The sequence below is a fragment of the Flavobacterium sp. FlaQc-52 genome (genome assembly GCF_044007495.1).
Lineage (GTDB): Bacteria > Bacteroidota > Bacteroidia > Flavobacteriales > Flavobacteriaceae > Flavobacterium > Flavobacterium cupriresistens.
In genome coordinates this window covers 230,687-279,374 of record NZ_JBIPCV010000006.1, presented here as the reverse complement: position 1 = coordinate 279,374, position 48,688 = coordinate 230,687, and the positions used below count along the sequence as shown (strand labels likewise).

31 protein-coding genes and 2 tRNA genes (1 of these 33 only partly in view) are annotated in these 48,688 nt (G+C 34.2%); 16 read left to right on the top strand and 17 right to left on the bottom strand.

The window, feature by feature from the left end:
- Positions 1-337: 337 nt before the first annotated feature.
- From ACHRV5_RS13275 to ACHRV5_RS13255, 5 genes are all read right to left on the bottom strand, one after another.
- Positions 338-2,653, bottom strand: a complete 2,316-nt coding sequence (locus ACHRV5_RS13275; RefSeq protein WP_395427068.1) for a BamA/TamA family outer membrane protein — start codon at positions 2,651-2,653, stop codon at positions 338-340.
- A complete protein-coding gene (locus ACHRV5_RS13270) occupies positions 2,637-7,727 on the bottom strand; it encodes a translocation/assembly module TamB domain-containing protein (RefSeq protein ID WP_395427067.1) in 5,091 nt (1,696 codons plus the stop codon). The genes ACHRV5_RS13275 and ACHRV5_RS13270 overlap by 17 nt, the downstream gene beginning before the upstream one ends.
- Before the next feature lie 161 nt (positions 7,728-7,888).
- Entirely contained in the window at positions 7,889-8,845 is a 957-nt protein-coding gene (locus ACHRV5_RS13265) for a GSCFA domain-containing protein (RefSeq protein WP_395427066.1), read from the bottom strand.
- A 97-nt stretch (positions 8,846-8,942) separates the two neighbouring features.
- On the bottom strand, positions 8,943-9,749 hold the full coding sequence (locus ACHRV5_RS13260; protein WP_395427065.1) for a hypothetical protein: 807 nt from the start codon (positions 9,747-9,749) through the stop codon (positions 8,943-8,945).
- A 353-nt stretch (positions 9,750-10,102) separates the two neighbouring features.
- Entirely contained in the window at positions 10,103-10,939 is an 837-nt protein-coding gene (locus ACHRV5_RS13255) for a hypothetical protein (protein ID WP_395427064.1), read from the bottom strand.
- Positions 10,940-11,356: 417 nt separating this feature from the next.
- Between ACHRV5_RS13255 and ACHRV5_RS13250 the strand changes: the two genes are divergently transcribed.
- The gene (locus ACHRV5_RS13250; RefSeq protein ID WP_047777981.1) at positions 11,357-13,102 is read left to right on the top strand and encodes an ABC transporter ATP-binding protein; all 1,746 of its coding nucleotides are present in this window, start codon (positions 11,357-11,359) and stop codon (positions 13,100-13,102) included.
- A 410-nt stretch (positions 13,103-13,512) separates the two neighbouring features.
- Here ACHRV5_RS13250 and ACHRV5_RS13245 read toward each other — a convergent pair whose 3' ends face one another.
- Together ACHRV5_RS13245 and alaS are read right to left on the bottom strand one after the other, a co-directional pair.
- On the bottom strand, positions 13,513-13,890 hold the full coding sequence (locus ACHRV5_RS13245; protein ID WP_047777983.1) for a GxxExxY protein: 378 nt from the start codon (positions 13,888-13,890) through the stop codon (positions 13,513-13,515).
- 168 nt (positions 13,891-14,058) lie between these two features.
- Complete coding sequence (alaS, locus tag ACHRV5_RS13240; protein WP_395427063.1) at positions 14,059-16,707, bottom strand: alanine--tRNA ligase; 2,649 nt, start codon at positions 16,705-16,707, stop codon at positions 14,059-14,061.
- Positions 16,708-16,959: 252 nt separating this feature from the next.
- On the opposite strand from alaS, the gene ACHRV5_RS13235 reads away from it, so the two are divergent.
- From ACHRV5_RS13235 to ACHRV5_RS13200, 8 genes are all read left to right on the top strand, one after another.
- Positions 16,960-17,937, top strand: a complete 978-nt coding sequence (locus ACHRV5_RS13235; RefSeq protein WP_230004705.1) for a M23 family metallopeptidase — start codon at positions 16,960-16,962, stop codon at positions 17,935-17,937.
- A gap of 48 nt (positions 17,938-17,985) precedes the next feature.
- A complete protein-coding gene (locus tag ACHRV5_RS13230; protein ID WP_047777988.1) occupies positions 17,986-18,318 on the top strand; it encodes a MerR family transcriptional regulator in 333 nt (110 codons plus the stop codon).
- A 41-nt stretch (positions 18,319-18,359) separates the two neighbouring features.
- The gene (locus ACHRV5_RS13225) at positions 18,360-18,944 is read left to right on the top strand and encodes a LemA family protein (RefSeq protein ID WP_047777989.1); all 585 of its coding nucleotides are present in this window, start codon (positions 18,360-18,362) and stop codon (positions 18,942-18,944) included.
- A gap of 73 nt (positions 18,945-19,017) precedes the next feature.
- Positions 19,018-19,455: a TPM domain-containing protein gene (locus ACHRV5_RS13220; protein WP_395427061.1), complete on the top strand. Its 438-nt coding sequence runs from the start codon at positions 19,018-19,020 to the stop codon at positions 19,453-19,455.
- A gap of 3 nt (positions 19,456-19,458) precedes the next feature.
- On the top strand, positions 19,459-20,286 hold the full coding sequence (locus tag ACHRV5_RS13215; protein WP_395427060.1) for a TPM domain-containing protein: 828 nt from the start codon (positions 19,459-19,461) through the stop codon (positions 20,284-20,286).
- Positions 20,287-20,439: 153 nt separating this feature from the next.
- A complete protein-coding gene (locus tag ACHRV5_RS13210; RefSeq protein ID WP_047777994.1) occupies positions 20,440-20,853 on the top strand; it encodes an Rrf2 family transcriptional regulator in 414 nt (137 codons plus the stop codon).
- 248 nt (positions 20,854-21,101) lie between these two features.
- Complete coding sequence (locus ACHRV5_RS13205; protein ID WP_395427059.1) at positions 21,102-23,648, top strand: TonB-dependent receptor; 2,547 nt, start codon at positions 21,102-21,104, stop codon at positions 23,646-23,648.
- A gap of 229 nt (positions 23,649-23,877) precedes the next feature.
- Positions 23,878-24,615 (top strand): DUF2490 domain-containing protein, encoded by a 738-nt coding sequence (locus ACHRV5_RS13200; RefSeq protein WP_395427058.1) that lies wholly within the window; start codon positions 23,878-23,880, stop codon positions 24,613-24,615.
- 3 nt (positions 24,616-24,618) lie between these two features.
- On the opposite strand, the gene ACHRV5_RS13195 is transcribed toward ACHRV5_RS13200, so the two are convergent.
- Positions 24,619-27,381 carry an outer membrane beta-barrel protein gene (locus tag ACHRV5_RS13195; RefSeq protein ID WP_395427057.1) on the bottom strand — a complete coding sequence of 921 codons (2,763 nt, stop codon included), beginning with the start codon at positions 27,379-27,381 and terminating at the stop codon, positions 24,619-24,621.
- 257 nt (positions 27,382-27,638) lie between these two features.
- Between ACHRV5_RS13195 and ACHRV5_RS13190 the strand changes: the two genes are divergently transcribed.
- Complete coding sequence (locus ACHRV5_RS13190; protein WP_395427056.1) at positions 27,639-29,507, top strand: hypothetical protein; 1,869 nt, start codon at positions 27,639-27,641, stop codon at positions 29,505-29,507.
- 82 nt (positions 29,508-29,589) lie between these two features.
- Here ACHRV5_RS13190 and der read toward each other — a convergent pair whose 3' ends face one another.
- Both der and era read right to left on the bottom strand, forming a co-directional pair.
- Positions 29,590-30,897, bottom strand: a complete 1,308-nt coding sequence (gene der / locus ACHRV5_RS13185) for a ribosome biogenesis GTPase Der (protein WP_047778006.1) — start codon at positions 30,895-30,897, stop codon at positions 29,590-29,592.
- A 425-nt stretch (positions 30,898-31,322) separates the two neighbouring features.
- A complete protein-coding gene (era, locus tag ACHRV5_RS13180) occupies positions 31,323-32,204 on the bottom strand; it encodes a GTPase Era (protein WP_395427055.1) in 882 nt (293 codons plus the stop codon).
- A 149-nt stretch (positions 32,205-32,353) separates the two neighbouring features.
- Between era and ACHRV5_RS13175 the strand changes: the two genes are divergently transcribed.
- Positions 32,354-32,426 (top strand) — tRNA-Met (locus ACHRV5_RS13175).
- Between the two features lie 897 nt (positions 32,427-33,323).
- The gene (locus tag ACHRV5_RS13170) at positions 33,324-33,731 is read left to right on the top strand and encodes an XRE family transcriptional regulator (RefSeq protein ID WP_230004700.1); all 408 of its coding nucleotides are present in this window, start codon (positions 33,324-33,326) and stop codon (positions 33,729-33,731) included.
- A gap of 111 nt (positions 33,732-33,842) precedes the next feature.
- On the opposite strand, the gene ACHRV5_RS13165 is transcribed toward ACHRV5_RS13170, so the two are convergent.
- From ACHRV5_RS13165 to ACHRV5_RS13140, 6 genes are all read right to left on the bottom strand, one after another.
- Positions 33,843-35,231, bottom strand: a complete 1,389-nt coding sequence (locus tag ACHRV5_RS13165; protein WP_395427054.1) for a serine hydrolase — start codon at positions 35,229-35,231, stop codon at positions 33,843-33,845.
- 505 nt (positions 35,232-35,736) lie between these two features.
- On the bottom strand, positions 35,737-36,429 hold the full coding sequence (locus ACHRV5_RS13160) for a hypothetical protein (protein WP_395427053.1): 693 nt from the start codon (positions 36,427-36,429) through the stop codon (positions 35,737-35,739).
- A 444-nt stretch (positions 36,430-36,873) separates the two neighbouring features.
- Positions 36,874-37,722 (bottom strand): hypothetical protein, encoded by an 849-nt coding sequence (locus ACHRV5_RS13155; protein WP_395427052.1) that lies wholly within the window; start codon positions 37,720-37,722, stop codon positions 36,874-36,876.
- A 474-nt stretch (positions 37,723-38,196) separates the two neighbouring features.
- On the bottom strand, positions 38,197-38,337 hold the full coding sequence (locus ACHRV5_RS13150) for a hypothetical protein (RefSeq protein WP_395427051.1): 141 nt from the start codon (positions 38,335-38,337) through the stop codon (positions 38,197-38,199).
- Positions 38,338-38,857: 520 nt separating this feature from the next.
- Positions 38,858-40,870: a M13 family metallopeptidase gene (locus ACHRV5_RS13145; RefSeq protein WP_395427050.1), complete on the bottom strand. Its 2,013-nt coding sequence runs from the start codon at positions 40,868-40,870 to the stop codon at positions 38,858-38,860.
- 362 nt (positions 40,871-41,232) lie between these two features.
- On the bottom strand, positions 41,233-43,245 hold the full coding sequence (locus ACHRV5_RS13140; RefSeq protein WP_395427049.1) for a M13 family metallopeptidase: 2,013 nt from the start codon (positions 43,243-43,245) through the stop codon (positions 41,233-41,235).
- 470 nt (positions 43,246-43,715) lie between these two features.
- Here ACHRV5_RS13140 and ACHRV5_RS13135 point away from each other — a divergent pair, with 470 nt between their 5' ends.
- From ACHRV5_RS13135 to ACHRV5_RS13120, 4 genes are all read left to right on the top strand, one after another.
- Positions 43,716-44,411: a pseudouridine synthase gene (locus ACHRV5_RS13135; RefSeq protein WP_047779321.1), complete on the top strand. Its 696-nt coding sequence runs from the start codon at positions 43,716-43,718 to the stop codon at positions 44,409-44,411.
- A 503-nt stretch (positions 44,412-44,914) separates the two neighbouring features.
- Positions 44,915-44,986: transfer RNA gene (locus ACHRV5_RS13130), tRNA-Glu, on the top strand.
- Between the two features lie 274 nt (positions 44,987-45,260).
- Positions 45,261-45,704, top strand: coding sequence for a hypothetical protein (locus ACHRV5_RS13125; RefSeq protein WP_395427048.1), 444 nt, complete (start codon positions 45,261-45,263; stop codon positions 45,702-45,704).
- 829 nt (positions 45,705-46,533) lie between these two features.
- Positions 46,534-47,628: an exopolyphosphatase gene (locus ACHRV5_RS13120; RefSeq protein WP_230004693.1), complete on the top strand. Its 1,095-nt coding sequence runs from the start codon at positions 46,534-46,536 to the stop codon at positions 47,626-47,628.
- Positions 47,629-47,718: 90 nt separating this feature from the next.
- Here the strand turns inward: ACHRV5_RS13120 and ACHRV5_RS13115 are convergent, their stop codons facing one another.
- Positions 47,719-48,688, bottom strand: the final stretch of a protein-coding gene (locus tag ACHRV5_RS13115; RefSeq protein ID WP_395427047.1) for an arylsulfatase. Its footprint extends 1,472 nt past the window's final position; only the last 970 of its 2,442 coding nucleotides appear in the window; the start codon falls outside the window, past its right edge — the gene reads right to left on this strand; the stop codon is at positions 47,719-47,721.

Here is a 48,688-nt window from a genome sequence, read left to right as displayed (position 1 = left end):
TTTGCCCCTTCAATTTCACGAATTTTTAATTTGAGAAATACCATTTAAAAGACACCAACCTTCGTGTTAATTCGTGTAATTCGTGTTGAGAAAAGGTTTGACACGAATTACACTGATTTACACTAATTAATCTTTGTGTTTGCCCCTTCAATTTCACGAATTTTTAATTTGAGAAATACCATTTAAAAGACACCAACCTTCGTGTTAATTCGTGTAATTCGTGTTGAGAAAAGGTTTGACACGAATTACACTGATTTACACTAATCTCGTTTTGCGTATATTGGTCAATTCCAATTAAAAGACACCAACCTTCGTGTTAATTCGTGTTGGGAAAACGCTAAAAAGGATATCCTATAGCAATATTAAAAATCAGATTGTCTTTTCTCCAGGAACCACTTCCAAAGTTGATATCGTCGATTACCCATCTTTGACCTTCGGGCAGGTACGGGATTCTTAGCGGGAAAGCAAGATCGGTTCTTAAAACTAAAAACGATAAATCAAAACGTAATCCGGCTCCGGCTCCTACTGCGATTTGCTTCATAAAATCTTTGGTAATCTCGGCATTAGGTCGATTTGGATCAGCATTTAAAAGCCAAATATTTCCTGCGTCTACAAAAACGGCACCTCTTACAATGCTAAAAAGTTTCGCTCGATATTCGGTATTAAATTCCAGTTTTAAATCGGCAGATTGGTCGGGTACGTAATCACTTGAAGTCACTTCTGCCTTATAACTTCCGGGACCTAACGATCTTGCTCTAAAGGCACGAATACTATTGGTTCCCCCTACTACAAATTGTTTGGATGTAGGCAGTGTATTTGAATTTCCATAAGCAAATCCGGCACCTAGGATAATTCGGCTTGCCAGTTCGCTTTCTTTACCCAACTTTAAATAATGTCTTAAATCTGCTTTGATTTTTACGTATTGACTAAACGGAACATCAAATATTTTTATCGTATCGTTTTTTTTGATGTTGGCTCCCGTTACCAATCCTGTAATATTCCCCGCTAAATCTAATTCTCCATTAAAATAAAACGTATTCTTTTTACGCTTTTGCATGGTATTGGTGTAGGTGTACGAATAGGTTGGACCAAAAATCAATTGTTTTTCGATCACTCTTCCCAAGGACGCATCTTCTTCAATGTCCTCTAAATATTCGGGTGTTACATTATTTGGACTTACATAGGTAATATCGACTATATTGAACTGATGTTCTTTACGAATGTTTTCTTTCCACAAATATCCGAACGAAGTATTAAACGAATTCAACGCATACAATTGGGTTCTTTTTTGATATTCATATCGCAAAGTGGCTTTCGTTCTGGGAACAAATTCGCTGTTTCCTTCAATACGGAACGGCGTAATAAATCTTGGCCACGTCAAACTGGTTTCTGCTCCGAGTTTATAAATATTTTTTCCGCTGTTTTGTCCCGAAAGCTGAAAATCGGCACCACCAAAAACCGATACGGTAAACAATTCTGCTCCCCGAAAGAAATTCCTGTTGTTCCAATTGGCATTAATCTCTGTTCCGGTATAACTTGCCGAATTGGTTTTGCCCAAAACCTCAACCCGAATAAACTTTTTAGGTAAAAGCGTCAGGTAATAATACGAATCTAAAGCGTTTTTTATACTGTCTGATTCTTTGAATTCATTTTTTACAAAATTAAAAGTACCCAAATTCACAAAACGGTTTAAGGTAAGATTATGGTCCTTTCTGTTGTATAAATCCCCCTTTTTGAAATATATCGTTCGGTCAAAAACCCTTGGTTTAAACGTATCCGCAGTATCAATAATCGTAAAATCATTGTATTGTTTGCTATCTTTTTTGCGATATACGGCACTATCGTTGGATAAAGAATAATTCGGATACACCAATATCTTATCTATTTTGTACGCTACAGTTGCTTTTACAGGGGTTTCTTCTTTGATTTTCAATTTAATTTTTACCTCATGATCGCCTTTACTGCTGTCAACCTGAGCCAAAATATAATCCGGATTAAAATAATAGTATCCCTTTTCTTTCAGTCGTGCATCAATTCGTTCTCGCTCTGCTTTTATAACATCTAAATCATACGGATTACCCACTTTCAACAAACTTCTTCTACTTGTTTTACTGATCACTTTTGCAATTTCCGATGAATCTTGAGGGAAAGTAACGCTCTTAATTTTATATTGTTTTTTAGGAATAACGATGTATTCTGCCGTTACTCTTTTATCCTTAACAGTAGAATCGGTACTTACTCTGGTCTTAAAATAACCACGGTTTTCTGTGAAATTTCGCAAAACGGATGCATTGTACTCTAAATCGACTTTACTGAAAAGCACGGGAGCTTCCCCCACTTTATTTCGAAGCCAATATCTAATTCCTTTCTGCTTTTTAGGCTCTCCGGCTACATTATAAAACCATAATTTGGGTTTTAACCCCAGTATTTGTTTATTGGGTTTTGGGCGCAATAAGATTTCTAATTCACTCTCCAGCGCTTTTCTGTCTTTCTTATTAAGTATAGTGTCTTTTACTGTTACAGTGCCTCCTGTATACAACAAATCACCTTCGGGCAGGAATTTTGTGTTGCTACATCCAAAAACAAAAAATAAGGACAGCACGACACAATACCTCATAAAATAGTATTCTATATAGCTATGTTTTTTGCTCATTTCCTTCAATTTGGTTTTTCTCTTTTTCCTTCTCTTCTTTTTCTTTTTGTTTCCTTTTCTCTTTACGGACTTTTTCCTCTTTTATCAATTGCTTTTCGGCTTCAGTGCGGTGAAAGAGTTCACGAAATTTATTATAACTCATCGTAATAACAAAAGCGACACCTGTTTCTACTACCTGGCCTTCAACCGCTACCTGATATTGGTTTTTTCGATACGCACGAACCATATAACGTCCGTCTTTTGTGAGTTGATAGTCTAAGGCAACGTCTCCGGCAATGTTGGTGCTTTCTTCGTTGGCACGCTCCTGTCCTTCTACGCCAAAACTGCTTCCGACGGTAACCTTCAATCGATCATTGAGCAATTTTTTAGAAACGGCCACATTCAGATCTGTTCTGTTTTGCATTGTTCCCGATGTATAATCTTCCGTCGATTCTAAACCAAATTCTAATTGAACTCCTGATATCAATTCTCCCGCAAGATCGTTTAGCTGCTGAGACAGAATTTTACTCACACTTTGTCTCGCTAATGTTCCCGCATTTGTACCGCCACTTTCGCTTGCAAACGGGTTTTCACCCACAAACCGGTTCAGTAATAAAAGAGCAAAAACCTGTTTATTTAATTCCGCAGGATCTTGTTGCAATTGTTTCAATTTGGTTTTCGTAAGAGAAACGACATCTGAGGAGACATCGTAATTGTCATCCGGCAATACAATGTCAAAAGAGATTTCGGGTTTCATCAGTTCTCCATTCATCTTTAATAAAGTCTGAAACGGAAGCTTTTGTTTATAGGTGTTTTTTTCTGCCGCCGATTTGCCTGACAATTGATTGCCGAGTAAATCAATTGGTGCAGTGTTGACTTTATAAATGGCCGTAATATTCAGGTCTGCCATTGTTGGTTCGCCATTCCAGACGATATAACTTCCTTTCTTAATATCGAATTTTCGTCGGATTCCATTAAAATTCATTTCGTAAGATCCGTCTGTAAACTCATACTTTCCGGTCAGCGTTGTTTTTCCCGATGGATCAATTCCACCAACAAGCTCTGCTTCTCCCTTTAATTTCAGGTAATCACCGTTTCCTTTATCAATAATCAAAGTAAATTCTGCTTCCTTGTCTATCGCAACTGCAACACTAACATCCATTCCTTTTAACTTCGATTGATCGAGTTTACTTTGCAATTCGACCGTTTGTTTCAGATACTTGTTGTCTTCGTCAACAAACTCTACAATTCCCTCTCTGTCTGCAATAGAAGGATCTGATTGCGGCATAACAACCGTAAATTTTGTTTCTTTATTTATTTTGATTGTTCCATTAACAACGGGATGGTCCAAATCTCCTTTGATATTCAATTTTGAATTTAAAAACAAGTCTCCATAAAACAATTCATTGTCTTTTTCTTTCGAATGTATGGCTCTAAAATCATCTGCCTGAACAAGCAAATCAAAATTAAAGTCTCTAAAATTTACCGATTGGACGTTTCCGTCTACAAAAAGTTCATTGTCATTTTCATCAAAAAGAGAGAATCTGTCAAAAGAAATGGATTCATTATTAAAAGCAATTTTTTCCTTATTTATTTTAAAATATGAATTCAATTGTGTTACTCTGAAGCCGGTATCATTAAAATTCAATTCTCCGTTAACTCTTGGTGCAGCTGTATTTCCTGTAATTTTGAAATTCCCTGATAAAAACCCCGTTCCATCTTTAATATTCCCCATACTGAACCCCTGAATGCTTTTTAAATACAATTTATCAAGCACTACATCAAAATCAAAACTGCCTTCTTCAATTTTATAATCGCCGGTAAGATTCACATCATTTCCTTCTCCGCTTAGATTTACGTTTGCATTTAGGGTGTTTTCGGTCTTATTGTCCACTTTTACGGTAATATTACCAACTGGTTCTCCTTTAAAAGCAAAAGCATCAATTTTTAGGTCCGAAGTAAAAGTTGGTTTTGTCATTACATTATCAGCCAAAACAGAACCATTAATCAAACCCTGCATCAATAATTCTTCTTTTTTGACCATATTCAGAATCGTCTCGATTTTGAAATTTACAAACTCCATTTTTAACGGTGCATTGTCCTGATTTCCTTCGGATTGTATTTTGAGTTCGTTCCCTGCATTATCCAGATTAAACTTGTTCACATACAGTCTTTTGCCTCCAAATTCTATTGTGTTTTCAGCATCGATGTTCCACTTATCATAATTTAGAACAAAGTTATCGGCATCTAATTTCAGTACATTTTTATCGGCCTCATGCTGCAATTCTCCAGCAATAAAATACTGTTGTTTTTCTTTCCCGTCTTTTACTTCCAGCGCATACGATAACACATTGTTTTCTATTTTTCCTACTAAACTTGTAAACGGAATTTTCAAAGAAGTACTTTCTACTGAGGCCACAGAAATTTGATATTCTAAAGCATTTTCTTTGGCTTCTATATTAATTTTTCCGTCAGAAATGGTGTTTTCTGCATATACAATTCTCGGAAAAGTTCCTTTTATTTCTAATGAATCGACGACATTGTTGTATTTTCCGGTAATTCTAATGGGCTCCAAACTTGTCAGATTTGGAACTAATTGAAATAGAATCGGGTCATTTTCTACACTCAGATTAAACGTTATATTTTGTTCGTCTAAAACCGCTTTTGACTTTGGCGTTTGTAAATCAATATATTTCGAAAGTGATTTCTTTAGACTATTTGAAAGCGTTGTCAATTTGTATTTACCATCCATTTCAGCTTTTAAAAACTGAGAAGAGATTTTGATATTATTATGGTTCTGATCTGCAACAGCAATTACTTTTATAGAATCTAAAACAATTGGGGTCGCATTCTGCAAGATTTGAATATTCGACAAGAAAACTTTTCCGTTCAGAAAATCAGGATTACTGTTGGCGATATCGGCATCAACGTTTCCTCTTAGTTTCATTGGGCCAGCGTGCAGATTTAGCTTTTCCAGATCGGCAATATCAAGGTTCAATTTAATCTGTCCTGATGGGTATTGCTCTTTTGTACTTCCGCTTGCATCCAATTCAAAATTCAGATTAGGGTCTTTCATTCCCGCTTTTACAGCAAAAGAGCCTTTTTTTATTTCACCATTCAAAGCCAAGTCCCGATAAGTATATTTATTGTACACCGCTTTTTGAACGATTCCATCCAAATGGGCCTGAGCTGTTTTGGGATCTAAACCTTTTCCTTTGACTTTCGCTTTAAGCGTAATTTTTCCAACCGAATCGTTTTTAATTAATCTGCCTAAATCAAAGTCCAATAAATAAACCTGAGCATCATATTGCTCCGCTTTTTTTACTCTTTGATCAAATAGGGCATCCACTTTTGCATTTCCGAAACTACTGTTTAAAGTCAGATTGGTTTTGAAATTTTGAACAGAACCCTTAAATTTTCCCTGCACATTAAATTGAGAAGGTAATTGAATACTTTTCGGAATCGTTCCTTTCGGCACAAAGGAGGCTATATCTTTAGCAGAACTTGCCATTTTTTTGATATTCAGATCGAAATAAGCTTTGTCTGTATTTGGCATTCCTTTGATTATTCCGGAAAGTGAAAGTTTGGTTGCTCCGAGTCCGCTCACATCAAATTGATCGATTGTCAGGTCATTGACTTTTCCATTCAACCGAGCATTCAAAAGCAAAACTGCATTTGGGTTTTTCCTGAAAATTTCCTGCTTTTGCAAATCCGGAACAAACAATAAAATGTCTTTAAAGCCCAATTTTGATTGGTTCAAATTGGCATCTAAACTTAGTGTTTCGATATGCTTAGCCACTTTTGCAATCGACGGGTATTGTACTTTTATCCCCTCTTTTAAGAGTGTTTGCGGGGTTTTTACATATAGATTTTTCAAGTAAGCATTCTTGGGACCGTAAAAGAAATCTGTTTTGAAAGATTGGAGTTGCAAACCACTCTTTTCGTTTACCGTAAATGTTTTTATATTTCCCGAAATGGTATCCGTCGTGTAATAGAATTGCTCGGCTTTCAAATTAAACCGACTCAAATCAAGGTGACTGTAATCAATTCCTTTCGAAACAGGTTTTGACTGCATATCGTCAAATTTAAAAGCTACATTTTCTACATCAATATTTTGAAGTTTTACTTTCCAGCCCGCCTGAGCAATAGCTGTTGTATCTAAATCGGGCGTTTTTATTTGCTTGTCTTTTACTCCTAGTTGCAGATTCCCTTTTAAGTTTTTTAATTGAAAAGTATCAAAATCTAACAGTTGCTTTTTCATGTCGATTTTATTGACTTTCAGATTCAGATTTCCCAGAACCAATCCTGAAGCCAATTTCGAATCTTTATTATCGTATAAAACATCAATTTTAGATAAACTGATTTTGTCTAATTTTAAACTGAAATCACTTCGTTTTGAAATTGTATCGACCGTCTTAACAGAAACCTCTGCTATTTTCTCTACTAAATCCTGATTCAGCACCAGTTTAAAACCGTTTAAATTGATATTCGGAATATCAAAATCCATTTTGTCTAAGTCGAATTTCTTGAATTTGGTATCAAAATGAGTCAGTTTTACCTGGACATCATTTTTAGAAAAATCGTCTTTAAAATTCAATTTGACATGATCCAGGTTTACTTTTACAACTGCTATTTTAAAAGGTTTAGCGTTTGGATCTGCGGGTTTTTCTTCCTTTGATTCGAAAGCTTTTAAGATGTAATCAAAATTAAAAACACCTTCTTTGTTTCTTGAAATATTGGCTGTTGTGTTTTTAAGAACAATAGCATTTATTTCGAGTTCGCTGCTGACCAATTTAAACAAGTCAATATCTAGTTCAAGACTTTTACCACTCAATAAAGTGTCTTTGTTTTGGTCTTCAAAATAAAAACCTTCCAGAACTACTTCTTTGGGAAAATTAATCGCGATTCGGTCTAACGAAACTTTGGTTTTGATCTTTTCCTGCAGATACGTAATCGCCTTATCTTTTGCATAATTCTGAACGGACGGAATCTGAATTAGAATAGTGAGAAGTAACGCTAACACAATAACCGAAACCATGCACCAAAGAAGTACACGAAGTGTTTTTTTTAGAAAATGAATGGGTTTCTTATTCATACGTCAATAAAACACGTTAAGTAATAGCGTAGCTGAATTTGTTCAAATACAAAATTGTAAAAATTATACTTCAACAATTTACATAATTACAGCCAATTATTTTAAAATTTCAGTGATAAATAATTATTTCAAGACTACTTCTAAAAAAATAAAGTCCTGTTTTAAAACTTAATATGGGGCAATTTCGTCTCCAAAGCGGCTATTTTTTGACGCAATTTTAATAAAAAAGCCTGATGTTGTTCTGATTCGGGATTGAAACTTCTATGGGTTAATCCTTTTTGAATTTCTGAAACTTCTTTCATAATCGGAATACTTTTTTCAGCAATGAAGTTTTCACTGAATCGTTCCCAGATATAATCAATTGCTATCTGGTTGGGGTGTAACATATCTTCGTTATAAAAACGATAATCACGGAGTTCATCCATCATAATTTCATATGACGGAAAATAGGTTAATTTTAGATTGTTGATTTTAGATTTTAGATTCGCATAAAGTGCCGCAAACAAATGCGATTTACTTAATTGATTTTCTGCAAAACCATCTTTGATGTGGCGCACCGGAGAAATGGTAAAAATGAATTTGATATTTGGATTTAAAGTCAAAACCAGATCGATTGTATTTTGAATACTTTGCTGTAACACTTCAACCGACACTAATTCTTTTGAAAATTGCTTTTGCGGCACTTTGTGACAATTGGCAACAATTTGGTTGCTCTCGTTATGGCGATAAACCCAAGAAGTGCCGTAGGTGATTATTAGGTGTGTTGCTTCTTGTAATCGCTGCTTTGTTGCTTGGAGAGTTTGGTTTAAGTTTTCAATTAATTCTTCTTTATTTGAAGCGCTTAAATCGGAATGTATTTCAAAACAATGCCAGCGTTCGTTATGAAAGAAAACCTCTTTTTCGGTAAACAATTCTTGCTCCGCAACCCTTTTTATTATCCGCTCAATCGAAACAGGATTGAAAATAATCCCAAATGGATTACAACTGTTATCAAACTTAAAATAATCCAGTTTTTCTGCCATATTTACTGCAAAACAGGAACCTAAAGACATAATTTTAGAAGTATAGTCTATTGGATTGTTTGTTTGCGAAATTGGGATCTGGGTTCTGAATTGCATAGGATTTTATTAAAACACGAATTTCACTAATTTTCACCAATAAAAAAACCAAATACAGAAGTATTTGGTTTTTGCAATGTTTTAAGATTTTATGTTCTTAGTAGGTGTATTCATGATTTTCTTCCACCTTATTACCAAATCCCAACGATAAGATTCTGGTTGGATACCCTTTATCATTATAAGTAAAATTAATCAAAAAGGTTGTTGGTGTTTTAATATGTTCATTGGTCACAGTTTTTTTTATAACATTATTACTATTTCCAAATCCCAGATAAGAGACATTCAGAAAATTGAAACCTAAAACATTTTTGTGCGGCCTGTTTTTTGTATCATATTCATAAAGTTCTGTAACTATAGGCGTTGCAGAGTTTAATACAAAACTTTGATACTTTATAAGATTTGTTCCATTAAAGGTCATGACAACAGTATCCATTTTTGTCTCTACTTCCGTTTTAAGATTAATTGAATAAGTCACGAGAGCAATTAACTTATCCGAGACATGTGTATATTCTGCTCTGTACGCATCTTGACCATTAGGTTTTTTTGCAGTAAATCCCATCCTTTCTATAAAGGATTTTAATTTTCCATTTTCATAAACACGCAGAACTTCGTTAAATTTTCTTTCTGAATTATCTGAAAAAACAAGAAACAACTCTTCTTTTACAATTGCATTTCCTTCGTAAGTATATAATGTCTTAAAATTCTCTTCAACACTGCTTACAAGTTTATTCCCGGAAAATGTGTTTGTTATTTTCCTCTTTTGCTGATTTGGAAAATCAATATCACCGTCAGAAAATATTTTAGGCAAAATATAATTCTCCTCAGACGAAGAATTATCATCATCATTTGCACATGAAGTAAGCACTATTGTTAAAGCGCTAAATAAGAATAAAAGCTTTTTCACTTTAATAAGTTATATATTAATAATTATCGGCAAATATATACGCACAAATCAGTATTAATCAAAAAAACAGTTATGTTTTTTAGTACTAAAAAACTTAATTTATTTGTTTTAAAACCTGCTTTTTTACATTTGTTTTTTTAACTCTCTAAGAAACAAACTTGTACTAAATTATACCAATTACCATTCTTCTTAAAATTTGGATAAGTGTTTTATTCACCAACAGCTAAACCGAAATATATTCTTACTTTTAAGTTTCGTACTCTGCTATTGTTTTCAAAAAAAACAGCATTTTAGAACTAAAAAAAGCCAGACGCAAATACATCTGGCTACATTGTTTGATAAATCCTACTTTATTAATAAAAATAACGACTTATTATAGACGTCGATTCGTCATTACCCTCAAATTTCCCAAACGTTGGAAAATTATCCTTATTATAATTGTAAATAGTAGAATGCGTAAAAGTTGCATTTGAATTAGCTGTTGTTACTGTCATTTTTAACTCATTATTCTTTGAATATCCAAAACCTGAATATCCAAAACCTGAATATCCAAAAATCAAATTACCAACTAACAAATTAGCACCTGTAACATTTCTAAAAATACCATTCTTTCTATCGTATTCATAAACTTCAGATATAGATCCCCATTTATCAGTAGTTTCTTTTCTTATAATATTGCCATTAGCATAGATCCACTTTCCATTTTCCAGAACGCTTTCTACTTTCGTCTCTCGATCAATATTAACTTTAACAAAAGAAACCGTCCCATCATCATTATGGGTACAGGTAGTTTTTGTTGCATAAATTATCACACCATTTTGATATCCTACTTTTACAAGCATGGTTTTCAATTTATCATTCACATAGGTTAATTCAGTTACCGTCAGATAATCCGTTCCGCTCATTTCTTCGCATTTAGTAATTAAATTTCCTGTATAATAATACTTTTTCGTATAATCATAATTTCGCCTGTTATCAAAAAATGAATCATTTGTTCCCACTTCCTTTACCAGCTTTTTACCTTCATAAGTATAATAAGTTGTCGAAATCTCGATTGTATTATCTCGGCCGGTACTCGTTACGACCTTTTTTTTCATTAAAACGTCTGAAGAATTTAAAGAGGAATCATCCCCCGAGCAAGAGATTAACACTAACATTAAGGCACAAAAAAGAGATAGATTTTTCTTCATATTTAACAGATCAAAAGAGTAATAATAACTACAAATGTATTGCATACAAATTATTGTTTTGAACTAAAAACCGATCGTTTTTAAAAGAAAAAAAACTAATCTTAGCTATCGAAATCTTAATAAGTATATTTTATCTTTTAACGCTCTAAAAAACAAACTTGTATAAATTGCACCAATTGCATTCGTCTCCGAAATTCAAAAAAGAATTTTATCTCTGGTACAACAAATCTATAAAACAATTCTTACTTCATTAAATTCATGTCTTGTTACCCTCTTTTTTCAAAAAATAGAAATCTAAAATTCCACTATATGAAGTATACATAATTTTACAAAAAATTGGCTTTTTAATACTCAAAATTAAGATTAGCGAATCTATCAATTCACTACTTTTACACTTCTAAAATTTTAAATCTAACTATGAAATTACTCTATTCATACATAATCAAACATAAGTTACTGTTGTTTTTTGCCTTAATTATGGCCACAATAAACATCTGTTTCAGCTTATCAGACTCTATTATTACCGGTAAATTAATGCAGGATTGCGGGGTTGGACTGGCGAAATACAAAGGAAATGAAATTGGTTTTATAAAATCTCTGTCCTTCTGGTTAGCGCTTTCGCTGGGTGCCGCAATGATCTCAAGAATTACCAAAAACTTTCAGGATTACTTCACCAATATCGTTATCCAGAGAACAGGAGCTCAAATGTATACTGATGGTATTAAAAAATCACTCGATTTACCTTATGCCGAATTTGAAGACCAACGAAGTGGAGAAACTTTAAGTAAACTGACCAAAGTACGCTCAGATTCTGAGAAATTAATTACACTATCAATCTCCTTAATTTTTCAAACCATTATTGGGTTTGTATTCGTGATTTTGTATGTATCCCGAATCGATTATCGTATTTCTATAATCTTTTTAGTTACGGCGCCAATTATTGCTTTAGTAAGTTCTTATCTGGGAAAAAAGATCAAAATCGTTTCTAAGAAAATTGTAAATCAAACCAATGCTCTGGCAGGCTCTACAACTGAAAGTTTAAGAAACATCGAACTTGTAAAAAGTCTTGGCCTAACCTATCAGGAAGAAAAACGTCTGAACTTGAACACTTTTAAAATCCTTCAACTTGAATTAGAAAAAGTCCGATTCATCAGAAGTTTAAGTTTCATACAAGGTACTACCGTTCATTTTTTAAGAACCTGTGTTGTTTTTACGTTGTACTATTTCTTGTTTGGAGGAAAAATTATTGTGGGTGATTTATTGACCATGGTCTTTTTTACATTCTTTATTTTTGGTCCGCTTCAAGAGTTAGGGAACTTTATCATTGCCCTAAACGAAACAAAAGTTTCCATGGAAAATTTCAGAGTGCTTTTAAATGCTCCGAAAGAATTCCGTCCAAAAACACCAAAGCATGTTGGAATCATTCAATCCCTGCTTTTTTCTAATGTTAGTTTCAAACATAAAACAGCCAAATTCAAGGCCGTAGAAAATATTAACTTCGAAATTAAACAAGGACAAACTGTGGCTTTTGTCGGGCCATCAGGCTCGGGAAAAACAACTTTGGTAAAACTATTAGTTGGATTATATACTCCGGAGGAAGGCCAGGTGCTTTACAATGATATTGATTCTACCGAAATTGATTTATTGGATTTAAGAAAACAGTTAGGTTTCGTAACGCAGGATGCGCAACTGTTTTCAGGAACAATTCGTGAGAATTTATTATTCGTAAAACCATCTGCAACAGACGAAGACTTATACGACGCCTTAAAACGAGCCAGTTGTGAGAAACTGTTAAAACGTGCCGAAGATGGCTTAAACACCACAATTGGCGAAGGTGGAATAAAAGTTTCCGGCGGAGAGAAACAACGTTTATCGATCGCCCGAGCTATTTTAAGAAACCCGAATTTATTGATCTTTGATGAAGCCACTTCTGCTTTAGATTCTATAACAGAAGAAGAAATCAACGCAACAATCCGAAACATATCCGATAAAAACAGAATCACGGTTTTAATTGCACACCGCTTATCTACCGTAATGCATGCTGATAAAATATTTGTTTTAGAACAGGGTAAAATTATTGAGCAAGGTAAACATGAGGATTTAATTGTTGAAAAAGGGTTGTATTATGCTATGTGGCGTCAGCAAATTGGAGAGCGCAAATAGATCCTAAAAAATCTCGCAAAGTCGCGGAGTCGCAAAGTTTTTATTTTAAATACTTTACGGCTTTACTTTTTATTTGAATTTTAAAAAACAAAATCTAATTGTTGAAAAAGGGTTGTATTATACTACATGGCGTCAGCAAATTGGAGAGCGTAAATAGATCCTAAAAAATCTCGCAAAGTCGCGGAGTCACAAAGTTTTTATTTTAAATACTTTGCGGCTTTACTTTTTATTTGAATTTTAAAAAACAAAATCTAATTGTTGAAAAAGGGTTGTATTATACTATATGGCGTCAGCAAATTGGAGAGCGTAAATAGATCCTAAAAAATCTCGCAAAGTCGCGGAGTCGGAAAGTTTTTATTTTTAAATACTTTGCGGCTTTATTTTTTTCTAAACTCTCAATCTTAAAAAAACTAAAGATTTGAAACTACTCTTTTGATACCAAGTTTAATTATTGGAACATTAAAATTTACCAGTAATCCTAATTTCATTTTTGTAATTTTAAGATAAGTCAAAACTTGTTTCGCATGGATATCAGTAAGTCGTTCAATAGATTTAATCTCTAAAATTACTTTCTTTTCAACAATTAAATCAGCTCTAAAACCAATATCTAAATGTATTTGATCCCAAATAACCGGTAATACTTTTTGTCTCTCAACATTAAGTCCTTTTTTTGTCAATTCGTGATATAGAATAGCTTCATAAACAGACTCTAATAATCCTGGTCCAAGTTTTACGTGTATTTTATAACAAACATCTACAACAACTGCTGAAATTTCATTTTCTGTCATCTTGTCTTTTTACAAATATACAGAAAAAACTTACTTTTTAGTGTTACAAATAAAAGAGCACTATTGAAATAATAGCTACTAAACAAAAATCTCGCAAAGTAGCAAAGACGCCAAGCTCTATAAAACTTTGCGACTCCGCGACTTCGCGAGATTCAAAAAAAAAAAAACTTATTTTACAAACTCGATTGCCTTATCTAAAGCCTCTTTAATTCCAGCTGTATTTTTACCTTTTCCGGATGCAAAGAAAGGTTGTCCTCCTCCATTTCCTTCAATATACTTTCCTAATTCTTTAATAACAGCATTTGCATTCAAACCTTTACCCGCTACTAATTCTTTAGCTATATAACAGTGAATATTTGGCAAACCGTCTTCTGTTGAAGCTAAAAACACAAACGAATCTGCTTTTGAACTTCCTAAAGCTGAAGCTAGTTCTTTCGTAGAAGCCATGCTTAAATCTACTTGTTTCGCAAGGAAATGTACGCCGTTTACTACTTGAAAATCTTTCTCCAGTTCGGTTTTTAAAGCACCAACTTTTTCTTTAAGCAATTGCTCAATTTGTTTTTTCAGTTTAGCATTATCATCTTGCAAAGTAACAACCGATTTTAAAACATCCTGTGGATTTTTAAGTGCTTCTTTTATCTCCGTTAATGTATTTTCCTGATTCTGATAGAAATTCTTCACAGCATCACCCGTAATCGCTTCAATACGACGAATTCCTGCTGCAACCGCTCCTTCAGAAATGATTTTGAAATGCCAGATCTCAGCAGTATTTTTCACGTGAATTCCTCCACATAACTCCTTACTGTCACCAAACTCAATCATGCGAACATTATCGCCATATTTCTCTCCAAACAAAGCCATTGCACCTTTTGCCAAAGCTTCCTGAATCGGAATATTTCTGTGTTCAACTAATTGCAATTGCTCTTCTATCTGAGCATTTACACTTGCCTCAACCTGACGTAATTCAGCATCAGAAACTTTGCTGAAATGCGAGAAGTCAAAACGCAGATAATTTGGATTTACCAATGACCCTTTTTGCTCTACGTGCGTTCCTAAAATACTTCTCAAAGCCAAATGCATCAAATGCGTAGCCGAGTGATTTTTGGACGTTGACGTTCTTAAATCTGTATTTACTTTTGCTGTAAAACCAGCCTCAATATTCTCCGGCAATTGTTTTGCAAAATGCAAAATCAGATTGTTCTCTTTCTTGGTGTCGATGATTTCAATCGTTTCATTTGCAGAAACCAAGATTCCTTTATCACCAACCTGTCCTCCTCCTTCCGGATAGAATGGAGTATTATCTAAAACGATTTGATAAAGAATTCCATCTTTTTTAGAATCAACTTTACGGATTCTGGTAATTTTTACTTCATTCTCCGTTTGATCATAACCTACAAAAGTTTCTACATTTCCGGGAATTAAAACATTCCAGTCTTCCGTTGAAACTTCAGATGCTGCACGTGAACGCGCTTTTTGTTTTTGCAATTCACTTTCAAACTCCTCTTCGTTGTACGAATACCCTTTTTCTTTCAGAATTAAAGCTGTTAAGTCTTTTGGGAATCCAAAAGTATCGTATAATTCAAAAACTTTAGCTCCCAAAACTTCTTTTCCGTTTGTTTCAGAAACTACTTTGTCTAACAATTGTAATCCTTGATCTAAGGTTCTAAGGAAAGAAGCCTCTTCCTCACGAATTACATTGGTAACCAATTGTTGTTGTGCTTTTATCTCAGGGAAAAATTCTCCCATCTGATTCGCTAAAACTTCAACCAATTTATTAATAAACGGCTCTTTTGTATTTAAGAAAGTAAATCCGTAACGAATCGCACGACGCAAGATTCTACGAATTACATAACCCGCTCCTGTGTTTGATGGCAATTGTCCGTCTGCAATAGCAAATGCAACCGCGCGTACGTGATCTACAATTACACGAATCGCAATATTAGTTTTATTCTGTTCCTCACTCTCTTCGACTCCGCTCAGAGCGACATCATTCGGTGTGTATTTTAAACCTGTAATTTGTTCTACCTTTTCAATAAGTGGCGTAAACACATCTGTATCGTAATTAGATGTTTTACCTTGTAATGCCATACACAAACGCTCAAATCCCATTCCGGTATCTACGTGTTGCGCAGGAAGTTTCTCCAAAGAACCATCCGCTTTACGGTTGAATTCCATAAATACATTATTCCAGATTTCAACTACCTGTGGATGATCATTGTTTACAAGACTTTTTCCTGTGACCAATGCTTTTTCTTCTTCAGTACGTAAATCAACGTGAATTTCTGAACATGGTCCACATGGTCCCTGATCTCCCATTTCCCAGAAATTATCTTTCTTGTTTCCAAGAATAATTCTGTCCTCGTCGATTAATGTTTTCCAAATGTCCCAAGCCTCCTGATCAAATGGCACATTGTCTTCCTTGCTTCCTTCAAATACAGAAACATAAAGATTTTCTTTTGGAATTTTATAAACTTCTGTCAATAAAGTCCAAGCCCAATTGATGGCTTCTTTTTTGAAATAATCTCCAAAAGACCAATTCCCAAGCATTTCAAACATGGTATGATGGTAGGTATCAAAACCTACATCTTCAAGATCGTTGTGTTTTCCTGAAACACGAAGACATTTTTGCGTATCGGCTATTCTCGGACTTTTTGGCGTTCCATTCCCTAAAAAATACTCTTTAAACTGGGCCATTCCCGAGTTATTGAACATAAGGGTTGGGTCGTCTTTAAGTACAATTGGAGCAGATGGAACAATTAAGTGTCCGTTACTCTTAAAAAAGTCTAGGAATTGTTTACGTACGTCTTGTGATTTCATATTTTTATTAATGCGATATTTTGAAAATGTGTCAATTTGATACTGTGTCGATTAGATAATAAAACAATTAATAATGCTTCATTTAAAATTAAAAATTTACCATTCCAAACAATAAATTATCCAATTACCACATTATCTAATTATCTAATTGATTTCTTTAATTCTTGAAAAAAAGCGGGGAACAACTGAAACATTTATTAAATTTGTTCCACTAACTATTTTACAAGCTGCAAAAATAGGGTATTTTAAAATATGGCGAAAGTAAAATATTATTACGACTCAGAAAATCTGGCTTATACGAAAATAAAAACCAGAAAGAGAATCAAAATTGGTTATGCATTACTGTTTTTGCTGGCTTCAGCGCTGTTTGGATTTTTAATTTTTGTTCTTCTACTCAACACTCCTTATTTCGAAACGCCAAAAGATCGCCTACAGGCACGTGAAATTGAAAACTTGAAGTTACATTATTCGATTTTGAATAAAAAAATGGATGAAATTAATGAGGTAACAGAAGCACTCGAAGACCGCGATAACAACATTTACAGAGTCTATTTTAATAAAGCGGAAATTCCGGATTCTATACGAAAATCAGGTTTTAGAGACCTCAATCGATACAAAGACTTAGAAGGATATAATAATTCGCAATTGGTATTGAATACCACCAAACGAATTGATAAACTCTCCAAACAACTGGCGATCCAATCCAAGTCATTGGATGAAATTTTAAAATTGGCTAGTGCCAAAGGAAATTTGTTACTGGCAATTCCTGCCATTCAGCCAGTCCGAAATGAAAATTTGAAACGTATTGCTTCCGGTTTTGGATATCGAATCGATCCTTTCACGAAGGTGCGAAAAATGCATAACGGTATGGATTTCACCGCTAATACGGGTGCTCCCGTTTATGCAACAGGTGATGGAGTAATCGCCAGAGCTGACAATACAGCGTCAGGTTTTGGAAATCATGTAGTCATCAGGCACGGTTTTGGATATGAGAGTTTGTATGCACATTTAAGCAAATACAACTGCAGACCCGGACAACATGTTAAAAGAGGCGATATTATTGGATACGTTGGAAGCACCGGAAGATCAGAAGGACCACATTGTCATTATGAAGTTCATAAAGATGGTAAAGTCGTAAATCCTTTGAATTTTTATTACGGAAATATTTCAGCAGTAGAATATGTTGCTATTTCACACATGGCCAATCAGGAAAACCAGTCATTAGATTAATACTGTAAAAAGTAGTAAGTTTGAAGTACTAATAGAAAAATACAAATCATGCATATTGAACTTTCTAAAGATAAAAGATATTACAGCATTGGCGAAGTTGCTAAAGCTTTTAATGTCAATGCTTCTTTGATCCGTTTTTGGGATAGTGAATTCGATATTTTGAAACCCAAAAAGAATGCTAAAGGCAACAGAATGTTTACTCCGGATGATATTACCAATTTACAATTGATTTATCATTTGGTTAAAGAACGTGGTTTTACACTCGAAGGCGCCAAAATCCATTTGAAAGAAGGCCAAAAGAAAACATTAGATAAATTCGAAATAATACGTAAATTAGAGTCGATAAAAATACAATTAACAGAAATTAAGAACGAATTATAACAGCATTTTAAAACTAAACACAAATTTAAATCGAAACAAATATGAAAAAATGGTTAATCCCCGTAGGAATTATTGTAGTACTGGTTGCTATTATAGCTTTTTGGTCAATTGGAATTAAAAACACCGGATTAAAATACAGCCAGGCTGTTAATAAAGAGTGGGGAAATGTGAATACTGCCTACCAAAGAAGAAATGACTTGATCGGAAACTTAGTAAACACGGTAAAAGGTGCAGCTGATTTCGAAAAATCGACTTTGACAGCGGTTATCGAAGCGCGTGCAAAAGCAACCTCAGTAACTATTGACCCAAGTAATGTTACTCCGGAGCAATTGTCTCAATTCAACCAAGCACAAAGTGGTGTGTCTTCTTCTTTATCAAGATTATTGGTTTCTGTTGAACAATATCCAACCTTAAAGGCAAATGAAAATTTCCTAAAATTACAAGACGAATTAGCCAGTACTGAAAACCAAATTTTAACAGCAAGAACTCGTTTTAACGAATCAGTTCAAGAATACAATGGTTATATTTTATCTATTCCGAACAAATGGTTTTTAGGTGAATACAAAGAAAAACCATACTTCCAAGCTGTCGCAGGTGCTGAAAAACCGGTTGAAGTAAAATTCTAAAAAAGACCCAATATTTTGATTATTGATTTAATTAAAATCTAAAATCAACAATCTAAACTCTAAAATAACTCAAATGTCAAAAGTAGAAGATTTTTTATCCAAAAAAGAAGAACAAGAAATTGTTGAAGCTATTGGTATGGCTGAAAATAATACTTCGGGCGAAATTAGAGTACATATAGAACAAACTACTCCTAAAGTCCATTTTGACAGGGCTTTAGAAGTTTTTCACGAATTAAAAATGGATGAAACGCAACTTAAAAATGGTGTTTTATTCTACTTTGCCGTGGCAGATAAAAATTTTGTCATTTGCGGAGATAAAGGTATAAATGACCTTGTATCATCAGACTTTTGGGATTCGACCAGAAACATTATGGTCACTCAATTTAAATCCGGAAACTTCAAACAAGGTATTGTCGATGGCATTTTAAGCGCCGGAGAACAATTAAAAAAATATTTTCCACGATTGGCTGAGGATACTAACGAATTATCAAACGAAATCTCAAAAGGATAAACAATGAATATTTCCAAAAATAAAACTTCAAATTCTAAAGGAATCTTTCATTTATCCTTTCTGTTAATCGCTTTTTTTACCGTTAATTGTGTTTTTGCTCAATTTACTATTCCCGAAAAACCAAGTTTTCAAACGTCTGTTTATGATTATGCAAACGTTCTGAGTGCAACTGAAAAAACACAGTTAGAACAAAAACTCATTCGTTATTCGGATTCTACCACTACTCAAATTGTAGTGATTACCATCGAAAGTTTGCAAAATGAAGATGTTAGTCAGCTCGCTACAAAATGGGGACAAACATGGGGAATTGGCGGAACAGCAAAAGACGACAACGGTGTTATTATTTTATTAGCCAAAAAAGAGAAAAAAATTGCCATTAATCCAGGTTATGGTTTAGAAGATCGTCTGACTGCCGGAATTGGCGGTGAAATTATCAGAAATATTATTATTCCCGAATTTAAAGCAGGTAGTTACTACAACGGACTTGACAAAGGAACTGACGCTTTATTTGATGTTTTTAAAGGAAAATACAAAGGCGAACGCAAGCAACAATCAAAAGGAAAAAATTTTCCTATCCTCCCTTTTATTGTTATTGTTGTAATTGTATTAATTTTGATCTCCAGAAACAAAAGAGGTGGCGGAGGAAATTCTGGCAATAACGGTGGAGGCCCTAGCCTTATGGACGTTATTATTCTGAGTAGCTTAGGTCGCAGTAGCGGAGGAGGCGGTTTTGGTGGCTTCGGCGGTGGATCATCAGGCGGAGGAGGCGGTTTCGGCGGTGGATTTGGAGGCGGAGGTTTCTCCGGTGGAGGATCTAGCGGAGGATGGTAGACTTTTGGTCGCGGGTTCTAGTCGCAGTCGCAGTTTTAAGTCGCAGAAACTGGAGTCGGTTTCAAGTTTCAAGTTTCAGGTTTCAGGTTTTTTGAAAAGATATTTTAGGTTACATTTTACAAGTCACATTTTACAATTAATAATTCAATTTAAATGTTATCACATAAAGCAAAATACGCCCTTAAGGCCTTACTTTATTTAGCAGAACAAGACGAAAATCACATTTCTAAAACAATAGAAATTGCTGATGGAGCGAACATTCCTAAAAAGTTTTTAGAACAGATTCTATTGGATCTGAAACGAGGACGTTTTGTAAGCAGTAAGCAAGGAAAATTTGGTGGATATTATTTGATAAAATCTAAAAACGATATTACTTTGGCCGAAATTCACCGTTTATTTGACGGTGCCATTGCACTTTTACCTTGTGCTTCATTAAACTTTTACGAACCTTGTTCTGATTGCAAAACAGAGTCAGAATGCAGCTTACATCATGGTTTAGTCCTTATTCGAGACAAAACTTTGAAAGCTATGGAAGGGATCACTATCGCTTCACTGGTGAAGAAATAAAAAAATATTTTTTAAATTCGACTATTTTTATAGAATTTATATATATTTGCAGAAAAAATTAGCAAACCAGTCCAAAATTAAAACCTTATGAAAGTACATTCGAATCGATCAGGTGGATCAAAAAGTTTTTTGCAAAAAAATAGAAATAGTCAATTCACTGCTGTGAAAAACAACTCTTTTTGTATGTGTATGTGTTGGTAAAAAAAATTTAATTTAAATTCTACTAATCACATATAATTAATATAAAAATGAAAACTACTATAAAAAATATACTTACAATACTATCCTTTTTAACTTTCTCCATCTCTTTCGCACAAAATATAGAAGGTGTGGTAACAACAGATGAAAACATACCTTTACCAGCAGCCAATGTGGTCATAAAAGGAACTACTTTTAATACTACTACCGATGCTAGTGGAAAATTCAGCATAGACACTCAGGGAAGACTTCCTTTGACGTTATTAGTTCAATACGTTGGCTATACAACTGCTGAATTTGCTATCACAACTTTACCAAGCTCTCCGCTATTGGTAACATTAAACGAAGAAAACAAACTTATAGAAGTTGTTGTTTCTTCCAGACGTCGTATCGAAAAAGTACAGGATGTACCAATTGCTATTTCGGTAATTACCGGTAAACAAGCAGAGCAAACAGGCGCTTTTAATGTCAATCGTATCAAAGAGCTTGTTCCTTCTGTACAACTCTATTCTTCAAACCCAAGAAATACAGGAATCAACATCAGAAGCTTAGGTTCTCCTTTTGGTCTTACTAATGATGGAATTGATCCCGGAGTTGGTTTTTATGTTGACGGTGTTTATTACGCTCGTCCGGCAGCAACTACTCTGGATTTTATCGATGTAGAACAAATCGAAGTATTGCGCGGACCACAGGGATCATTGTTTGGAAAGAATACCACTTCGGGAGCTTTTAACATTACGACCCGCAAACCAAGTTTTACTTCGGGTGCAGACTTTGAAGTTAGTTACGGGAATTTTGCCTTTTTGCAAGCCAAAGCATCTATAACAGGAGCTTTAAGTCAAAAAATAGCTGGTCGTTTGTCTTTTTCAGGTACACAACGTGACGGTTTAATCGATAATGTTGCCACTGGAAGAGCTACAAATACCTTAAACAACCAAGGAATTAGAGGTCAATTATTGTATACTCCGACAACAAATACAAATATTACACTAGCAGCAGATATTACAACACAGCGTCCTGACGGATACGCACAGGTTGTAGCGGGTGTTGCCCCTACTCAAAGAGCTCCATACCGCCAATTTAATGCTATTATTGCCGATTTAAACTATCAGCTTCCAAGTCAGAATGCATTTGATCGTAGAATAGATCATGATACACCGTGGCGTTCCGGACAAGACTTAGGAGGTATATCGCTTAATGTTGATACCAAAATTGGAGGTGGGACACTTACTTCTACAACAGCTTGGCGTTTCTGGAACTGGGATCCGTCAAACGACAGGGATTTTACAGGATTACAAGTACTTGCTAAATCACAAAACCCAACCAGACAAACACAATTCACACAAGAAATACGTTATGCAGGACAACTTAGCTCGAAATTGAGCGGTGTTGTAGGGGTATTTTTTATTGATCAAACTTCAAAAACCAATGGTACTGAGGAATCCGGAAATGCACAATGGAGATTTTCACAAAGCTCAACAAGTCCGTTATGGAAAACTCCGGGTCTTTTTGAAGGATACGGAATCAAAACAGATGCCCGCATAAGATCCTCCAGTGCAGCTGTTTTTGGACAATTAGACTGGGCTGTAACCGAAAAATTGCATGTATTACCAGGTTTACGTTACAACTTTGACAAAAAAGATGCTGATTATACCCGTACTACTTACGGAGGACTTCAGACTACTGATCCTGCATTGCTTGCTTTGAAAAAACAAGTTTACAGCGATCAAGCCTTCACATCAAATACAGATGATACCGATTTCTCCGGAAATATAACAGTGTCTTATAAAGCTACGGACAAAATCAATGCTTATGCTACATTTGCAAAAAGCTACAAACCGGTTGGAGTGAATGTTGCCGGACTTCCGACCAATTCAGCTGGTCAACCCTTACTTAATCTTGCCGTAATTAAACCGGAAGAGGTAAATCATTATGAAGTTGGTGTAAAAACTTCTCCATTTAAGAACTCAATTTTTAACGTGACTTTCTTTAATACCGATATCAGAAATTTCCAAACCAATGTTCAGGCTGCTGAATTGGGGGTAAACAGAGGTTATCTTGCCAATGCGGATAAAGTTCGTGTAAGAGGTGTAGAATTGGACGCCAGTTTTGTAGTAAATCAAAACTTAACGATTAACGGAGCAGCTACGTATACTGATGGTAAATATGTTAAGTTTACCAATGCACCACTTCCATTAGAGGAAACGGGAGCTCCGGTTGCTTATAAAGATGTGTCCGGAACTGATCTGCCGGGCGCATCCAGATGGGCAGGATCTTTAGGAGGGGAACTTTCCGACAATGCAAAATTCTTCGGAAATGCCGGTAAAGTATTTCTAGCCTTAGATTCTTACGCTCGATCTGAATTTTCATCAAGTCCTTCTGCGTCAAAATATTTAGTAGTACAAGGTTATGCTATTTTTAATGCTCGTTTAGGTTTTCGTGCTACTGATGGTCTATCGGTACATTTCTGGGGACGTAATCTTTTAAACAAAGATTATTATGAGCAATTATTACCTGCAGGAGGAAATACCGGACAATATGCTGGTGTTTTGGGTGACCAGAGAACGTACGGAATCACTTTGAAATATTCTTTATAAAGTGAATCATGCTGTAACCCGTTGCTTTTTTTTAAACACATAGAAACATAGATTTAGATGGAATAGATACCAAAACGAGGCCCGCTTTAAGTAGCAGGTCTCGTTTTTTCATTAAAAAAGTTGTTGAAAATCACAAAATTACTTTCAAAGCAAATTTAAAAAATGATCTTAACTTCTACAAATTCGCTCTGATTTGTATATATTCGCAGCCTGAATTTATACAGCTTAGATGAAAATCCTCCGAATAGTACTCTTTTTAAGCCTCACAAGTCCCTTTTTGCAGGCTCAGAAAAAAACGGATCAACAAACCCTGACCTGGATTCGGTACTATAATATCTTTCCTTTAACTGAAAAATGGTCCATTCATACGGAACTGGACAATCGAAGTTTTGTCAATCCCATTCATGAAAATCTTTTTGTTGTCCGTGTACAGGGGCGTTACAGAGCCAATAAAACAATCGATTTAGGCTGTGGATTTGCCTATTTTAATGTCAATACACAAGATCCGCGTATTGATCCTAATTTTTCGGTTCCGGAATATAGAGGTCAGCAGGATATTACTTTAATCAATGATATAGCGAAAATCACTTTCCACAATCGCTTTCAGATTGAGGAACGTTTTATGCAAAAAGCCAGCAGAACAGAATTACTGGATGATTTTTCTTTTTCGTGGCGGTTCAGATACAGACTGCAATCTACTTTTACACTTTGGGAAAAAGACAAACGCAATCTGAAAGGGACTATTTCAGACGAAATTTTACTCAATTACGGAAAAGACAACAAGAGAAATATGTTCGATCAAAATCGGATCTATGCTGCCTTACGTTATCATTTCAACCCTAACATCGGATTAGAATTGGGTTATATGAAAAGCTTTCAGAGACGTGCCAGCGGTGTCGATTTTTACGATCGGGATATTATTCGATTTACGGTTTATCATAAAATCAACCGCAAAACTAAAGCTTAATAGTTACATTTCTCTTTCTCTTCGCCCGCCTCTTTTTTCTTTAGCAGCAAAATTCCCAATTTTATAGGCTACAGAAAACATTAAATATCGTTTTAGAACAGTATTCTCCTCGTCGCGAATTGAGGTTGCAGAAATCGTCCTTGTAGCACTTTGGTTCTGATTTAAAACATCGTACACTTTTACTTTCAGGTACATTTTTTTATCGAAAAAACCATAGGACAAACTGGTATTCCAAAGGAAGAAATCTTTCTTGAAATCGTCTGAAATATTAGAATTATAGGTATATCCAAAGTCATTTCCAAAAATCAAATTGGCTGGCCAGTACGTGGTGGTCTGCAAATTAATTTTGTGAATTACATTTGAAGTGGCTTCTCTCGAATAGTTCTTATATTTTGTTTCATTATAAGACAAATCATAAGATGGCGCTATGGTAAGCACATCTCCATATTCGTAACTTAAATATACTTTTGGTGTAACTCCAATTGATCTTGCTTCATACATCACCGCATTCGTAAATCCTTTATCAAAAGAATAACTCGAGTTTAATGCTAACCCATATCGTAGCACACTGGCATCCTTTTTCACAGATTGATTCCAATTTGCGCCAACAGAAGTCGTGTACGTTCCCGAAATGTTTGCATAAGTAGTGTTTCGTTTACCACTGTCATCGTAAATCGAAGTAGTAACCACATCATTGTTATAATAATCTGTTTTAGCAAACACACTATACCCCGAACGGGTACGGAAATCAAAATTCCTGAAATTGATGCTCACACTGTTTTTCTCTATCGGATTCAGATTCGGATTTCCAATAATACTGTTCAATGGATTGGACAGGTCTATAACCGGTAATAATTGTGTTGCCGTTGGAAGCGCGTTGGAATAATCGTATCTAAAAGTCAGATTTTTAGAACGACTAAATTTATATCTAAGCTGCAAATTCCCAAAAGGCAATACATATTTTTTGTTTAAATCCGTCGCTTTGTTTAAGTATAAGGAATGATTATCATAATCGATAATCGAAGTTTGAGAATTCAAATTAAGCGTAAATTTTCTCTTTTGCCAGGTGATTCCAAACTTAGGACTAATACTGTTCTGGCGTGAAGAAATATAATTGGTTAAAGACAAATCTAAGTCCGAATACGAATCGGTACTTGCATTATAATTGAACGTATTTTTATCGTTTACGGTCTTTTCCCAATCAAAATCGGAACCAAATCTGATTCTTAAGGAGTCAGTTATCGGCTCTGTGTACTCCAAATCAACCGTATAAGAATCCGTAGTAACGTTGTTCTTACTATTCTGGTTTCGTTCGTCATTGGGTTTGTTGCCCTGATAAAAAACAGTTTCGGAACGGTTTAAAACATTCCCGTCACTCCTTGTATTATTATTGTTAAAAACCACACTGAAATTTCGCGCTTCTTTTTCGAAGGTTTTATTAAAATTGATACCGTTTGAAAAATTAGTATTCTCATTTTTACTATTAGATTCTGAACTACTTTGATTTAAAGCCTGCCCATTTTCATCCTCAGAAAAACTGGTCGAATTAGAAGTATTGTCCGATTGGGTTAGATTTAATTTCGGCACAACAACAAGCCGCATCGTAGGACTGATTTTGCATTCCAATTCGAAATTGGCTTTGTTTCCCGTATTTTCATTTCTTGTAGTAGCGTCAGATGCCGTCAGAATATTTCCTTTTGGCAAAAAACTAATCTGATTGGCTTTACTGTTGTTTGTAGTATTGGAGTTCGAGAAATTATAACTTCCCATTGCTGCTAATTCTTCAGACCAATCATCAGAATAGTTTATTCCGGCGAGATTGGATTGGGTAATTCCTTTACTGGTACTGGCGGAACTGTTGTTGGCGTTTCTTCCGTTACTGTTTCTTCCTCCACCCATATTATCAAATACATCATCCATCGAAAATCCGGTCGAATTAATGTTATTCGAAGAAGCCAAAACACTTATTTTCTGCTTATTATTGAAAAAATTCATCATAAGACTACTTTCATAGCGCTCATCAGAACCGTATCCTCCCAGTATTTTCCCAAAGTAACCTTTATTTTTTTTCTCATCAATTGTCAAATTAATACTCGAATAATCCGAAGTAGATTCTTGTTTTGACAATTCTTCTTTTTTGGTTTTAAAATCCGAAACCTGAACTTTTTTTATGATTTCTGCGGGCAAATTTTTCAAAGCAATTGCGCCGTCTTTATCAAAAAAGGTTTTTCCGTTAACCAAAAACTGCGTTACTTCTCTTCCGTTGACGGTAACTTTCCCATCGTTATTTACATCAAAACCGGGTAATTGTTTTAGTAAAGTTTCAACATTAGAATCCGGGCGGACTTTAAAAGAACTCGCATTAAACTCCAATGTATCTTTTTTAATGGTAATTGGAGGTGCTTCACTTTTCACTACTACATTATTAAGCGCATTTACACTTTCGAGCAGGTATATTTTTCCAAAGTCTTTGCTTTCGGTAAGTCCTTTATGTTCCTCTAAATAAGTTTGATATCCAATATAATTCACCTTTAAAAAAACAGGTTTATCATATTTCTTGATGTTCAGGCTAAAAAAACCATTTTTATCGGTTGTAGTATATTCAATTACTGTAGAATCTCTAACGGTCGTAAAATAAACCGTCGCTAATTCCAAAGGCAACTGTGTATTGATGTCAATAACAGTTCCTTTCACAACAATATCATTCTGTGCATTAGCCGTATAACAGCAAAGCAAGAGCAAAACAAAAGAATATAATTTAATCATAAGGCTTTTAATTATAACAATAAGACTCTAAAAATACCAAAAGGTTTAGTTGCAATTGGGTACGTTTTTACTTCAAAACACAAAAAAGGGGAAATATGCCCCTGCAAAAACAGTCTTTCTCCTGACTTCTTTTACATCTAAATACAAAACCTTTGTTATCTGTAATTAAAGAAAATAAGGAGAATTCAGAAAATCCTGAAAAGAGCAGGACAGAAAAGTCAAAACTGATTAGAGTAAGCAATTTAAAACGCATTATCATGAAAAATATTTTTAAAGGTTCCTTAAGAGGATTTATATGTGAAGACTGTCTGGAGTCTATCTCTGACGTTGAAATTTTACTGTATCATCCGTACAGAAAAGAAACTGTTGCCGCTAATGCAAATCTAAAAGAAACATTCCGTTTTGTTTCTAAAGAAGAGGTAAAACAAAGAGAGCAATTACTTATCACCAGAAAAAAAACAGATGAGAATGGGAATTTTGAAATTGAATTGGACGAAAGATTTGTAGTTGGTGATTACGATATTGACTTTGTTTGCGGAACTGTACCGTTCAAATTTCCAAAACCAAAAAGAGATGAGATCATACAATTTCACCTTACTTCTATCTCAATGCAGTCTGAACTTGAAAAACAGGAAAAAGATCAAAATTACAGATGGAGGTATACTATAGCACATAAATGGTGGTGTTACATAAGAGGTCACTTTTTTGATGCCTGGACGATTTGTGGGCATTTGATGAACTGTGAAACAAATACGCCAATTGCCAACGCAGAAGTAATCGCAATGGATGCTGATCTTCTTACTGATGATACCTTAGGAACCGCAACAACTGATTCTCACGGACACTTTAGAATTGATTATTCTTCGGCCGACTTTAAAAAGACCTTTTTATCCCCATGGTTCAACATCGAAACTGATCCCTCTTTTCTTTCTTTCAAAAGTGGTCCCGATGTTTATTTTAAAGCTGAACTGGGAGGTACAAAATTAGTTAAAGAGACCAAAGCCAATGCACGCAAAAATGTCGGATACTGTTTGTGTGTGACTTTATGTTCTGAAGTAAAGGTAACAGATCCCGGAGTTTCTTTCCCAAGTGCATGGGCAGGAATTGGATCTCAGTTCACTGCTTCTTACGGATTAGGTCCCAACGCCTTTGACGCTGAAGGTTTTGCCGGTTCAGGCAAACATGTCCTGCATTCCATCATCAGATTAACAGGTCAAGCGGCCTTAAAATCAATAGCCGGAAACCCGATCGAATACCGATTCAGAGTTAGTGATGTAACAGCTCTAAATAACACACCTCCTGTAGATAAAGACAACTTCACAAAAATTGTCGGCAAATTGGACAACAACCTATTTGTTCCGAGTACCGTTTCTAAACTATCCAGAAAAATCCCTATTTTATACCTTGATGATATTTTTGTAGACAGCGCTCAAAGCGATTTTGATTCAGATGGCTGGTTTGATGTCAATCATGCGATTGAGCGAACTTTGATTGCCAATGGTTTAACCCTAGCAGATTTAGATTTATATAATGTCATTGAAGAAGATACACTTATTTCTATCAATACAGCAGAATTAACCAATGCGCCGAATGTACCGGACCTCTTTAGTGCCGGACAACCAATTCCTGCAGCAAACGATATTCTGATCGAAAAATTTGCCATTCGTTTTGAAATCAGAGAAGTAATTGATAAAGCTGCAAATAGTTTTGGAATAATTGGAGGCGATGGAAAAACGCTTAATTCTATTGTCATGAACAACAATCCGATCTATAGAAAATTGGCCATTAAAGAGCTTGAAGAAAGTACGCTTTGCAGTCCAATAAAAGGTACAATAAATGCCAAATACACGCTTTATCACCCGTATTTAGCTTCCGGTAGTTTGCATTTAAATAATAACAGTTATACTATAAACAGGTACATTTCAGATGGAGTAATAGACTCTGTATTACTAAAACGAATAAAAGACAATTCACCGCTCAACGCTCCACCGAATAATAACCTGACACGATGTACCTATACCCTAAAACTGGCTTCTTCGACCAGAAAACATAATGGGGATGTTGACGACTCTGACGGAAGTCCAGCATTAGAACAACTTTTCTTCTATGATGAAAACCAACCGTAAAACATGCTTTTGTGCTAAACTAAAAAAGCAACATTTCAAACTTTGAAATGTTGCTTTTTTTATCTTGTTTAAAAAGAAAATTTTATTTCTCTCTAATATAAATATCGATCGGCACTCCTGCGAAATCCCAATTTTCTCTAATCTTATTTTCAAGATATCTCTTGTATGGTTCTTTAACATATTGTGGCATGTTAGCAAAAAACACAAACTGAGGTGTTAAAGTTGGTAACTGCATACAATATTTAATTTTCACATACTTCCCTTTTGTTGCCGGTGGTGGATAAGCTTCTATCACTTTCAACATATATTCGTTGAATTTTGACGTTGCAATTCTTTGCTTTCTGTTTTCGAAAACCTGAACTGTAGCTTCCAGTGCTTTCAATAAACGTTGTTTCGTTAAAGCCGAAACGAACAAAATTGGCACATCTGTAAAAGGCATTAATTCTTTTTTGATTTTCTCTTCGTAATCTCTTGTCGACATAGTATCTTTTTCTACTAAATCCCATTTGTTTACTAAGATTACAACCCCTTTACGGTTTTTCTCTGCCAACCAGAAAATACTCTGATCCTGACCTTCAAATCCACGGGTGGCATCAATAACCAATATACAAATATCTGCATGCTCGATCGCACGAACCGAACGCATTACAGAATAAAATTCTAAATCTTCTTTAACTTTAGCTTTACGACGGATTCCTGCCGTATCTACTAAGTTGAATTCAAAACCAAAACGGTCAAATTTAGTATCAATCGCATCACGGGTAGTTCCTGCAATATCGGTTACAATATAACGATCCTGACCAATTAAAGCGTTGATAAAACTAGATTTACCTGCATTTGGACGTCCTACAACAGCAAAACGTGGTAACTCTTCGGTAACTTCAACTACTGGTTTCTCCGGAAATGCATCAATTAAAGCATCTAACAAATCTCCGGTTCCGCTTCCTGAAATACTGGCGAAAGTGAAATAATCTCCTAAACCAAGATTATAAAACTCAATCGCGTCTTTCTCACGCATAGCGTTATCTACCTTATTTACAGCCAATAAAACAGGCTTAGTTACTTTACGCAACAATTTAGCCACCGTTTCATCCATTGGTGTAATACCTTCCTCAACATCTACTACAAAAATAATAACATCAGCTTCATCGATAGCAAGCTCTACTTGTTTACGGATTTCACCTTCAAATACGTCATCACTTCCGCGAACGTATCCACCGGTATCAATTACAGAAAACTCTTTTCCGTTCCACTCGCTTTTACCGTAGTTTCTATCTCTGGTAACTCCAGAAACTGAATCTACAATAGCTTCTCTTCTTTGTATCAGCCTATTAAAAAGGGTTGATTTCCCTACATTAGGTCTTCCTACTATCGCAACAATGTTATTCATCTTTTTTTATTTTAGATCCCGGACTTTAGATTTTAGATTCCGGTTTCCCAAAATCACAACTCTTATAAATCCAAAATACTGTATTTTAATTTTTTGCAAAGGTAGTTAAAAAAGTGGCTAAGTCACTATCTAACTTTTTTGCTGTGGTTTTTGTTGTTTTTTTTTAGTTTCAGGTTTCAAGTTTCAGGTTTCAAGTTAACGTTCCAAAACGTGAAACCTGAAACTTGAAACTAAAAAAACAAAATAATTTATTCTCTAAGGAGCTGATTCCTGCTATCCGTTTCAATCTTTTGTTCGCTAAAGAAGCTCACAAAAGGATTTCCACTACTATCAGGGCTAGTCCAAAATATAAGAAATTCTAGTTTCACATTTCACAACCTCAAACCTGAAACTTGAAACCTGAAACCTGAAACTAAAAAAACTCCTTACTGATTATATCCAAATCGTTTCAACATATTCGCGTTGCTTCTCCAGTTTTTATTCACTTTAACATAAAGTTCAATGTGAATTTGTTTTCCGAAGAATTTCTCTAAATCGATACGGGAATCCATACCTACTTTTTTAAGAGCTGCTCCTTTATGTCCAATGATAATTCCTTTTTGTGTTTCGCGCTCCACCATAATTACCGAACGAATTCTGATGATTTTTTCATCTTCAAAAAATTCTTCTGTCACAATTTCAACTGCGTATGGAATCTCTTTACTGTAATTCAATAAGATTTTCTCACGAATTGTTTCGTTTACAAAGAAACGTTCCGGTTTGTCTGTCAATTGATCTTTTGGATAATAAGCAGGTGATTCCGGAAGCAACGCAATAATTCTCGAGAAAACTTCCGGCACATTGAAATTCTGCAATGCCGAAATTGGGAAAATCTCCGCGTTTGGCACTTTTGCTGTCCAAAATGCTACTTGCTCTTCTAATTGTTCCTGATTTGAATTGTCAATTTTATTCAACAATAATAAAACCGGAATTTTAGCGTGAATGATTTTATTAAAGAAAGCTTCGTCTTTTAAGTCCTGCTCCCCTATTTCGACCATATAAACCAGAATGTCTGCATCTTCAAAAGCTGACTTCACGAAGTTCATCATCGATTCCTGCATTTCATAAGCCGGCTTGATGATCCCTGGAGTATCCGATAATATAAGTTGAAAATCCTCCCCATTTACGATTCCAAGAATACGATGGCGTGTTGTTTGTGCTTTTGATGTAATGATCGATAATCTTTCTCCAACAAAGGCATTCATCAATGTTGATTTTCCAACGTTTGGATTCCCGATGATGTTTACAAAACCTGCTTTATGTGACATTTGTGTATTATTTAATTTTATTCCGTACGGTTCGACCCAAAGGTCTTGGGTGCAAAGGTAGTCATATCAACTCAATACAGAAAATAAAACATTTTTTTAAGTTTTCGTTGGATTTCTCAAAAATGGGCGTATCTTTGCACCCGAAACAACGCGGGATAGAGCAGTAGGCAGCTCGTCGGGCTCATAACCCGAAGGTCACAGGTTCGAGTCCTGTTCCCGCTACTAAGACAAAGCTTCAGAGAAATCTGAGGCTTTTTTGTTTTTGCCATACTCATAGGGGAAATTCCAATATTTTTAAATTCCAAATTCCAACTTTTTACGAACCCTTTTCTATTCAATAACAGAAACTATCAAAATAGAAAACTATTTAAAATCTACAACTGGAAAAGAATTTACTAAAAGTCTAATTTTTAAATTATAATCTAGTGGGCTCATATCCGCCGTGGCGAACACAGGTTCGAGTCCTGTTCCCGCTACTAGGTAAAGCTTCAGAGAAATCTGAGGCTTTTTTGTTTTTGCCATACTCATAGGGAAAATTCCAATATTTTTAAATTCCAAATTCCAACTTTTTTGCGAACCCTTTTCTAGGATCAAGTCCGAAAGTTGTGGGGAAGTAAAAATCTCACAGAGTCGCAAAATCGCAAAGTTTTAATGAAAAAACAGAAAAAACTTTGAGACTCTATAATATTTTTAGAAATCCAAACCGAGAAAGTAGAAAGGTGGAACTTAAAAATAGGAAAAAAACTTAGCGGCTTGGCGTCTTTGCGAGATCGTCAAAGCGAGAAGTTGGAAAATTAGGCACTTAAAAAGCTCTGGCGAAAAAGTATATGATCTGCTACTTCCAACAAAAGAAATTTCTAAAAATTATTTCACAACTTTTGAACTTGATTCGAAATTACAGAACTACAAGATATTTGTTCCTCCACAATAATATGTCTTGATACCACAGATCCCAAATCTGTTCTAATAAATGAACTATGGATCAACACAAAACCATTCCAGATTCGGATATAATATCTGACAAAAATAATATTTACAGGATATTTTTTTATCTTTGAAATTCAGTCTTTTTAATCCGAATAGCTTTATCTTTGAGCCTTTGGAAAATCAAATTCGTTTATGGAACAGAAAATACATCAGGGAAGAAACGTAAAACGTTTTAGAGAAATGCTTAACATAAAACAGGAAGCATTAGCTTATGATCTGGGAGAAGACTGGAACCAGAAGAAAATTTCTTTACTGGAGCAGAAAGATGTTATTGAAGATAATCTGCTTAAACAAATCTCTGCAGTATTAAAAATTCCAGTTGAAGCTTTTCAAAATTTTGATGAAGAGCAAGCGATAAATATTATTTCTAATACATTTTCAGATTTTAAAGATGGAGCTTCGGCAATTAATATTCAGCCTACATTTAGCCCTATAAAAGAAGTTTTAAAACTTCACGAAGAAAAAATTGCGTTATACGAACGTATGCTGAAAGAAAAAGATGAGATGATGCAGAGACTTGAAAAACTGCTCAACAAATAATTATACGTAAAAAGCTTCAGAGAAATCTGAAGCTTTTTTGTTTTCAAAACTTTTATTCGTTGTGTTCACGAGCGAGACGCTAGCGCTAGTGGGGTGTATTGGTGGCAGTTTTTATTTCGTCCGTTTTGCTTCTATCTTATTTCCATTCTGTAATAAAAACAAATTTGAAATTTCTCCTTTTTCGTTCTTTTCAAACTGAATTTGTGCATCTACTACTTTATAGAAAAATAACATTTCACTTTCTACAAATATCGGGAACACATTTTGTCCTGTCAATTGTGAAAATAGTTGGTCTTTATCTAATGAAATTTTGATTTCAAAATCTTTTTCAACTTGATAAGTCCCAACAAACTTTTGAAGTTCTTCAGTTGTAATAATAACTTCTTTTCTGATTTTTTGCACAGGTAATGGTTTATTATATAGAATACTTCTAATTGCTTTTGAAGGAATTGTAACGTTGTTGTGATTTTGAAGTATTATTATTGTTTTATCATTTGTAATATGTCTATCGATAAAAGTTACATAACCGGGCCAACCACCATTATGGTTTGCAATTTTTCCAAAATCAGCATTTTCTTCAATTCCCCAACCAAAACCATAATTTCTTTTAGCTCCGTCTTTTAAAGTTGTTACTTCAAAAACTGCTTTCATTCCCTCTTTTGTGAGTAATTTATTGGTGTATAATGCTCTATCCCAAATCAGCAGATCCTTTACAGTTGAATTAACTGTTCCGTCTCCAACAATACCATCAAGCCAAATAACCATATTAGTTTCTTTCAATTCGTCTGGTAAAACATATTTTTTCAAACTATCTGAGTAAACATAACCAAAAGCATAATTGTCAATTTTCTTTGGCGATAATCTACGAGTGTACACAAAGGTATTTTTCATTTTCAACGGTTGGAAAATAGCTTTCTTTAGATAGTCAGCGTATGTCAAACCCGATACTTTCTCAATTATTGATGCCAATAGTGCATAGCCCGTGTTGCTATATTCCCATTTAGTATTTGGCTCAAATAATATTTTTGGCTGCTGTTTACTAAATATAGTAATTATGTCTTTGTTAGTAGCAATTTTAGATTTGTCAAATAAACTATCCATAAGCTGCATATAGTCTGGTAGACCTCCAGTATGATTTAATAAGTTTCTTACAGTTATACCTTTATAAAAAGAAAGTTCGGGTAAGTATTTTTTGATGTCATCGTCCAAATTCAACTTCCCTTTTTCTTTAAGTATCATTATCCCCATAGCTGTGAACTGCTTTGAACAAGATGCCAATTCAAAAATCGAATTTTCGTTCAATTTATCTTTTGTTGTTTCGTTTGCAAGTCCAAAACTATGGCTATATATAACTTTCCCTTTTTCTGCAATTAGAACATTTCCATTGATTTTCTCTTTTGAATAAAGGGAATTGAGTAAACTGTCAATTTTTTGAATTCTGTCTTGTCCAAATGTAAGATGTCCAATTAAAAGAAGTCCGATTGTAATTGTTAATTTCATTTTTTATTTCTTGTTAATTAATGTAGGTTAGAAGTCTCGCAAAATTGCCACCAACGTATTTATATGTGTGATAAATTTCATATCTTATTTATTTTCAAATATATAATATTCCCACTACAAACTATCAAAAGGATATTAAATTGTATTGATGCTTTTTAGCACTTATAGGAGTGGCTATACAAACAAAAAGCATAGAAAAAATTAAGATGCACATGCTAAAATATTGTAATAATCCAATATAATCTGGTTAGATATTTGAATGCTTCTCCGCTACTAAGACAAAGCTTCATAGAAATCTAAGGCTTTTTTGTTTTTGGTAGTACTTGTGGGGGAAATTCCAATATTTTTAAATTCCAAATTCCAACTTTTTGCGAACCCAAATCTGCGCTAACGATTGTGATGACAGATCTACGGGATCGGGTTCACTGAATCATACTAAATACAAAACCAACTTTACATTAAGCTTAATAACCAAATCCTTTGTAATAACTGCTATGCGTTATTTTTAATTTACACTATAAACTTCCGTTTTCCATCCATTGTATTCAAATACTTCTGTCAAAGTTTCATTTTCAATTTTAAATATCTTTGAGCTACCTTCTCCATTATTTTCCTTGCCTTTATAAATTGCAATTCTGAAGTATTTTTTATTTTCAGAAAAAACAGGAATTGAAAAACTGAAATAAGATTGATCTTGAATGTTTTTTTCTACATTTTCTATTTTTTCAGTAGCTTTTCTTATTTCCAATGTGGTTTTTTGTTTCCCCCATTTAGGGTTTATTATTACGACAATTGTATTTGGAATGTTTAAATTTATGATGCTATCATATTCTGATTTGTTTTTTACTTCAATTAAATAGCCCGACTTTCTAACCAAATTAATGCAATCGTTTTTAGAATATATTTTACAATTATTCAATTTGAAAGTTTTCCAATTTATACTTTTTTCTTCTTCTTTTGGTGTCGTTATTAATTCAATTGGAAAAAGTGAATCTTTAATAAATATTTCTCTTTTTTCATAATTCTGAATACTATAATCAAATTCTTTTACAATTAAGTTTTCGTCTGCAAGGTTTATATATTTAAAATTACTTGGTGTAATTTCTGTGATTATTAAATTTATAGTTTTTTCCAAATCTACATTCTGCCCATTAATTTGAAACGAGCATAAAAATATAAACAAAATGAGTTTTTTCATTTTAGTAGTTTTTGAGTCAAAATAACACACAACTTATTTACATGTAACAAGCCACGCAAAGCTATCCAAATTGGATTAGATATATGCGATAAGTATTATTGTTTTTTCATCGCAATTATCAAAAAAGCTAAGATATATGTAAAATACATTATAGTAATCTTGAAAAACTGGTTAGATATTTGAATGCTTCCCGCTACTAGGTAAAGCTTCAGAGAAATCTGAGGCTTTTTTTGTTCATATTACTTTTGCGAAAACTTTATTACATACTGTTACGGGTGCGAAGTCATAGACATTCGCCAGCGTTATAGTTAATGAGAACACTTCGAGGAGCGGACTTTAAAACAATTTTTCATATTGTATCACTAATTACCTTCAAGTAAACACTATACCAATCTTTTAATTTTCAAGATACACGAACATTAAATAATGTAATATATCATTAATTTATAATGGCAAGTCATCGCTAGTATTGTGATATTTAACAAATAACCTTCCCAAGCTTGTTAACTGAAATTCTGCTCTTAAAAACTCATCAGTATTATAAGCGTTTTCAGTTACTTTAGCGATTCCTAAAGGGTCATAAATCAAACCTTTACTTACTAAAAGAAAACTGTCAGAAGTGTTTTTTAATCTGAATAAATAATCTTTAGATAAGTTTTTCAAAACTTTTACAGAAGGATCAGTAAGTTTAGAATTAATTTCATCAAATTCATCTTTTGTTTCTAGAAAAGGCTCTAGTATGATTTGAAACGCTTTGACTTTCTTTTCTAACTCTAATATTATGGTTTTACTAGAATCAATTTCATCATTTAAATTTTTCTCGCTTACTGTGCGATCCAGTGATATTCTTGCAGAAGACTCCTCTAATTTCACAATTTCCTCGTCTCGAGTTGAAACTTTATTGTTTAAAATTGAAATTCTTTTTTCCAATTTAGTTTTCTCATCCTTAGTATAAATGGCATTTTTATCAATTCTCGTAATCACAAAAGGTTCTGCAATCTTGTAAAAAAAATCTGTTATTGCCCTTGAAATTGTCATTAAAAAGTAAGAAATAAGCAAAATTAAAAAAGAAATTAAAGCAATATTGCATAGTTCCCACCAAAAATTTTGTTTTCCAAAATAATCAGCTATAAAATTTATTTTATCCTGCATTGTACATTCCTTGTCGAAATTAAATAATGCAAAAGGGATTCGCCAATTATGAACTAACCAGACACTAATAATTGTGCCTATAAATGGATTTTTAATTTTCGTACTATAGTTGTCAAAAAGAGAAGAAATTTTATCTAGCATATATTTTATTTTTCATTCAAACTTACAATAAATCCCGTAAGAAAAAAAAGCACTTGATAAGACAGTTTTCTAAGTTAAAAGCTAGGATTCAAATTAGAAAAATTGATGTCATATGCTATTAATTCTTTTCAAATCATCTTGAAAATGGCTCGGAAATTGTCCCGTTAAAGCTACTAAGACAAAAGCTTCAGAGAAATCTGAGGCTTTTTTTATTCTTATTTTTCAAAACAAAATAACCTCGCTCCGCAAAGTGTACCCTTGAATCGCTGGCAAATGTCTTCGACTTTGCGCTTTTTAAAAAGTCTTAAAATCACAAACCTCTATAAAGTCTCTGACTTTAAAACAAATTTATACATTACTCTCTTTATGCAATTAAATTAAAATAAACTGAATACAAATCTTATTTATCATCATAACACAGAAAAAAGACAGTTATAAAGCTGTCTTTTCTTTAAACTCAAAAAACTGAAACCTCTAATCTTTTGGCTTGTGGATATGAGGTTTTAAATCTGGATGTTTTGGCTGATTTGGAGGTGTAACTCGCCTTCTTTCATCAGGTGTTCCATCTGGAGTTTTTGGCTTTGGCCCTGGCTTAATAGCTTCAATTTTTTCCATAATAAATATTTTTTTTTTAAATTAAACAATAAACTCTTCAACCAAGAAGAGTACTAAAAGCAAATAACATTAATAAATTCATAGCTTTATTATGGAAATCCATAATTACCTTATATTGTGGAGTTTCTTGCGAAGATTTCTCCTTCGTCGAAAGGACAATACTGGATAAATTTGGTTAAACTATACACTTTTATGAAATCTACGAAACCCTGTTGTGCGAAGTCTCCCAACTTCATCCCCATAAACTAAGAACAATTTAGTAAAAGTCTCCAATAAGCTGCATAGATATTTGAATACCTCCTGGCACTAGCCAAAAGCTTCGGAGAAATCTGAGGCTTTTTGTTTTTAGTCATACTCAGAGGGTAAATTCCAATATTTTTAAATTCCAAATTCCAACTTTTTGTGAGCTATTTTCCTATTCAAAAGTTGAAACATAATTTCTAATAAGCCAAAAAGCTACGCAAAGTTCACAGGGACCTTTGCGTAGCTTTTCACGGGAATACTCCACAGAGCTAGTGTATTACCAAATTGTTATTCTGTCTTTCTTCGGCAAAAACATTTTATCTTTTGGTTGTACATTAAAGGCGTCGTAAAAAGGTGTCGTATTCATTAGAGGACCATTAACACGCCAATTTGGTGGAGAATGTGGGTTATTGTTAATCAACAAACGCAGGAACTCGTCTTTCATTTTTACTCTCCATATTTTGGCTATAGAAATAAAGAAGCGTTGGTCTGGAGTAAAACCGTCAATTTTTGTATTTCCTTTTCCTTCTTCAGTCATTTTAAAAGCATCATAAGCAACTGCTATTCCGGCAATATCCGCCGTATTTTCGCCAACTGTCATTTCGCCATTAACGTGTAGATTGCCTAAAACGGTATAGGTACTGTACAAATTGATAACCTGTTGCATTCTTGACTTAAACTTTGCATAGTCCTCTTTTGTCCACCAGTTTTTTAAGTTTCCATCCTTGTCATATTGGGCACCTTGATCATCAAAAGTATGGGTCATTTCGTGGCCTATAACCATTCCAATACCTCCATAGTTAAGCGCATCGTCTGCATTATTATCAAAATACGGGGGTTGTAAAATACCTGCAGGAAAAACAATTTCATTTGCAGTTGGGTTATTATAAGCCGCAACTGTTGGAACTGTAGTATACCATTCTGATTTACCGACTGGTTTGCCCAATTTTGCCAATTGAAATTGATAGGCAACTGTAGCAGCCGAAACTACATTCTCAAAATAGGTATTCCTCGCTATTTGTACATTGCTATAATCTTTCCATTTGTCCGGATATCCTATTTTCTTAGTCATAGCTGCCAATTTTTCTTTGGCTTTTTGTTTTGTACTTTGACTCATCCATTCCAATTTATCAATTCTTTTGGCATACGCTTTTTGCAGATTATTCACCAGTATCAGCATACGCTTTTTCGCATCTTCTGAAAAATATTTCTTTACATACAATTCGCCCAACGCGTCGCCTAAGTAATTATCAAGGACATTCGCCATTATTTCGCCACGTGATTTTTGAACAGCTTGACCGGAAAGCACTTTGGTATATTCAAATGAGGCATCTACAAAAGGCTTACTTAAATCGTCTGCATATCTTTCCAGAGAATTTGCTTTCAAGTAAATTTTCCAATTCGTAATGGGAATGGTTTTTAAGAGTTTATTAAGGGCATCGTAATAGGCAGGTTGGCATACATTAATAGAATCGGTTTTGGCACCTAAATTATTTAAAAAAGTATTCCAGCCTATGTTGGGATGTCTTTTTACAAGATCTGTCACAGCCATTTTATTATAATTTGCCTGCACGTCCCGAAGTTCAACTTTTGTTTTATGTGAAACAGCCAGTTGTTTGTCAATATCGTAAACCACATTAGCATTCTTTATAGCCTCTTTGGCATTGCTGCCTGTTTGTTGAAATAATGCGGCAAGGTATTTTTTGTACGATTTCTGTATGGCAACAGTTGATGAATCTGATTTGAAATAATAGTCCTTGTCAGGCAAACCGATACCCGTTTGGTAGACTTGGGCAATGTTCATACTGCTGTTTTTATCATCGGGTAACACTCCGAAACCTATAATAGAAGAATTGTCCACTTTTACTTCATTAACCACAAAGTTCATTAAGGACGGCACATCGCTAATTGCTTCAATTTTGGCTAATAGAGGTTTGATAGGTGTATAACCGCGTTTATCAATGGTTACAGTATCCATACCTGATGCATAAAAGTCTCCTACCTTTTGTGCTATACTTCCTGCCGAATTCTTGCTTTGCGAAATACTGTCCAATATTCCTTGCAAGCGCATTCGTTGTGGGTAATTCATAAACATACCAGCACCAACTCCGGCTTGAGATGCAGGTATTGGCACAGAATCATACCATTTGCCATTTACATATTTAAAAAAATCATCACCTGGTCGCAGTGTGGAATCTATTCCGGTGATCACAACATTTTTTTCCCCTTGATGTTTTGAACACGATGAAAAAGCTAAGAATGCAATGAAGAGTAGTAATGAATTTTTCATGATTTAGATTATTTCTATTAAAATGAACGGAAAAACATTTGAAGACAGCTATTCTAAAGCGTATCTGTTTGATATATATAATTTTAGCAGAACAATATACGAATTCAGTTTTTAATTTTAAAGTTTTTGTTGGAAGGCTTTCTGGTACTGAAATAAAGTCTTGGTGAAATCTAGGGATTTCTTGTTTTTAGCAATACTTATAGGGGAAAATTCCAATTTTTTAAATTCCAAATTCCAACTTTTTATGAGCTATTTTCCTATTCAAAAGTGGAAACACAATTTCTAAAAAACAAAAAACTTGCGCAAAGTCCACAGAGACATTTGCGCAAGTTTTCATGGAAACACTCCACAGAACAAGGGTATTACCAAATTGTTATTCTCTCTTTCTTTGGCAAAAACATTTTATCTTTTGGTTGTACATTAAAGGCGTCGTAAAAAGGTGTCGTATTCATTAGAGGACCATTAACACGCCAATTTGGTGGAGAATGTGGGTTATTATTAATCCACAAACGCAGGAACTCGTCTTTCATTTTTACTCTCCATATTTTGGCTATAGAAATAAAGAAGCGTTGGTCTGGAGTAAAACCGTCAATTTTTGTATTTCCTTTTCCTTCTTCAGTCATTTTAAAAGCATCATAGGCAACTGCTATTCCGGCAATATCTGCCGTATTTTCGCCAACTGTCATTTCGCCATTAATATGTAGATCACCTAAAACGGTATAGGTGCTGTACAAATTGATAACCTGTTGTATTCTTGATTTAAACTTTGCATAATCCTCTTTTGTCCACCAGTTTTTTAAGTTTCCATCCTTGTCATATTGGGCACCTTGATCATCAAAAGTATGGGTTATTTCGTGACCTATAACCATTCCGATACCTCCATAGTTAAGTGCATCGTCTGCATTATTATCAAAATACGGGGGTTGTAAAATACCTGCAGGAAAAACAATTTCATTTGCAGTAGGGTTATTATAGGCCGTAACTGTTGGAACTGTAGTATACCATTCTGATTTATCGACTGGCTTGCCCAATTTTGCCAATTGAAATTGATAGGCAACTGTAGCGGCCGAAACTATATTCTCAAAATAGGTATTCCTCGCTATTTGTACATTGCTATAATCTTTCCATTTATCCGGATATCCTATTTTCTTAGTCATGGCAGCCAATTTTTCTTTGGCTTTTTGTTTCGTACTTTGACTCATCCATTCCAATTTATCAATTCTTTTGGCATACGCTTTTTGCAGGTTATTCACCAGTATCAACATACGCTTTTTGGCATCTTCTGAAAAATATTTCTTTACATACAATTCGCCCAACGCTTCGCCTAAGTAATTATCAAGGACATTCGCCATTATTTCGCCACGTGATTTTTGAACAGCTTGACCGGAAAGCACTTTGGTATACTCAAATGAGGCATCTACAAAAGGCTTACTTAAATCATCTGCATATCTTTCCAGAGAATTTGCTTTCAAGTAAATTTTCCAATTCGCAATGGGAATGGTTTTTAAGAGTTTATTAAGAGCATCGTAATAGGCAGGTTGGCATACATTAATGGAATCAGTTTTTGCGCCTAAATTATTTAAAAAAGTAGTCCAGCCTATATTGGGATGTCTTTTTACAAGATCTGTCACAGCCATTTTATTATAATTTGCTTGCACGTCCCTTAGTTCAACTTTTGTTTTATGCGAAACGGCCAGTTGTTTGTCAATATCGTAAACCAAATTAGCATTCTTTATAGCCTCTTTGGCATTGCTGCCTGTTTGCTGAAATAACGCGGCAAGGTATTTTTTGTACGATTTCTGTATGGCAACAGTTGATGAATCTGATTTGAAATAATAGTCCTTGTCAGGCAAACCGATACCTGTTTGATAGACTTGGGCAATATTCATACTGCTGTTTTTATCATCGGGTGACACTCCAAAACCTATAATAGAAGAATTGTCCACTTTTACTTCATTAACCACAAAGTTCATTAAGGACGATACATCGCTAATTGCTTCAATTTTGGAAAGTAGGGGTTTGATAGGTGTATAACCGCGTTTGTCAATGGTTGCAGTATCCATACCTGATGCATAAAAGTCTCCTACCTTTTGTGCTATACTTCCTGTTGGATTCTTGCTTTGCGAAATACTGTCCAATATTCCTTGCAGGCGCATTCGTTGCGGGTAATTCATAAACATATAAACACCAACTCCGGCTTGAGATGCAGGTATTGGCACAGAATCATACCATTTGCCATTTACATATTTAAAAAAATCATCACCTGGTCGCAATGTGGAATCTATTCCGGTGATCGCAATATTTTTTTTCCCTTGATTTTTTGAACACGATGTAAAAGCTAAGAATGCAATGAAGAGTAGTAATGAATTTTTCATGATTTAGATTATTTCTATTAAAATGAACGGAAAAACATTTGAAGACAGCTATTCTAAAGCGTATCTGTTTGGTATATTTAATTTTAGCAGAACAATATACGAATTCAGTTTTTAATTCTAAAGTTTTTGTTCGAAGGCATTCTGGTACTGAAATAAAGTCTTGGTGAAATCTAGGGATTTCTTGTTTTCAGCAATACTTGTAGGGGGAAATTCCAATTTTTTAAATTCCAAATTCCAACTTTTTATGAGCCTTTTTTCTATTCAAAAGCAGAAACTATCAAAATAGAAAAAGCTATAAAATCCAAATTCCAACTAACGGATAACATAATCAAACAATTTACAAATCAGAAGATTATTTATCCGACGTCTCTGACATAGATTTGAGTCTTATTCTCGCTACTAAAATAAAAGAATCTAAATAAATAAGTCTTATAAGTGATTTTAATCGAAATCTCCTTTATTTTTGCCAAATGTTAGAAATTCTTTACCAAGACGAATATATTATAGCAATCAATAAACCAAGTGGATTGTTGGTTCACAAATCATTTTATGCGCGCGATGCAAAAGTTTATGCTATTCAGGAATTGAGAAATCAGATAGGGCAACATGTTTACCCTGTTCATCGGTTGGACCGAAAAACATCCGGTGTCTTGTTATTTGCTTTGGATAAAGAGGTCTTGAAAATTATGAATGATCGTTTTGCTACACGCGAAGTCGAAAAAAAATATTTAGCAATTTTACGGGGTTGGTCACCCGAAGAACTAACGATTGATTATGATCTAACCAATGATGATGACATTAAACAAAATGCAATAACATACTTTCGTCGTTTGCAAAATGCTGAAGTTGAGTTAGAGTTTAACAATAAACCAACGTCGCGATATTGTTTGGTAGAAGCGATTCCTGAAACTGGACGTATGCATCAATTACGAAAACATTTCAAACATATTTTTCATCCCATTTTAGGAAGCCGTCCACATGGTTGTAACAAACAAAACAAATTATGGCTGGAGAATTATGACCTGAAAGAAATGATGCTTCATGCACATCAGTTAACTTTTACTCATCCGAAAAAAGAGGAACAACTAATCTTGAATGCAAAGATTAATGAAGAGTTTAGTAGAGTTGGTACTATTCTTAATCTGGATTTGAGTAAGTACAAATAGAAATAGTCATTTGTAAATTCTACTATTTTAAATTCCAACTTAATTGATGGTTTGGATTGCAGACCCATACTGTTTAGCGTAAAAAATTCAAACTGTTTTGTCTCGTCGCTATCGCTCGAATCGAAATTTTAAATTTTTATAGCTCTTTTTCTGTTCTAAAAGCAAAGGCTTGAGAAGAAATCGACAACTAAAGACTGGAATTAAAAGAAGACTTATTAAAAATCGCAACGAAATACAGTAAGAATACTCCTTAAAAAACAACTATTTTAAATTTTATGGAAAATTATTTATTTTAATAACGAAAGGAAAAAACGGTCTTCCTCTTTTCCTAACACAAAAACAAACGATTATTAATCAAATAAATACACATTACTTAACTCAATCACTTTACGATTTCTTACTTTTCAATGCCCTGTTTTCAGAAAAACTAAAAAAATAAATTTTCAAAATCTCATTGTGTATTCCAAAAATAGTTGCATTTTTGCACTCGCAATAACAAAGCAGGCCCGTTCGTCTATCGGTTAGGACGCATGGTTTTCATCCATGTAAGAGCGGTTCGATTCCGCTACGGGCTACTAAAGACAAAGCTTCAGAGAAATCTGGGGCTTTTTTGTTATACACTGTTTTTAGAAAAAATCAATTGATTCTTTTTGGATCAAGTCCAAAAGGTTGTGGAGAAGCTAAATCTCGCAAAGCCGCAAAGTTAAAAGGTTACGCTCTCCGTTTATCCTTTTGACAAACTAGAAATCTTCTTCTTCTTTTTTACAGAGATTTTGAATCTAGTCTGTTTTTTATTTTGCTACAGATTAAATGAATTAAAAAACCTTAATCAACTATACTAATTAAATTATGAAGATTAAAACTTTAAACACTGTCCCTTTTGTGATCGCCTATATGATTTCCTTACCTATTGAAGGATTTATTTTGACCCTTTTAGGCTTTAAAACTCTAACTATTCCATTGCTTGTTTTTAGTATTACGTCTACCATTTTACTATTCCGTGCATTTACCGGCACATTGCGCATTGATTTACAAAATGAAGCAGAAATAATTATAATACAATGGGACAAAAAGCCCTTATTTTCTACAATGGAAAATCAAACGATTAAGCTATCAGATATTAAAAACTGGAAGTTTTACAGTGGTCGTATTGCCGATAGACTGAAAATATACTTTAATGACAATAGTTCTCTAAAAATAGATTTTAACAACATGATTGACTTCGGAGAAAATGGTAAAAACACCGAGAAACTGTTGCTTTTTTTAGACACAAAAAACATACAACAAGAGTAATCTGAATGTGAAACTAGTACTCAACAATCCTTTATACTATTGTTTTTTATTAAACAAATCTGACCAGTTTTTAAAAGTTATTAGATTTAATTATTTACGTATTAGTAGTAGATTACAAGGAAAACAAAAGACTTTACGAGCGTTTAGTTCAATCTAAAAAGCATAAAAACGAATATTTAGAAAAATTACTGAAAGAAAAATACTCTTTTAAAAGATATAGTGATTCCAAAAAGAATTAACTACTAAGACAAAGCTTCAGAGAAAACTGAGGCTTTTTTTTGCACTAAACACAATTCTTATCTTAATTTTATTCTTTTGAAGTAGCGGAAACCTTTACCGGCAACTCCGATCATGTAAGTCCAAAATACTTCCTAAAAATAAAAAGTATCAGACGATATTTTTGACTTAGTATTTCGCTTCTTATTCTTATTCAACACTTTACAAACCTACGTATGTCCATCCATAACTTTGAAACACCCTACCCGTAATTAAACCCTATATTTTTTTAATAACTGAGTTTGTATTCGTAAAGGTTTTTATAAATTTGCAAACTCAAATTTAACAGTTTTTACTACGCCGTTTTAGGCCAGGTAACCAACTATTATCTTTCATTTTATAATTTACACATTCGCAACCATGATATCCTTTTTTACTTTGAAGGCTACTCTAAAAACTAATCCATTCTTCTTGAAAAGTATACCGCTGCGGTCCTAAATTATTAGCCTCTAAAACAACAATAACCTACATATCTATGATTTACAAACAAACACAACAACAAATTACCCTAACTACTTTATTCAAAATTATACTAAAACCGTAATTAAATCCAATGTTTACAAAAAACAAACCCCAAATTTTATTTTTCATTCTTTTTAGCTTATTATTTTCCATTAATACATTTTCTCAAAAAAATATTTATGCCGGAATTGAAATCGGACGTCGTGCGATCAAAGTTTCCGTTTTAGAGATGAATAATATCAAAAAAGCAGAATACGATATTCTATACTTTTCGAATAACAGACTTAGTCTTGCCGATCATATTTCTGCAAACGGTGAGCTTACTCAGGACGACATCAACAAATCGATTAATATAATTGTTGACCAATTACAGAAAATAAAAACTGAATTTAAAATTCGCGAAGATCATATCTTTATCGTAGCGGCTCCCGTTTTCTCCTCTGCCCGCAACGTTGACGTCTTAAAAAATAAAATCAGTACGCTAACCGATAAAAATTTAGATATAATGAATGTTAGCGAAGAGGCTAAAGTATTAGTTAAAGGCGGTATTCCTCCTGCTAATTACTCTAGTGCTCTATTACTGGATATTGGTGCTCAGAGCACAAAAGGGGGATACATTGATGAGCTTGAAGACAACAAATTAGAGTTCATTCCTTTGGAACTTGATTTCGGTACGATGACTCTTACTGATGCCGTACAAAAAACGGTTGTAAATCAAAGTCAGGTTAATGATCTTTCGACATTTCAAGAAAAGTCGTTTGATTACAACACGGTACTGCGTAAGAAGATAAAAGAAATGCTTGATGCTAACCCTCTTTTACTAAAAAAAGATAAAATCTACTTATCGGGTGGCGCTGTCTGGGCTTTTGCAACTCTTTATTATAATGAAAACGTTAAAGATCATTATATTCCTTTGACCTTAGAAGACGTTATCAATTACGATGCTATTGTGAAGAATAATTTCAACAAACTTAATAGCCTTTCTAAAACCAATAAAGAAGCAGCCAGAGTTTTGAGTACCTATGACCAGAAATACCTTATCTCTGCAAACAACATACTATTGTCTTGTCTGGAAAGTATTCCAAGTTTAGAGACCAAAGAAGTGTACTTTGTGAAAGAAGGACAGGTAACCTGGCTTATCTCCTACATTGCAGATCGCTCTAAAAAAGTGAACACTAATTTTTAAGCAACTGCTTTACGGCATTACAAGGCCAATAAATCATAAAAGCCCGATCAGATTTGATCGGGCTTTCATTTTTCTTATTATATTATTTTTTTAATCTCGTTTAAGTGCTCTTGCAGCTTCTTTTTGCAAATCCTGATATTGTTCTTTTCCAACAGAGACACCAACACCCAATATCGTTCCTCCTTTGAGGGTTCCAGGGGTTTTGTACTCTTTACTTACGGCATCACCGCTATCAAAACCTACACAAAGTCCGTCTCCGGAAAGTGTAAATTTACCGGGTTGCGTTTTCATTGGCCCTGAAGCAACTTCTTTGTCATTGATGTATAATTTCATCTGACCGATTTGTTCTCCGTGTTCACCTGTTTTTTCTCTGATAAACTCCATTCCTAAAGTATATTTACCCGGAGCAAGTGTAGTCGAAGAAACAAATTTTTGTTCGGGTTGAATTCCTAAGAAATTGTATACGTAATTTAATTTACCGTCTTTTATAAACAAGGTATGTCCACCAAAACGAGAACCGTGTGCAAAAATTACTCCTGAAGCCTTAGCATCCTTAATTTCTACATCACCAACAATTTTAAAAGATCTTCCTCTTACGTTTACAGCCACCCCTTCCGGTACTGGAGCTGTTCCTGGATAGTACACGTATTTTTCACGTGGTGCTTCTTCAGAAGGTCTTTCTAATCCAATAATTTCGATTGCAGTTCTGTCATCAAGTGGCAACACTAAGTTTTTATCTGCTTCATCGAACCAGGCGTCAATTAATTCTTTTAATTTATCCGGATTTTTCTTTGCTAAATTAGTCGATTCAGAACGGTCAATATTGGTATTGTACAATTCCCATTCGTCTTTATCAAAATGTCCTTTACCGGTTAATGGTGCATGAAGCGCAACTGCTTTCCAGCCGTCTTTCCAGATGGCACGAGAACCTAACATAGCGTAATATTGAATGTGTTTTTCTGTAGCATCATCCGGTTTGGCTGCAAAACTGTATTTCATAGATACTCCCGAAAGTGGATACTGCCCCACCCCATTATGAACCTTTGGCATTTCAAGACCA

Coding starts and splice junctions, on each gene's coding strand:
- ACHRV5_RS13275 (WP_395427068.1), bottom strand. CDS start 2,653: ATGAGCAAAAAACATAGCTATATAGAATACTATTTTATGAGGTATTGT.
- ACHRV5_RS13270 (WP_395427067.1), bottom strand. CDS start 7,727: ATGAATAAGAAACCCATTCATTTTCTAAAAAAAACACTTCGTGTACTT.
- ACHRV5_RS13265 (WP_395427066.1), bottom strand. CDS start 8,845: ATGCAATTCAGAACCCAGATCCCAATTTCGCAAACAAACAATCCAATA.
- ACHRV5_RS13255 (WP_395427064.1), bottom strand. CDS start 10,939: ATGAAGAAAAATCTATCTCTTTTTTGTGCCTTAATGTTAGTGTTAATC.
- ACHRV5_RS13250 (WP_047777981.1), top strand. CDS start 11,357: ATGAAATTACTCTATTCATACATAATCAAACATAAGTTACTGTTGTTT.
- ACHRV5_RS13245 (WP_047777983.1), bottom strand. CDS start 13,890: ATGACAGAAAATGAAATTTCAGCAGTTGTTGTAGATGTTTGTTATAAA.
- alaS (WP_395427063.1), bottom strand. CDS start 16,707: ATGAAATCACAAGACGTACGTAAACAATTCCTAGACTTTTTTAAGAGT.
- ACHRV5_RS13235 (WP_230004705.1), top strand. CDS start 16,960: ATGGCGAAAGTAAAATATTATTACGACTCAGAAAATCTGGCTTATACG.
- ACHRV5_RS13230 (WP_047777988.1), top strand. CDS start 17,986: ATGCATATTGAACTTTCTAAAGATAAAAGATATTACAGCATTGGCGAA.
- ACHRV5_RS13225 (WP_047777989.1), top strand. CDS start 18,360: ATGAAAAAATGGTTAATCCCCGTAGGAATTATTGTAGTACTGGTTGCT.
- ACHRV5_RS13220 (WP_395427061.1), top strand. CDS start 19,018: ATGTCAAAAGTAGAAGATTTTTTATCCAAAAAAGAAGAACAAGAAATT.
- ACHRV5_RS13215 (WP_395427060.1), top strand. CDS start 19,459: ATGAATATTTCCAAAAATAAAACTTCAAATTCTAAAGGAATCTTTCAT.
- ACHRV5_RS13210 (WP_047777994.1), top strand. CDS start 20,440: ATGTTATCACATAAAGCAAAATACGCCCTTAAGGCCTTACTTTATTTA.
- ACHRV5_RS13205 (WP_395427059.1), top strand. CDS start 21,102: ATGAAAACTACTATAAAAAATATACTTACAATACTATCCTTTTTAACT.
- ACHRV5_RS13200 (WP_395427058.1), top strand. CDS start 23,878: ATGAAAATCCTCCGAATAGTACTCTTTTTAAGCCTCACAAGTCCCTTT.
- ACHRV5_RS13195 (WP_395427057.1), bottom strand. CDS start 27,381: ATGATTAAATTATATTCTTTTGTTTTGCTCTTGCTTTGCTGTTATACG.
- ACHRV5_RS13190 (WP_395427056.1), top strand. CDS start 27,639: ATGAAAAATATTTTTAAAGGTTCCTTAAGAGGATTTATATGTGAAGAC.
- der (WP_047778006.1), bottom strand. CDS start 30,897: ATGAATAACATTGTTGCGATAGTAGGAAGACCTAATGTAGGGAAATCA.
- era (WP_395427055.1), bottom strand. CDS start 32,204: ATGTCACATAAAGCAGGTTTTGTAAACATCATCGGGAATCCAAACGTT.
- ACHRV5_RS13170 (WP_230004700.1), top strand. CDS start 33,324: ATGGAACAGAAAATACATCAGGGAAGAAACGTAAAACGTTTTAGAGAA.
- ACHRV5_RS13165 (WP_395427054.1), bottom strand. CDS start 35,231: ATGAAATTAACAATTACAATCGGACTTCTTTTAATTGGACATCTTACA.
- ACHRV5_RS13160 (WP_395427053.1), bottom strand. CDS start 36,429: ATGAAAAAACTCATTTTGTTTATATTTTTATGCTCGTTTCAAATTAAT.
- ACHRV5_RS13155 (WP_395427052.1), bottom strand. CDS start 37,722: ATGCTAGATAAAATTTCTTCTCTTTTTGACAACTATAGTACGAAAATT.
- ACHRV5_RS13150 (WP_395427051.1), bottom strand. CDS start 38,337: ATGGAAAAAATTGAAGCTATTAAGCCAGGGCCAAAGCCAAAAACTCCA.
- ACHRV5_RS13145 (WP_395427050.1), bottom strand. CDS start 40,870: ATGAAAAATTCATTACTACTCTTCATTGCATTCTTAGCTTTTTCATCG.
- ACHRV5_RS13140 (WP_395427049.1), bottom strand. CDS start 43,245: ATGAAAAATTCATTACTACTCTTCATTGCATTCTTAGCTTTTACATCG.
- ACHRV5_RS13135 (WP_047779321.1), top strand. CDS start 43,716: ATGTTAGAAATTCTTTACCAAGACGAATATATTATAGCAATCAATAAA.
- ACHRV5_RS13125 (WP_395427048.1), top strand. CDS start 45,261: ATGAAGATTAAAACTTTAAACACTGTCCCTTTTGTGATCGCCTATATG.
- ACHRV5_RS13120 (WP_230004693.1), top strand. CDS start 46,534: ATGTTTACAAAAAACAAACCCCAAATTTTATTTTTCATTCTTTTTAGC.